General features: G+C 42.4%; 56 protein-coding genes (2 of these 56 only partly in view). 30 read left to right on the top strand and 26 right to left on the bottom strand.

Features of this window, described 5'->3' with window-relative positions; translation table 11 throughout:
• A protein-coding gene (locus KXQ82_RS12245) for an NUDIX domain-containing protein (RefSeq protein WP_219488663.1) crosses the window boundary here: on the top strand, positions 1 to 422 show its 3' portion. It extends 142 nt beyond the left edge of the window; 422 of the gene's 564 nt are visible here — the last part of the coding sequence; the start codon falls outside the window, past its left edge; its stop codon occupies positions 420 to 422.
• 45 nt (positions 423 to 467) lie between these two features.
• Entirely contained in the window at positions 468 to 1,202 is a 735-nt protein-coding gene (locus KXQ82_RS12240; RefSeq protein ID WP_219488662.1) for a lysophospholipid acyltransferase family protein, read from the top strand.
• A 160-nt stretch (positions 1,203 to 1,362) separates the two neighbouring features.
• Here the strand turns inward: KXQ82_RS12240 and KXQ82_RS12235 are convergent, their stop codons facing one another.
• Together KXQ82_RS12235 and KXQ82_RS12230 are read right to left on the bottom strand one after the other, a co-directional pair.
• Entirely contained in the window at positions 1,363 to 3,438 is a 2,076-nt protein-coding gene (locus tag KXQ82_RS12235; protein WP_219488661.1) for a M16 family metallopeptidase, read from the bottom strand.
• A 26-nt stretch (positions 3,439 to 3,464) separates the two neighbouring features.
• Entirely contained in the window at positions 3,465 to 4,799 is a 1,335-nt protein-coding gene (locus KXQ82_RS12230) for a M16 family metallopeptidase (protein WP_219488660.1), read from the bottom strand.
• A 158-nt stretch (positions 4,800 to 4,957) separates the two neighbouring features.
• Here KXQ82_RS12230 and KXQ82_RS12225 point away from each other — a divergent pair, with 158 nt between their 5' ends.
• Positions 4,958 to 5,203 carry a DUF6364 family protein gene (locus KXQ82_RS12225; RefSeq protein WP_219488659.1) on the top strand — a complete coding sequence of 82 codons (246 nt, stop codon included), beginning with the start codon at positions 4,958 to 4,960 and terminating at the stop codon, positions 5,201 to 5,203.
• Complete coding sequence (locus tag KXQ82_RS12220) at positions 5,200 to 5,613, top strand: type II toxin-antitoxin system VapC family toxin (RefSeq protein WP_219488658.1); 414 nt, start codon at positions 5,200 to 5,202, stop codon at positions 5,611 to 5,613. Before KXQ82_RS12225 ends, KXQ82_RS12220 begins: the two co-directional genes overlap by 4 nt.
• Positions 5,614 to 6,010: 397 nt before the next feature.
• Here KXQ82_RS12220 and KXQ82_RS12215 read toward each other — a convergent pair whose 3' ends face one another.
• Positions 6,011 to 6,742, bottom strand: coding sequence for a LytR/AlgR family response regulator transcription factor (locus KXQ82_RS12215; RefSeq protein WP_219488657.1), 732 nt, complete (start codon positions 6,740 to 6,742; stop codon positions 6,011 to 6,013).
• A 4-nt stretch (positions 6,743 to 6,746) separates the two neighbouring features.
• Positions 6,747 to 7,763: a sensor histidine kinase gene (locus KXQ82_RS12210; protein WP_219488656.1), complete on the bottom strand. Its 1,017-nt coding sequence runs from the start codon at positions 7,761 to 7,763 to the stop codon at positions 6,747 to 6,749.
• A gap of 238 nt (positions 7,764 to 8,001) precedes the next feature.
• On the opposite strand from KXQ82_RS12210, the gene KXQ82_RS12205 reads away from it, so the two are divergent.
• From KXQ82_RS12205 to KXQ82_RS12185, 5 genes are all read left to right on the top strand, one after another.
• Positions 8,002 to 8,208, top strand: coding sequence for a hypothetical protein (locus KXQ82_RS12205; protein ID WP_219488655.1), 207 nt, complete (start codon positions 8,002 to 8,004; stop codon positions 8,206 to 8,208).
• Positions 8,202 to 9,110 (top strand): ABC transporter ATP-binding protein, encoded by a 909-nt coding sequence (locus KXQ82_RS12200; protein ID WP_219488654.1) that lies wholly within the window; start codon positions 8,202 to 8,204, stop codon positions 9,108 to 9,110. Before KXQ82_RS12205 ends, KXQ82_RS12200 begins: the two co-directional genes overlap by 7 nt.
• Positions 9,107 to 9,931 (top strand): ABC transporter permease, encoded by an 825-nt coding sequence (locus tag KXQ82_RS12195; protein WP_219488653.1) that lies wholly within the window; start codon positions 9,107 to 9,109, stop codon positions 9,929 to 9,931. Before KXQ82_RS12200 ends, KXQ82_RS12195 begins: the two co-directional genes overlap by 4 nt.
• 99 nt (positions 9,932 to 10,030) lie before the next feature.
• Positions 10,031 to 11,641 carry a Na+/H+ antiporter gene (locus KXQ82_RS12190; protein WP_219488652.1) on the top strand — a complete coding sequence of 537 codons (1,611 nt, stop codon included), beginning with the start codon at positions 10,031 to 10,033 and terminating at the stop codon, positions 11,639 to 11,641.
• Positions 11,642 to 11,874: 233 nt separating this feature from the next.
• Positions 11,875 to 13,509: a PAS domain-containing protein gene (locus tag KXQ82_RS12185; RefSeq protein ID WP_219488651.1), complete on the top strand. Its 1,635-nt coding sequence runs from the start codon at positions 11,875 to 11,877 to the stop codon at positions 13,507 to 13,509.
• Positions 13,510 to 13,575: 66 nt separating this feature from the next.
• Here KXQ82_RS12185 and KXQ82_RS12180 read toward each other — a convergent pair whose 3' ends face one another.
• Together KXQ82_RS12180 and KXQ82_RS12175 are read right to left on the bottom strand one after the other, a co-directional pair.
• Positions 13,576 to 14,112 carry a hypothetical protein gene (locus tag KXQ82_RS12180; protein WP_219488650.1) on the bottom strand — a complete coding sequence of 179 codons (537 nt, stop codon included), beginning with the start codon at positions 14,110 to 14,112 and terminating at the stop codon, positions 13,576 to 13,578.
• A 116-nt stretch (positions 14,113 to 14,228) separates the two neighbouring features.
• Complete coding sequence (locus KXQ82_RS12175; RefSeq protein ID WP_219488649.1) at positions 14,229 to 15,467, bottom strand: hypothetical protein; 1,239 nt, start codon at positions 15,465 to 15,467, stop codon at positions 14,229 to 14,231.
• A gap of 347 nt (positions 15,468 to 15,814) precedes the next feature.
• Here KXQ82_RS12175 and KXQ82_RS12170 point away from each other — a divergent pair, with 347 nt between their 5' ends.
• The gene (locus KXQ82_RS12170) at positions 15,815 to 16,894 is read left to right on the top strand and encodes a terminase small subunit (RefSeq protein WP_219488648.1); all 1,080 of its coding nucleotides are present in this window, start codon (positions 15,815 to 15,817) and stop codon (positions 16,892 to 16,894) included.
• A 2-nt stretch (positions 16,895 to 16,896) separates the two neighbouring features.
• On the opposite strand, the gene KXQ82_RS12165 is transcribed toward KXQ82_RS12170, so the two are convergent.
• Entirely contained in the window at positions 16,897 to 19,362 is a 2,466-nt protein-coding gene (locus tag KXQ82_RS12165; protein WP_255563637.1) for a PIG-L family deacetylase, read from the bottom strand.
• A 287-nt stretch (positions 19,363 to 19,649) separates the two neighbouring features.
• Here KXQ82_RS12165 and KXQ82_RS12160 point away from each other — a divergent pair, with 287 nt between their 5' ends.
• From KXQ82_RS12160 to KXQ82_RS12145, 4 genes are read left to right on the top strand one after another with little or no spacing between them, the layout of a single operon-like run.
• Positions 19,650 to 20,285: a TetR/AcrR family transcriptional regulator gene (locus KXQ82_RS12160; RefSeq protein ID WP_219488646.1), complete on the top strand. Its 636-nt coding sequence runs from the start codon at positions 19,650 to 19,652 to the stop codon at positions 20,283 to 20,285.
• A 44-nt stretch (positions 20,286 to 20,329) separates the two neighbouring features.
• A complete protein-coding gene (locus KXQ82_RS12155; protein ID WP_255563635.1) occupies positions 20,330 to 21,652 on the top strand; it encodes a TolC family protein in 1,323 nt (440 codons plus the stop codon).
• A gap of 14 nt (positions 21,653 to 21,666) precedes the next feature.
• Positions 21,667 to 22,725 carry an HlyD family secretion protein gene (locus tag KXQ82_RS12150; RefSeq protein ID WP_219488644.1) on the top strand — a complete coding sequence of 353 codons (1,059 nt, stop codon included), beginning with the start codon at positions 21,667 to 21,669 and terminating at the stop codon, positions 22,723 to 22,725.
• Between the two features lie 4 nt (positions 22,726 to 22,729).
• The gene (locus tag KXQ82_RS12145) at positions 22,730 to 24,277 is read left to right on the top strand and encodes a DHA2 family efflux MFS transporter permease subunit (protein ID WP_219488643.1); all 1,548 of its coding nucleotides are present in this window, start codon (positions 22,730 to 22,732) and stop codon (positions 24,275 to 24,277) included.
• A 254-nt stretch (positions 24,278 to 24,531) separates the two neighbouring features.
• Here the strand turns inward: KXQ82_RS12145 and KXQ82_RS12140 are convergent, their stop codons facing one another.
• On the bottom strand, positions 24,532 to 26,124 hold the full coding sequence (locus KXQ82_RS12140) for a M28 family metallopeptidase (protein WP_255563634.1): 1,593 nt from the start codon (positions 26,122 to 26,124) through the stop codon (positions 24,532 to 24,534).
• 186 nt (positions 26,125 to 26,310) lie between these two features.
• Between KXQ82_RS12140 and KXQ82_RS12135 the strand changes: the two genes are divergently transcribed.
• The gene (locus KXQ82_RS12135; RefSeq protein ID WP_219488642.1) at positions 26,311 to 27,699 is read left to right on the top strand and encodes a M20/M25/M40 family metallo-hydrolase; all 1,389 of its coding nucleotides are present in this window, start codon (positions 26,311 to 26,313) and stop codon (positions 27,697 to 27,699) included.
• Here the strand turns inward: KXQ82_RS12135 and KXQ82_RS12130 are convergent.
• On the bottom strand, positions 27,674 to 27,982 hold the full coding sequence (locus tag KXQ82_RS12130; RefSeq protein ID WP_219488641.1) for a hypothetical protein: 309 nt from the start codon (positions 27,980 to 27,982) through the stop codon (positions 27,674 to 27,676). The two genes, KXQ82_RS12135 and KXQ82_RS12130, sit on opposite strands and share 26 nt — an antisense overlap.
• A gap of 129 nt (positions 27,983 to 28,111) precedes the next feature.
• On the opposite strand from KXQ82_RS12130, the gene KXQ82_RS12125 reads away from it, so the two are divergent.
• Positions 28,112 to 28,336 (top strand): Sec-independent protein translocase subunit TatA/TatB, encoded by a 225-nt coding sequence (locus KXQ82_RS12125; RefSeq protein WP_219488640.1) that lies wholly within the window; start codon positions 28,112 to 28,114, stop codon positions 28,334 to 28,336.
• Positions 28,337 to 28,401: 65 nt separating this feature from the next.
• Here KXQ82_RS12125 and efp read toward each other — a convergent pair whose 3' ends face one another.
• From efp to KXQ82_RS12095, 6 genes are all read right to left on the bottom strand, one after another.
• Entirely contained in the window at positions 28,402 to 28,965 is a 564-nt protein-coding gene (efp, locus tag KXQ82_RS12120) for an elongation factor P (RefSeq protein ID WP_219488639.1), read from the bottom strand.
• Positions 28,966 to 29,061: 96 nt separating this feature from the next.
• On the bottom strand, positions 29,062 to 29,679 hold the full coding sequence (locus KXQ82_RS12115) for an ABC transporter ATP-binding protein (RefSeq protein ID WP_219488638.1): 618 nt from the start codon (positions 29,677 to 29,679) through the stop codon (positions 29,062 to 29,064).
• Positions 29,680 to 29,757: 78 nt separating this feature from the next.
• Positions 29,758 to 30,540, bottom strand: coding sequence for an acyl-ACP--UDP-N-acetylglucosamine O-acyltransferase (gene lpxA / locus KXQ82_RS12110; RefSeq protein WP_219488637.1), 783 nt, complete (start codon positions 30,538 to 30,540; stop codon positions 29,758 to 29,760).
• The gene (locus KXQ82_RS12105; RefSeq protein WP_219488636.1) at positions 30,537 to 31,943 is read right to left on the bottom strand and encodes a bifunctional UDP-3-O-[3-hydroxymyristoyl] N-acetylglucosamine deacetylase/3-hydroxyacyl-ACP dehydratase; all 1,407 of its coding nucleotides are present in this window, start codon (positions 31,941 to 31,943) and stop codon (positions 30,537 to 30,539) included. Before KXQ82_RS12105 ends, lpxA begins: the two co-directional genes overlap by 4 nt.
• A 30-nt stretch (positions 31,944 to 31,973) precedes the next feature.
• Positions 31,974 to 33,017, bottom strand: a complete 1,044-nt coding sequence (gene lpxD, locus KXQ82_RS12100) for a UDP-3-O-(3-hydroxymyristoyl)glucosamine N-acyltransferase (RefSeq protein WP_219488635.1) — start codon at positions 33,015 to 33,017, stop codon at positions 31,974 to 31,976.
• Positions 33,018 to 33,082: 65 nt separating this feature from the next.
• Entirely contained in the window at positions 33,083 to 34,306 is a 1,224-nt protein-coding gene (locus KXQ82_RS12095; RefSeq protein ID WP_219488634.1) for an HD domain-containing protein, read from the bottom strand.
• Positions 34,307 to 34,442: 136 nt separating this feature from the next.
• On the opposite strand from KXQ82_RS12095, the gene porX reads away from it, so the two are divergent.
• The gene (porX, locus tag KXQ82_RS12090) at positions 34,443 to 35,996 is read left to right on the top strand and encodes a T9SS response regulator signal transducer PorX (protein WP_219488633.1); all 1,554 of its coding nucleotides are present in this window, start codon (positions 34,443 to 34,445) and stop codon (positions 35,994 to 35,996) included.
• Between the two features lie 61 nt (positions 35,997 to 36,057).
• A complete protein-coding gene (locus tag KXQ82_RS12085) occupies positions 36,058 to 36,288 on the top strand; it encodes a hypothetical protein (protein WP_219488632.1) in 231 nt (76 codons plus the stop codon).
• Between the two features lie 30 nt (positions 36,289 to 36,318).
• Here KXQ82_RS12085 and KXQ82_RS12080 read toward each other — a convergent pair whose 3' ends face one another.
• The 5 genes from KXQ82_RS12080 to KXQ82_RS12060 all read right to left on the bottom strand — a co-directional run bounded on the left by KXQ82_RS12080 (position 36,319) and on the right by KXQ82_RS12060 (position 39,995).
• Positions 36,319 to 36,756, bottom strand: coding sequence for a luciferase domain-containing protein (locus KXQ82_RS12080; protein WP_369412441.1), 438 nt, complete (start codon positions 36,754 to 36,756; stop codon positions 36,319 to 36,321).
• Positions 36,743 to 37,507: an SRPBCC family protein gene (locus KXQ82_RS12075; protein WP_219488631.1), complete on the bottom strand. Its 765-nt coding sequence runs from the start codon at positions 37,505 to 37,507 to the stop codon at positions 36,743 to 36,745. The genes KXQ82_RS12080 and KXQ82_RS12075 overlap by 14 nt, the downstream gene beginning before the upstream one ends.
• A 172-nt stretch (positions 37,508 to 37,679) precedes the next feature.
• Entirely contained in the window at positions 37,680 to 38,606 is a 927-nt protein-coding gene (locus KXQ82_RS12070) for a TIGR01777 family oxidoreductase (RefSeq protein WP_219488630.1), read from the bottom strand.
• A 5-nt stretch (positions 38,607 to 38,611) separates the two neighbouring features.
• Positions 38,612 to 39,433: a DUF393 domain-containing protein gene (locus tag KXQ82_RS12065; protein WP_219488629.1), complete on the bottom strand. Its 822-nt coding sequence runs from the start codon at positions 39,431 to 39,433 to the stop codon at positions 38,612 to 38,614.
• Between the two features lie 55 nt (positions 39,434 to 39,488).
• Complete coding sequence (locus tag KXQ82_RS12060) at positions 39,489 to 39,995, bottom strand: GbsR/MarR family transcriptional regulator (protein ID WP_219488628.1); 507 nt, start codon at positions 39,993 to 39,995, stop codon at positions 39,489 to 39,491.
• A gap of 272 nt (positions 39,996 to 40,267) precedes the next feature.
• Here KXQ82_RS12060 and tsaE point away from each other — a divergent pair, with 272 nt between their 5' ends.
• From tsaE to KXQ82_RS12040, 4 genes are all read left to right on the top strand, one after another.
• Positions 40,268 to 40,675 (top strand): tRNA (adenosine(37)-N6)-threonylcarbamoyltransferase complex ATPase subunit type 1 TsaE, encoded by a 408-nt coding sequence (tsaE, locus tag KXQ82_RS12055; protein ID WP_219488627.1) that lies wholly within the window; start codon positions 40,268 to 40,270, stop codon positions 40,673 to 40,675.
• 38 nt (positions 40,676 to 40,713) lie between these two features.
• Positions 40,714 to 41,940: an alanine dehydrogenase gene (locus KXQ82_RS12050; RefSeq protein WP_219488626.1), complete on the top strand. Its 1,227-nt coding sequence runs from the start codon at positions 40,714 to 40,716 to the stop codon at positions 41,938 to 41,940.
• A gap of 65 nt (positions 41,941 to 42,005) precedes the next feature.
• Positions 42,006 to 42,974: a YihY/virulence factor BrkB family protein gene (locus KXQ82_RS12045; protein ID WP_255563633.1), complete on the top strand. Its 969-nt coding sequence runs from the start codon at positions 42,006 to 42,008 to the stop codon at positions 42,972 to 42,974.
• Positions 42,975 to 43,059: 85 nt separating this feature from the next.
• Positions 43,060 to 44,301 carry an aspartyl protease family protein gene (locus tag KXQ82_RS12040; RefSeq protein WP_219488625.1) on the top strand — a complete coding sequence of 414 codons (1,242 nt, stop codon included), beginning with the start codon at positions 43,060 to 43,062 and terminating at the stop codon, positions 44,299 to 44,301.
• Positions 44,302 to 44,305: 4 nt separating this feature from the next.
• On the opposite strand, the gene KXQ82_RS12035 is transcribed toward KXQ82_RS12040, so the two are convergent.
• A complete protein-coding gene (locus tag KXQ82_RS12035; RefSeq protein ID WP_219488624.1) occupies positions 44,306 to 44,572 on the bottom strand; it encodes a hypothetical protein in 267 nt (88 codons plus the stop codon).
• Positions 44,573 to 44,844: 272 nt separating this feature from the next.
• On the opposite strand from KXQ82_RS12035, the gene KXQ82_RS12030 reads away from it, so the two are divergent.
• The 6 genes from KXQ82_RS12030 (at position 44,845) to KXQ82_RS12005 (ending at position 53,121) form a co-directional block, all read left to right on the top strand.
• Positions 44,845 to 47,775, top strand: a complete 2,931-nt coding sequence (locus KXQ82_RS12030) for an outer membrane beta-barrel protein (RefSeq protein WP_219488623.1) — start codon at positions 44,845 to 44,847, stop codon at positions 47,773 to 47,775.
• Positions 47,776 to 47,817: 42 nt separating this feature from the next.
• Positions 47,818 to 48,477, top strand: coding sequence for a ligase-associated DNA damage response endonuclease PdeM (pdeM, locus tag KXQ82_RS12025; protein ID WP_219488622.1), 660 nt, complete (start codon positions 47,818 to 47,820; stop codon positions 48,475 to 48,477).
• Between the two features lie 267 nt (positions 48,478 to 48,744).
• Complete coding sequence (locus tag KXQ82_RS12020) at positions 48,745 to 49,530, top strand: succinate dehydrogenase cytochrome b subunit (RefSeq protein ID WP_219488621.1); 786 nt, start codon at positions 48,745 to 48,747, stop codon at positions 49,528 to 49,530.
• A gap of 32 nt (positions 49,531 to 49,562) precedes the next feature.
• A complete protein-coding gene (locus KXQ82_RS12015; protein WP_219488620.1) occupies positions 49,563 to 51,497 on the top strand; it encodes a fumarate reductase/succinate dehydrogenase flavoprotein subunit in 1,935 nt (644 codons plus the stop codon).
• Between the two features lie 3 nt (positions 51,498 to 51,500).
• On the top strand, positions 51,501 to 52,283 hold the full coding sequence (locus KXQ82_RS12010; protein ID WP_219488619.1) for a succinate dehydrogenase/fumarate reductase iron-sulfur subunit: 783 nt from the start codon (positions 51,501 to 51,503) through the stop codon (positions 52,281 to 52,283).
• A 262-nt stretch (positions 52,284 to 52,545) separates the two neighbouring features.
• Positions 52,546 to 53,121: a 5-formyltetrahydrofolate cyclo-ligase gene (locus KXQ82_RS12005; RefSeq protein WP_219488618.1), complete on the top strand. Its 576-nt coding sequence runs from the start codon at positions 52,546 to 52,548 to the stop codon at positions 53,119 to 53,121.
• Here the strand turns inward: KXQ82_RS12005 and KXQ82_RS12000 are convergent.
• The 3 genes from KXQ82_RS12000 to KXQ82_RS11990 all read right to left on the bottom strand — a co-directional run bounded on the left by KXQ82_RS12000 (position 53,114) and on the right by KXQ82_RS11990 (position 55,359).
• Positions 53,114 to 53,653, bottom strand: coding sequence for a DUF922 domain-containing protein (locus KXQ82_RS12000; protein ID WP_219488617.1), 540 nt, complete (start codon positions 53,651 to 53,653; stop codon positions 53,114 to 53,116). The two genes, KXQ82_RS12005 and KXQ82_RS12000, sit on opposite strands and share 8 nt — an antisense overlap.
• A gap of 115 nt (positions 53,654 to 53,768) precedes the next feature.
• Positions 53,769 to 54,305 carry a hypothetical protein gene (locus KXQ82_RS11995; protein WP_219488616.1) on the bottom strand — a complete coding sequence of 179 codons (537 nt, stop codon included), beginning with the start codon at positions 54,303 to 54,305 and terminating at the stop codon, positions 53,769 to 53,771.
• Positions 54,306 to 54,411: 106 nt separating this feature from the next.
• Positions 54,412 to 55,359 (bottom strand): SPFH domain-containing protein, encoded by a 948-nt coding sequence (locus KXQ82_RS11990; protein ID WP_219488615.1) that lies wholly within the window; start codon positions 55,357 to 55,359, stop codon positions 54,412 to 54,414.
• Positions 55,360 to 55,456: 97 nt separating this feature from the next.
• On the opposite strand from KXQ82_RS11990, the gene KXQ82_RS11985 reads away from it, so the two are divergent.
• Positions 55,457 to 55,642, top strand: coding sequence for a hypothetical protein (locus KXQ82_RS11985; protein ID WP_219488614.1), 186 nt, complete (start codon positions 55,457 to 55,459; stop codon positions 55,640 to 55,642).
• A 1-nt stretch (position 55,643) separates the two neighbouring features.
• On the opposite strand, the gene KXQ82_RS11980 is transcribed toward KXQ82_RS11985, so the two are convergent.
• Positions 55,644 to 56,756, bottom strand: coding sequence for a CapA family protein (locus KXQ82_RS11980; RefSeq protein ID WP_219488613.1), 1,113 nt, complete (start codon positions 56,754 to 56,756; stop codon positions 55,644 to 55,646).
• A gap of 56 nt (positions 56,757 to 56,812) precedes the next feature.
• Positions 56,813 to 57,409 carry a C40 family peptidase gene (locus KXQ82_RS11975; RefSeq protein WP_219488612.1) on the bottom strand — a complete coding sequence of 199 codons (597 nt, stop codon included), beginning with the start codon at positions 57,407 to 57,409 and terminating at the stop codon, positions 56,813 to 56,815.
• Between the two features lie 237 nt (positions 57,410 to 57,646).
• Between KXQ82_RS11975 and pdhA the strand changes: the two genes are divergently transcribed.
• A protein-coding gene (pdhA, locus tag KXQ82_RS11970; protein WP_219488611.1) for a pyruvate dehydrogenase (acetyl-transferring) E1 component subunit alpha crosses the window boundary here: on the top strand, positions 57,647 to 57,671 show its beginning. Its footprint extends 968 nt past the window's final position; 25 of the gene's 993 nt are visible here — the first part of the coding sequence; it begins with the start codon at positions 57,647 to 57,649; its stop codon lies beyond the right edge, outside the window.

Genomic DNA, 57,671 nt, shown 5'->3' with positions numbered 1-57,671 from the left:
TCGCTATCGGGGTTTTTCCGCTGGATGATGAACTGAATACTTACCTGGTTGGCCAGTTTAGGTTTGCTTTGGGGCAATATAGCTGGGAAATGCCCGAAGGCGGCGGCCCGCTGGGGACAGACCCGCTGGATTCGGCAAAGCGGGAGTTGCTTGAAGAAACAGGTTTAAAGGCCAATAACTGGACCGAATTACAACGTATACATTTATCGAACTCGGTAAGTGATGAACTGGGCATTATTTATTTAGCCCGCGGTTTAGAGCAGTTTGAGGCCGAACCCGAAGATACCGAACAGCTAATGGTGCATAAAGTACCTTTTGAAAAAGTGTACCAAATGGTGTGTAATAACGAAATAACCGACTCGCTAACCGTTGCAGCCGTACTTCGCGTAAAGCTAATGTTGTTGGAAAACAAGTTGATATAATGGCGGTTATTGTATTATGCATAAATTACTACTTTTGCGCTAAGCATGCATAGGTTTTTCGGATACATACTGACCCCTGTTTATTACCTTTTCTTTTGGTTTTGGTTGGGTATATTTCATCCCAGCCAGTGGCTGGCTTATAACATAGGCGGTTACCGGGCACATAAATATGTGGTTGACCTGATGAACCTTTGCCTTGTTGGTACCTGCTATTTATTGGGTAACCGGGTAAGCTTTACCAACCCGCATAAACTGCCGGTTAATAGGCCCATCATTTTTTTGGCTAACCACCAAAGTATGTACGATATACCGCCACTCATCTGGTTTCTGCGTAAGCATCATGCCAAGTTCATCTCAAAAATAGAACTCACTAAAGGTATCCCATCCATATCATACAATTTAAAAAAAGGTGGTGGCGCTAATATTGACCGTAAGGATACCAAGCAATCCATAATGGAGATAGTGAAGCTGGCGGGCAGGATGAGAGAGAAAAACTGGTCGGCAGTGATATTTCCCGAGGGTACAAGGGCAAAGGATGGGCAGTTAAAAAGTTTCCAGGTGGGTGGTGTTGCTACCATCCTGAAAAAGTGCCCTGAAGCATTGCTTGTACCTGTAGCCATTGATAACTCGTGGAAGATGGTTAGGTATGGCTTTTTTCCGCTTAGCGCGATGGAGCATATTACCCTGAAAGTTCAGGAACCTATTGAACCCGGCAGCGCGCCAATTGAGCAGTTGGTTTTACAAGCCGAAAACTCGATAAGGAAAGCGTTAGGGCAATAATAAAAATCCTTCAAATTTACGTTAGACTGTGCATCTACAGGCTTATATCGTTTTATGACCTTCGGATGGGTTGCTGAAACAAGTTCAGCATGACGCTGGAATTAAAACAAAAAAAGCCTGCCTTTCGGCAAGCTTTTCTGCATTAAAATATTAATGGTGTTTATTTAAAATCATCGGCAGTTACACCGCTGTTCAGTTTCAGATCAGCAACTGTCATGGTATAGGTTTGTTCCTGGCCACCGGCAGCAATTGTTGTTACCAATTTGTATGGGAACATTACTGTACCCACTTTACGGTAATCGCTTAGATCAATGGTTTGGGTTTGGGTACCAGTTGTACCTTCATGACGTACCAGGAATTTGCTTTTGATATCGTAATAATCCGTTGATACTTTTCCTGTAGGATCGGTTACCTGTACCTGGTAAGCATCGCCTTCACCCACTTTCTGGATACCTTTTATCTCAAGTTTAAAGGCAGGGTTACTTATATAGTCTAACTGATCTATCAACGCTGTATGGAATTTTTTGGATGCTATCTCATCGGCCGTCATAGGCTTTTGCGCTCCACCTTGCATCTGGTATCCTTTTTCGCCATCAAATACCGTTTTGAACATTACATTGGGGCCCATTGATACTGCCATGGCCTCTTTGTTAGGGACCATTTGTTTTTGCGTTGCAGATAAAGCCATTCCCTGCATGCTCATGTTCATGGCAGCATAGTAGGTATTCACTTTTTTCAATTCATCGGCGCCGCCTGCGGCTTTTAAAAAGTCTTTCACCACATCAACCGCCTGCACCATCATGGCAGACCCTGTTGTTTTTGGCGCATCGGTAACGGGAGAAGCATAGGCATCATACATTTTAACCGGCAGGCCTATTTTTTTGATGCCATCCAGCATTTGAGCGGTATTGCCCGCAACGGTAATACGGCTGTTGCCCGCACTAAAATATTTTTGCGCTACACGTAAAATATCATCGGCAGTAACGGCATTTACCTTTTGCAGGTAGGTTTTATAAAAATCGGCCGGCAAATCATTCAGGATGATGTTGCTGGCAAATGTTGCCGTACGGGCAGGATCTTCTAAACCCAATGCGAAAGAGCCTGCATATAAGGCTTTGGCATTAGCCAGTTCTTCGGCCGATACCTTTTCGGTACGTATACGCTTTATCTCCTTTAAAAATTCCATAATGGCGCTATCGGCCTTAGCATTACGCACAGAAGCAGAAGCATTGAACAGCGACTGCCACCTGCCCGAGCCGGTACTTGAGTAAGCGCCATAAGTAAAGCCATGCTTTTCGCGAAGGTTCATAAATAAGCGGCTCTCGGCACCGCCACCCAAAATGTAGTTAGCCAATAAAACCGGGAACAGATCGGGATCGTTTTTCTTCAGATCAACCAGGTTAACCACCTTGATCTCTGATTGTACGGCGCTTGGTACATTAACTACATCTATTTCGGTTGTTGATGGATTATTAACCGTCGCAAATTTAGGTACAGTTAATATTTTACCTTTCCAGGTGCCAAATACTTCGGTAACCAGGGCTTTTGCCTCCAAGGGTTTGATATCGCCAACAATGGTAATATAAGCACGCGATGGCGTGATATAGCTGGCGTATGCATCCTTGATATCCTGAATGGTTAAAGCCTTAACCGTTTCCTCGGTTTCAAATTCGCCGTTAGGATGGTCTTTACCATAAGCCAGGGCATTAGTTATGCGGCTTGCTATTGCAGGGGCGCTTTTAGCACTGTTTTTAATGCTGGTAAGCGTTTGAACTTTCAACTTATCAAAGGATTCCTGGGTAAAGGCCGGTTCTTTTAAAGCCTGCCCCATTAAGCTGAAAGCTGTTTTAAAATAACGTGTTAATGCCGAAGCACTGCCGCCACTGGCATTCAGGCTAACGTTGGCTCCCATTTTTTCGACAGCATCATCAAACGCGGCTTTGGGCAGTGTTTTAGTGCCTTCGTTCAGCATATCGCCCATCAGGGAGATCACGCCGGCTTTGCTGCCCTCTAAACGCGGGCCCGCATCTATATTATAAGTTGCAGAAACCTTTGGCAGGCGATGATCTTCGACCACTAATATGGTGATACCGTTGGACAGTTTATAAATAACAGGGTCCTTAATAGTTAAAACCGGCGCCGGACCGGGTTTTGGCGGATGGCTTCGGTCGATATTTTGAGCCTGGGCAAATTGCATTAAACATGCTCCGGCAAGTATCATTATATATTTCTTCATGTTGTGTCTGTATTTAAGGCTATGAATTAATTGGTTTTACCTTTACCGGGCAAGTAATATAACAGCAAGCGCTGGTTGGTGTTGAGGTACTTTTTAGCCGCGTCCCTTATCTCTTCGCGTGTTATTGAGCGTATCTCGGTGAGCTCTTCGTTAATGTGGTTGGTATCTTTATGATAAAAGGTATAACCGTTAGCCAGGTTTTCGGCAATGCCCAGCATGCGGGTATTGGCGCTCACAAAGCTATCCTCAAACTGGTTTTGCAGTTTTTGGTAATCTTCGGGGCTGATCAGGTTAGTTTGCAGTTTAACTATCTCTTCCTGCATATCTGTGATGAGGCCATCGGGTTTGGCTTCGCCGCTTGGCAGGGCGCCAACAATGTAGGTACCATAATCTTCCAAAGCGTAGTTAAACGAAAATACCTGCAGGGCATTCTTTTTCTCATCCACCATTTTTTTGTACATGCGTGAGCTTGAGCCTCCCGAAAGGATAGATGAGATCATTTCCATTATTTTTGAGTCGCGGGTATCGCGGCCCGGAACGCGGTAGGCAACTAATACTGCCGGTATCTGGATATTGGCATCATAAGCGGTATCGATAATTTGTTTGGTGATGGGCTTTTCTTCCACCTTTTTATAAACTACCGGCGCACTTTTAGGTATAGGCCCAAAATAACTGTCAATGAGGGTTTTAGTTTTAGCAACATCAATATCGCCTGCAATGGTTAATACCGCGTTGTTTGGCGCGTAAAACTGGTGGAAGAATTGTTTAAACTCGTCCAGTTTGGCCGCGTCAAGATCTTTCATTGAGCCAATTACACCGTAATGATACGGGTGATCGGTAAATACGCCGGCGGTAACGCTGTTTATGGCATTGCCGTAAGGGCGGTTATCAAAGCTAAGTCGTTTTTCTTCTTTAACAACTTCGTTTTGGGTTTTAACACCTATCTCGTTAATTACAGGGTGCATCATGCGTTCGCTCTCTAACCACAAGCCTGTTTCCAGTTGGTTAGAAGGGAATACCTCGTAATAAAATGTCCTGTCTTGCGTGGTGTTGGCATTATTTTGACCACCGTTTGCTGATACGAGTTTCATGAAATCGCCTTTTTTGATGTTATCGCTGCCTTCGAAGAGCAGGTGCTCGAAAAAGTGCGCGAAGCCCGAGCGGCCAACAACTTCGTTTTTTGAACCTACGTGGTACATTACCGATACGGCCACCACCGGCGCGTTATGATCCTGGTGCAGAATAACGTGCAGCCCATTTGGCATATCGTATTCTGTAAATTCTACTTTTTGCGCTTTCGCGTTAAACCCGGTGAAGGTTGCAGCGGCCAAGGCACAAGCAATGAGTTTGTTTAATTGCATATTGAGGTGTTAATTGTTACTGAGTAAAGCTATTTGCTTATGGTTACATAAGCATTAGGCGAAAAATACACAAAAAAGTTACAAGGTTGGGCTAAATATTTTTAACGTAATTGAAAATGATATACTTAATACGTATTTTTGTTTAAAACACACGTGCAATGACAACCAAACTCACACTAACCGTGGAAGAAACGGTAATTAAAAAGGCTAAGTTGTATGCCAAAAAAACAGGCCGCAGCTTATCTGAACTGATAGAAAACTATTTGGATACGCTTACCAGCGATAACGAAGGATCGGCAGAGCTTTCTCCGAAAGTGAAGAAGATTGCCGGTGTTGTTAAATTGCCTGAGTCTTTTGATGAAAAAGAAGAGTTGAATGCTTATTTTGAGCATAAGCATTTATGAAACAGGTTTTTGTTGATACCAATATCCTGATAGACCTGTTAGCAAACAGGCAACCGTTCGGTAAATTTGCTATTGGCTTATTTGGCCTTGCTGAGAAAAATAAGGTGAAGCTTTATACATCATCGCACTCATTTGCCACTACCCATTATCTGTTAAAAAAATACATGGAAGAAACAGCGCTTAGAAAAGCGTTGACCGATCTGTTAGAACTTTTAACTATTGTGCCGGTAAACTTTGATGTGATCAAAAAAAGCCTGTTATCAAACCATAAAGACTTTGAGGATGCGATACAGATATTCGCCGCGAACTCGGTAGAAAACCTTGACTTTATTGTAACCCGTAACTTAAAGGATTTTAAAAATGCCGGGGTGACTGTGTTGCCACCCGATGAATTACTGAATTATTTGTAGCTATTAAATTTATTCTGACCGGCTTTCTTTTGGCAACGGCGATGTCCTTAATTTAAATATCCATATTACTGCCAAGAGGACAACAATATAAACGAACATGTGGCAATACAGCCGAAAGTTAAGTTCAACCCATGAAAAAAAATTGAACACTTGGTAAATCACAATTATATTGATTACAGAAAGAATGGCCTTTATAAGTGAAACGCTTACTTTAAACATTGTTGATATGTAGATTATTAAACATGTAATAATGAGGTATGGTATCAACAATATAACTCCACACTCTATATAATAATCGTAATTAAAACCCGGGTATTCAAATAGCCACAATAAGGATGGAGAAACAAAAAATCCTATTAGCCAAACTAACAAACCATATATAACGCTCCTTTTCACACTAAATATTCTTAGCGTCGATGATCTTGAAGAACTGGTCGCGATAAGTATCACCCACGGGGATGATCTTATCGGCTATGCAGATGCGGCTGCGCTCTATACTGTCTATCTTATTAAGCGCTACGATGTATGATTTATGCACCCGTACAAAATGTTGCTCGGGTAAGGCTTCTTCCATCTTTTTCATAATCTGGAGGGTAATAATACGCTCGGTAGGGGTGTAGATAGAGATATAATCCTTTAGCCCTTCTATAAACAAAATATCGTGCAGGTACACCTTCTGTATTTTGTATTCCGTTTTAACGAAAATAAAATCGTTTTGCAGGTTTTTTTGCGGAGCCTCCTTTACCGCGGGTAAACTTGCAGAAGCGTTAGCGGGCGCCAATACCGACTGGGCTTTTTGCGCCGCTTTATAAAACCTGTCAAAAGCGATGGGTTTGAGCAGGTAATCAACCACATCCAACTCATACCCTTCCAAAGCGTATTGTGAGTAGGCGGTGGTTAATATAACTTTTACTTTGCCGTTAGCTATTTTGAGGAATTGTATGCCGGTTAACTCCGGCATTTGCACATCAAGGAAAACCAGGTCGGCCTCGCCGTTCTGCACCAGCGACAATGCCTCTATAGGGTTAGTTGTAGCTTTAACCAATTGCAGGAACGGAATTTTACTGATGTAATCCTCGAGTATATGCAGTGCCAAAGGCTCATCGTCAACAACTAAACATCTTATCATATGGCTATAAATTTAATGATAATTCGCAAGTATAGGTATCAGGGCCGTTATTGATGTTTAAAACATACTTGCCTGTGTACAAAATATCGAGCCTGCGTTTTACATTATTTAAACCAATCCCCCCGGCATCGTCTTTGTTAAAAGTGTGTTTGCGGTTTTGAATGATAAAATCGAGTTTGGCGGCATCAATGGTTAAGCGGATAAAAATAGGCGTTTCGGGGTTATTGGCCACGCCATGTTTAAAAGCATTTTCTATAAAAGAGATGAGCAATAGCGGCACTATCTGCTGGTTGGTAACATCGCCCTTTATTTCAAAATCAACAAAGCCGCGGCTGCCGAGGCGTATTTTTTGCAGATCGATATAATTTTGCAGGTACTGGATCTCTTTAGCCAGGTCAACCTTATTGTCGTTACACTCATATAGCATGTAACGCATTATTTCGGAAAGCTTTAAAATAGCATCAGGTGTTTTTTCGGATTGCTGGTATGCCAGCGAGTATATGCTGTTGAGCGAATTGAACAAAAAGTGCGGGTTGATCTGCGATTTTAAAAAGGCTAGCTCGGCACTGAGGCGCTGGTTTTCCAGGTCGCGTTGTACCCGTTCGTTTAAAAACCAATCATTGGTGAATTTTAAAACGGTGCTTAAAAATACAAAGATAAGGCTGGTAAAAAACGCGCTGGTATAATACGACCAAAAGCCAATAACCTTACCGCCGCGCTCATGCGTTAGCACATAACCTTTAAAGCATAAACCTACGCCATATTTTACAAAGCCTAATGCCAGCATGGCCCCCAAAATCATTAAAATGTACCTGAAGTACTTTTTACGATTTAAAAACAGCGGTATAAAAGCCAGGAAATTGAGATAGAACAACCCGATATTGATAACACCATATAAGCCAAATATGACCACCAAGCCCCTGGTGTCTATTTTGGTGTTATTATGTACGATAAGCGAAAAAAAGGCTATCATACATATCCAAAAAAATGTATGCCCAAATACCTGCCAGCCCTTTTTCATTTTTAAAATATCGCGTTAATCAATATCCTAAAATAGAAAAATTAATATGATACCGGCGTACTATTTAGATGTATACCCGTATTTTAACGATGAACCACTTTATAAAACCGATAAACCGTTGGTGGGTTGTACAGCCCGTTCATCTACAATTAGTGCCTGTTGGTCTAATACATTTTAAGGGATAAAGTATTTACAGTTCATTTGTATCATCAAAATCAACAATAACAAACAATCAACCATGAAAAAGTTCATCACAAACTCAAACCCATTTGTATTGATGGTAATACCTGTAGTTTTTGCCATGATAATGGGTGTTAGTTACCAGTTAAAACAGCATGAAAACCTTTTGCAGGGATCATGTTACACACAAAGTACATCTTTGTTCAATAAAAGCATACATTTGTTCAAAGCCGTGTGCTCTGTAACAAAAGAAAAAGTGTGGTAATAAATACTGAAGGACTATCATTTACATTTGGAAACCAGCAGGTTGTTAAATCTGTATCGCTCCGGGTCCCCGCCGGGAGCATTTACGGTTTTTTAGGGCCAAACGGCGCCGGAAAGACCACCACCATCAAACTCTTACTTAATTTACTGAGGCCCGAATCGGGCTCGATACATATTTTTGACCAGGAGCTGCAGGCCAACCGCGAAGCTATACTTGGCCAAACCGGTTCGCTTATTGAGCAACCTGCCATATACGCCCACATGACGGGCCGCGAAAACCTGAAGAACCGTGCCATGCTGCTGCAAGTACCCACTATCCGGGTTAACGAGATGCTGGCTTTGGTACAACTTACCGCTGCCGCTGATAAAAAAGCCGGAAGGTATTCGCTCGGGATGAAACAACGCCTGGGCATAGCTTTAGCTTTATTAAGCAACCCAAAACTATTGATACTTGACGAGCCCACCAACGGCCTGGACCCCAACGGTATTATAGAAATGCGCGAGTTATTGATAAAATTAGCGCGCGACCATGGCAAAACCGTTTTCATATCGAGCCATATGCTGGCCGAGATCAATAAGATGGCTACGCATGTGGGTATTATTCATCAGGGTAAAATGATGTTCCAGGGGAGTATTGAAGAGCTGGAGGCACTAAACCAACCACGCGTACAAATTGAGCTGGCCGGCAAAACGGATGAAGCCACCGCCCTGCTTAACGCTAACGGGTACAATATTGCTGATGCTAAAACCAATAACTTATTTATTGCTTACCAAAGTAAAGAGCAAATGGGCCAAATAAATGCCCTGTTAAATCAAAATGGCTTTATTGTTTATAGCATTACCAAGGTGCAGAAAGACCTGGAAACCTTATTTTTAGCCATTACACAAAAAGCAGGGGCATGAAAGGATTTATATTATCGCTACGATCGGAGTTTTATAAAAGCCGCAAAACGCTGGGTTTTTGGGGTTCAATAGTGTTGCCCTTACTTATTGTGGGTTTGGTATTTATAGGTTATGCAACCCATAAGTTTGATGCCAATACCACTAAAATGCCGGGCATGATGTTATGGCTTGGCTATGTGGCTATTGTTACCGCCATAATGGGTAATTTGCTATTGCCTTTTTACGTAATATTTATAGCCTACTCGGTAAACAGTATTGAGCACAAAGCTGATACCTGGAAAACACTGTTTACGCTGCCAATAGCCAAATGGTGGGTATACGCTGCCAAGTACTTTTATACTTTGTTTTTATTATTTACATGCCTGTTTTTGTTTTACGGGCTGCTTATTTGCACGGGTAATTTATTGGGCATACTAAAGCCCGAACTGCACTTTGCCGATTACAGCGTAGCTGCTTATTTAGGGCAGCTCTATCTCAAACTGTTTTTGGCTTCGTTAGGCATTCTATCCATTCAGTTTTTGCTGAGCCTGTTGTGGGGCGATTTTTTAAAACCAATGGGTATTGGCTTTTTGGGCCTGATAGCCGGCTGGATAACGCTTGGGGTTAAATGGCAATATGTTTACCTGATACCTTATGCCCATCCTAATATGGTATGGGCAAACCTGCAGGCTGCTACAAAAACGGTTAAAAGCAAAACCATTGGGGCCATGCCAAATTTCACTATCGAAATTTTTACCCGCGAAGTTTGGGTGAGCCTTGTTTTTGCCGCTGTAATATTTGTTGCCGGTTTCTTTATCGTGCAGCGTAAGAGTGTTAAATAGTTGGTGGTGCGGTGATAACACCGACCACAGGCTGTGAGAATTGTTTTCATTTAAATACGCCCGTTTCCTCAAAGCTCACTATTTATTGTATTTTAGTGTATGCATCATGCCGTAATACAATATACCTGCCTGCTGGCTATCATCCTTTTTGTGGTGATGCTTGCACAGAAGATCAAGATCGCCTATCCCATATTACTTGTTTTGGTGGGATTGCCATTGGGTTTTGTCCCTTTTTTACGTGGCATCGAGATCGACCCCCAGTTCATCTTCGTGATATTTTTACCGCCGTTACTTTACGAGGCCGCGTGGAATACATCCTGGAAAGATTTTTGGAAATGGCGCCGGGTGATCAGCAGCTTCGCTTTCCCGGTAGTTATCCTTACCTCGTGTGTGGTAGCATTTATATCGGCAGCGCTTATTCCGGGCTTTACGCTGGCCACGGGGTTTTTGTTGGGCGGTATTATTTCGCCACCAGATGCTGTATCGGCAAGCGCCATCCTTAAAAATATTAAAGTACCCCAACGCTTTGTTACCATTGTTGAGGGCGAAAGCCTGATGAACGATGCATCAAGTTTGGTGGTATTCCGCTTTGCTTTGGCTGCAGTGTTAACGGGCACCTTTGTTTTTAAAACCGCCGCTATTGATTTTGTATTGGTGATTGTAATGGGCGTGCTTATTGGTGTAGCCGTAGGCGCAATGTTTTATGCCATACACCGCTGGATGCCCACAACTACTAATATGGATGTACTGCTTACGTTTATTACGCCTTATGCCATGTATATGCTGGCCGAAGAGTTCCATTTTTCGGGCGTGCTGGCAGTGGTGAGCGGCGGGCTGTTCCTATCGTACCGGCGGCATGAGTTTTTATCGCACCGGAGCAGGCTGCAGGGCATTAACGTTTGGGAGGCGGTGGCTTTTGTGCTTAATGGCATTGTATTTATCCTGATCGGGCTGGAGTTTCCGGTTATTATTAAAAATCTGGGTCGCGATGGTTTTATTAACGCGCTTAATTACAGCCTTATTATTACAGGCGTACTTATTGTGGCCCGCTTTATATGTACTTATGGCGCCACGGTGGTTACCATGCTGATGAGCCATATTATTACCGTTGCCGACCCGGCCCCCGGCTGGCGCGCACCTGCCCTATTGGGCTGGACGGGCATGCGCGGCGTGGTATCACTCGCTGCGGCGTTGAGCATACCATTAGCGCTTAAAACGGGCCAGGCTTTCCCTAACCGGGACATGATACTGTTTATCACCTTTACGGTGATATTGGTTACACTGGTATTCCAGGGCCTAACGCTATCTGCCGTGGTAAGGTGGGTTAACATGCCCGACCCTGACCTGGCCATCCCACTGGACCAGCAAAGGCAACTGATGCGCAGAAAGCTGGCTACGTTATCCCTGAAAATACTCGACGAGGATTACGCCGAGCATACCCTTAACAACGAAATGGTAAAAAGCCTTAAAATGCGTTACTCTGCTGATATGGCCTTGTTAAACGATTGGGATAAGGGCGGCATTGAAGAGCGGGTAGAAGAATTTTATAAAGATTACCGAACCATTACGGCCCGCCTGCTTAATGAGCAACGCGCGCTGTTGCTTACCCTCAATAAAAAAGATAACATTAGCGATGAGCTGGTAAAACACCAGTTTGAATTGCTTGATTTGGAAGAGGAGAAATTAAGGCAGTTTTTTGAGGCGGGATGATGGGCGCGGGTTACCTGTCGGGTGTTGCAAGGGCCTTCTATCATAATGGACACACGCGGCACGCGTGCGCCAGCGGAGGGGCAGTTTTTTGAGCTGTGGGTCACGTTACATCGGATACACGTATAAGCAATATTGATCCTGATTTTTAAATAATTAAATAAGTTTGTAACTTCATTTAAACTGCATCCAAATAACTATCCTAATTAGGTTTGTGTGCTATAAAAAAGCAACGGATGAAAGGTTTTGTGCGGTGGTATAAAAGTTTGATACGGGATAAAAAGCCCGGTATAAATGTTGATGATAACGACTTTACCTATTGGCAAAATCAATTATTTTTCAGTTTTCTTGTCTATTGTTTTCCCGTTAGTTTTATTGCAGCCATCCCCGGCATCTGGCTCGCTATTAAAGATAATTATACTTTAATAGCCGTGGTTGACATTGTGTGCCTTGCAACACTTGCCATTGTTACTTTTGATAACAAAATGGCTACCTCCGTCCGTAAAGTTATTATTGTTACTTTATTTTACGGTTTAGCTGTTTTTTTGATAAATGCTTTAGGTTATATAGGCCCGGGTATTTTCTACCTGTACGGTTTAACCATTTTAATGGCCCTTGTATTTCCAATACGCTATGCCTATTGGTCTATCATAGTAAATGGCTTAATTATCGCATTTTACGCGTTAGTTATACATTTTAAATTTTTTAACAGCGTACTTATCGGTTTGTACAGCACCGGGGCCTGGCTCGCGCTAAGCTCAAACCTTATTTTTTTGAGCATTGTAAGCGTGGTGCTCGTTCATAAAATATTCAGGAGCCTGGCAATTGTTATTAATAAAAAGGATAACCTGCAGGAGCGTTACAAGAGGATATTCGATAAAAGCCCTTTACCCATGTGGCTGTTTGATACAGATACATTGGCTTTTTTGGATGTAAACATAGCAGCTATTAACCACTATGGTTATACCAAAGACGAGTTTTTACGGATGACCATAAAAGATATCAGGCCCAAAGAGGATGTTAAAACATTGGTAAAAACAGTAAAGCAAAATAAAGTTACCGGCACGTTTTATGACGGAAGGGCGCATCATATTAAAAAGAACGGAGAGCACATATATGCCCATATTGAAAGTAACTTACTGGAGTTTGACGGGCGCAAGGTAAGGCTGGTTTTAGCCACCGATATAACCGTGCAATTGAATAATGAGCTAGCGGTTTTTAATGCCCATTTAAAGATCCAGGAATCGGAAGCGGGGTTGAAAGCGATATTTGAGAGCACGGTTAATGGTTTTGTGCTGTTATACCCATCATTAAATATTAAGCTGTTTAATGCTAAAGCGAATGATTATGTGATTTTTAGCCAAACACAACAGGAATTTGAAGTAGGCAAAAGCATACTTGATTATGTTGAAACTACCCGGCATGATTACTTTAGGAAGCTGATAGACAGGGTTTACAAAGGAGAAATCATTGAATTTGACAGGAAGTACCGTAGTTTAAACAAACCCACTTATTGGATACGTTATACGTTTACACCCGTGTACGAAGAGAACCGCATTAAAGGCGTTTGCATTACCGGACGTGATGTGACCGAACGGAAGCTATACGTTCAAACCGTGGAAGAGCAGAATAAAACCTTCAGGGAAATATCATGGATGCAATCGCATTTGGTAAGGGCGCCGCTGGCCAGGATAATGGGCCTGACAGGCCTGCTCGCTACATGTACAGACGATAAGGAAAGAGAGGAAATGTTAAACCATCTAGCTATATCATCAGCCGACCTTGACGAAATTATTAATAAGATCGTGGTTACATCATCTGCAATGATAGAAAAGTATCCTTCGTTAAATCAGATATCACCGGAAGAGTAAGATCGATGTCCCCGCAGGGTCTCTCGCAGAGGACCCTGCGTTTGTTCGGAACGAGATGTCGCTTTGTTACCTGCCGCTTTCCGCAGGGTCACCCAACGGGGGATCCTGCGGGGACGGAAGTTTGATATCGTCATCACCAAACTTTTCAAACTCTTGTTTGATGCCTATCTGCAATAAATATTTAACTATATCTATAATTTTATTGTCGTTCATTCCATCCTTGCCGGGTGTAAGCTCAAATAAACAATCGTTTTTGCAATAAACCATTAAAACATTACCCAGGATGCTATTTTTTGAAAATGGTGTACGCGAACGATACTTTTCGTATGTGGGCATTTGCCTGTATATAAAAATAATTTGGTTATTGCTATATACCTGTTTTTTTAGTTTGCCAAAGGTGTTTTTTTGACCAATGATGATGTTTGTTTCGGTTATTTCAATATCTCTTACTCTGACCTTCAGACTGCAGTAGGCAAGAATGGCTATATCAATAACTGCAACATAGATCAATCCTATGTATTGAAAGAATATAACCAAAACGAAATTAGCGAAGAGAAACCTGAATACAAAAACTTCAATATTACTCCAAAGCGTTATTTTCATCCCTGTTTAGTGTAGGTTATTCTCCGTTCAATCTAACAAATAGCTCTTTTAACTCTTTTACAACCTGTGCTCATCAGTGGTGTAAGTAAATATCCGGATTGCAAGGCAAATCCGCACTAAAAATTCATTGCTGTATTAACCGAATCTAATATCGCAGTTTTAAAGTCGGGTAATTTGAACCTATTGCTCTTCTCTATCGCTGTACCAGGCCCGCCATTTACCGAAACGGTACAAATTGTTCCGTTTTTGTTATAAGTTAAACCTACAAAGGGGTGCCCGTTTGGCTGCCAGTCTGCCTGGCGGCCTTCTGCCCGGGCCAGCACGGCATGAATGTCCAGTGCTTTGATCTTATCTTTTATAGCCTGCTTATGAATACTGCTACCCGTTTTATCTAAGCCCATACGGTTAGCCATGCCTATACCTTTCATAATTTCAAGCTGCCTGGTATTGCTTATCAATATAAAGTCGCCCGATTCGTATTTGGCAATGGCCCTGTTTTTTGTAAGCGTAGTAAGTTGGTTTATTTTTTCAGTTATTTTGTCGGGTGATAATTTAAGCGCTTTTTCGTTGTCTTTTAACACCGTATAAATTTCTTTTATCTGGCGTGAAAACTCGGCGTCTTTATTCGAATATTTCTCATCTTCATCCAGCGTATCGCTCGAATCTTCTTCGTAGCGCTTGCTTCCATAAAAAAGGTTACCGCTTTGCCATTGATAAAACGCGGCATACATATCCTTTAGCTTGCCTTGCTTTTCCTTCGATTCATCGCTGTCAGCGTTATCGCCTACTGTGCCCTCAGCCTTAACGGCGGCATCACTTGTTGCAGTTTTTAACCGCCCGTAAAGTGCGCTAAAGGTGGCCCAGTCGCTTCCGTCAAAGCTTATTTTCGCTTGTTCTGTATCGGGCATTGCACTAAATTTAACCGTGGCTATTGCTTTTAATCGCAGGTCGCTTACCATTGTATTTTTATTGATAGGCGTATCGATATTGTTATCCCGATAGGTTAATGAAAATGAATTTCCGTTTGGTGCAGTTATATTGGCACTGCTTATTGTACTCAAGGTAAGCCCTGCAAAATCGGGCAACGAATTTGCCATCACCTTTACCTGGTAATCGGGATCTAATTTATTTAATACATTAGTTAAAACAGATTGTGGTATGATATGATGTGCCGTTAACCCTGCCTCGCCCTGCGGGTATGGGTTATCTACTTTGTCTTTTAGTTGTATGGGCTGCACCCCACCTTGTTTTTGCTGCAATACGGGTACGGCCGGTAAACTGATACCGTTATTACCGGCATTTGTATGGTTGGTTTTTACAGTTTCTGTTTTTTTATCAAACCGCGTTTGTTGCATGGCTTATTTTTGCTTTAGCGTAAAGATAAAAAAAACAGTGGTGGTTTAGTGGTTGCTTCAATAAGGCCCATATATGAAACCTCGTGTGGGCAACGACCCTTGTTTCAGATCTTGAAAAATATTATAATTTATTGGAATTCAGATAATTATATCGATTTATATTTTATTGCTGAAAGATTTATCCCGACCTTTGTAGTAGGAGGTCCATGGTCGATAGTCCATTGGAGAAGTTCGCGGCGATAGACTATAGTCCATGACCTTTTTCCTGCCTTCTTAACTATCGACCATGGTCTATGGACCATCGACCTACCATCCGAATTTTCAAACCTATCAAATCAATAAACATCATGGCTATTTTAGAACCACTATCGTACAAACAACAAAAATTTTGCGAGGAGTATTTACTCAGCTTTAACGCTTATCGTGCGGCCCTTACTGCCGGATATACAGATAATACCGCCCGAAAAGGCGATTTGCTGCATGTGCCCAAGATACAAGCTTATTTAAAGGAGGCGATGAAGCGCAGCGCAGCCCGTGCGGAGTTAACACACGACATGCTTTTGCGCGAACTGATGAAAGTAGCCTTTTGCAACATGGGTAATTACTATGACGACCATGGCGACCCGAAACGCATGCACCAGTTGACAGATGATGAGAAGGCGGCGATCAGCTATTTCCAGCGGGCGGATGTGACGGGTGAAGACGGGCATATAACGGGCGAGCTGTTCAAGATCAAGCTGCATAATAAAATGGCTGCTATTGATAAGTTGTGCAGGCATACCGGTTTTTACAAAGCCAACTGGCAGCCGAATGTGGTGTTGCAACCGGAGGAAACGGAGGAGGATATCGCTTTTGAAGCACAGAATGCCAAGACGGTGGCGGAGCCTTTCACTGATGAGGTGAGTGAGGAGTTGTTGGAGCAATTTGGTGTAGAGGTCGGAGGGCAGAAATCGGATGTCGGAGAAGAGGATGGTTTGGATATCGTCGGTGAGGACACCGACGATGGGGTGGAATTTGTTTCGGGGATTGCAAATCCCCTGTTTGGTGGGTCGAGGATTGAAAATCCCGACCAACGCCGGGTCGGAGGGCAGAAGTCGGATGCCGGAGAAGAGGGCTTGGATATAGGGCGATCTGTCGGCGGGGACACAAGCGGGACGCTTGCGCCAGCGGCGGGTAGAGGTTATTTGTCGCGCGCAAATTACACACCCCTCCACCCCTCTCAAGAGGGGAATCGCGCGAGGCCTGCGCTTCCTTTGGTGTTGGTTAAAACCCAAACAGGGCTTTCTGTTGAAAGCTCTGTCCCCTCCTTTGCTGAAGCTACGGCGGGCAAGGATAATATTCTTACTTTATCCCCCCTCCCGATAACTATCGGGATGATAGAGTCAAGAGGCGAGAATCAAGAGTCAAGAGTTTTGATCGCACTATAATATCATGGCGCAGGCGGGGCGGGTTTACTTAGCAGGTTGATGAATAAGCGATATGCTCCCGGGACACCGGCTGGTAATTGCCTGAAGAAGGACAGGGACGAATAGGTGAACCTTCCCTTGCCATAATCGGTAGTAATAACAGAGCCTTTATTGGGTGCTTCGCCCGAGTCGTTCATTTGTATAGGCGCCTGGTATTTAGGGTCGATGTTGGTTACAAAGTACAAACCGCGTTCCTGCACCCAGCCATCAAAATCTGCAGGGGTTATTTTGTTAGGGTAGTTGAGCAGCGGGCTTTGCGGGTCGGTAATGGTGACGGTGGCATCCTCATCGGTTACGCGCTGATTAACAGGTTTAAAAGGATAAGGGCCAATGTTTGGGGTAACAAGGCCGGCGTTGTTGTTGTACTGGACCACTAAATTTCCCCCGTTCTTTACATACTCTAACAATTTAGGCTGCTCAAGGGCAAGGCGGTCGTTCACGTTATAGGCACGTACGCCGGTAACTATGGCATCATATCCCGAAAGGTTGCCTTTCATGATGTCGTCCTCGTTCAATATGGTGACTTTATAACCCAGCTGGCGCAGGGCATCGGGAATCAGGTCGCCAGCGCCGATGATATAGCCAATATTTTTGCCGGGAATATCGATATCCAGCTTGAGCAAATGAGCCTTAGCAGGCGGGAAATAAGTGATAGCGGGGATGTGATCATAACTGATCTGCTTTAGCGCCATTTGATAAGCAGTGCCATTAACAGTTACCTGGACGTTAATGATATCGTTCTTTGATTTTAAGTCTAAGGGGGTAACCATAAAGGTTTCGGTCCACTCGTCGCCTTTCTTCTTATCCACAAAGGAAACCGTTTGTGGCAGGAAACGCCATCCATCGGGCGCTTTCAGGGCAATAGTGCCGCTTATGTTGGTAAAGCTTTTGAGCTTAACGCTGATGTTTTGGGGGCGGTTATCCTTAAACAGGTATACGCTGTTATCTAAATTGGCAGTTACGGGCGGGGTAATAGCCACTGGCTGGTAAACCTCGCCGCGCACCGGGTCAACATACTTATAATACAGGCGCCTGTTATAACTAATGGGCTTACCATCGATGATAAACTCGAAAGTGGCTTTTGGCAGATCGGGGTTTTCGGGGTTGCCAACCACTAACAGATCGGCAATGGTGTAGCTGCCTAAAGTATGCGGGCTTTGCAGCCAGTAGGGTTGGGTTATCTTTTCGGCCACCATTTTGCTGTTGAAGGATTGCAACTGGTTAGCCTGGATAGTTTGGCCCTGAGTTTGGCTTGAACCGGTGGTAATACTATTGAGCTTTACCTTATCATTATAACGGTTGATCACCTGCGAGCGGATAGCCATTTCATCGCCGATGGCATAATTGGGCTGATCGGAATAAGCTTCGAACCATAGTCCCGCGCAAGCGGCAATAAGGTCTTTAAGTTCGTTGGTTTTGAGGCCCTTCCAATAAGTGTCGGATACCTTTTCTACGCTGCTTAACAGCCTTACCAATGCTGCAACGGAGCCCGCTGGGTTATTCTCATCAAAGCTTTTGGTGATGACCGATAGGGTTGATTCGATAGCGGCACCTTCTTTCAGGCGGTTCCAGGTGGTGTTTATGCCGTCCATCAGATCGGATGTTGGAGCTTCGCCCAATATGGTTTTAAAGTACTCGAAAGATTGGCCGCGTTGCTTTGCCGAGCCAAAGCCCTGGCTTTTATGGTTGGAGCGGCTATCGGCAGCTATCCCACCGTAGCCTTTGCCTAATAGCGGGTTGAAGACGCCAACATCAATCTTGAACTGGTTTTCGGCAGTGGTATTAGCGCCGCCAAAGTTAAAGGTGTTCCAAAGCAGGCGTTTGGCCTGCCACGGTTTTACGTAGGCCAGTTGTTCGGGAAAGCGCTTAGGATCGGCAGCAGCGGCAAAGGCCTCCTGTGCTAATATGGCAGATGAAGTGTGATGCCCGTGGCCACCTTCGCCCGTGGTGGGGAAACGACAGATGATGACATCGGGTTTAAATTTGCGGATCACCCATACGACATCACTGAGTACTTTCTCCTTGTCCCAGATCTTTAGGGTTTCATCCGGGCCTTTAGAGAAGCCGAAATCGTTGGCACGGGTAAAGAACTGTTCCGCGCCATCAACCCGGCGGGCAGCTAAAAGTTCCTGGGTACGAATGAGGCCAAGCTCTTCGCTCTGATCATTACCGATGAGGTTTTGGCCGCCATCGCCGCGGGTCATGGAGAGGTATCCGGTACGGTAATGTTTTTCCTGGGCCAGGTAGGCTAAGAGGCGGGTGTTTTCATCATCCGGGTGCGCGGCCACATACAGCACGGTTCCTAAAACATTGAGCTTTTTAAAGCTTTGTTTAATATCAACCAGGCTTGCCGGCGGCGCGGTTTGCGCAATGGCTTTAACCGTAAATAACAGAAACAGTATAAATATGTGGTAACGGTATTTGTTCATGTTCGGGAGCTTAATAACGTGAAGATAGTTGTTTTTAATGTGCAGATATGCAAATGTGCCGATGTGTAAATGATTTTGACAATCCATTGAAAAATAAAATCGCTTACTTGTCCGGTTTGATACTATTGATAAGTCATTAATACACGCAAGTGTTTTTTAAAGATTTGTTAATAAAAATCAGCCAGGGGTACTAAATCAATATGGTTTACAATCTGTTTACATAAGAATGACATTAATTTTATTTTATTAATCAAACGATTGATTAATTTTGTTGCCGAATTAGATAGATGATGGACAAAGACAAAATAGATAAGAAGGATCATATCCTTGACGTAGCGGAAAAAGTTTTTTCTGAACTGGGATATGACGGCGCTTCTACCAGGATGATATCCGGCGAGGCGGGTGTAAATATGGCTATGCTGAACTATTATTTCGGGTCGAAGGAAGGCTTATACCTTGCCATATTTGAGCGCAAGATCTCGGCTTTCCGCACCTTGTTGCAAAACATTGGTAATGACGATAGCATTTCGGCATGGGACAAAATGGAGCGTTGTATCGACAATTATGTAGAGCGTATCATCGCAAACAATTGCTTTCAAAAACTGATTAACCGTGAGCTTACCTTAAATAAACGTACGGAGTTAACAGACAAGATGGCAAACATATTAATGACCAACGTACACGAGTTTAAAAAAATATTGCAGGAAGGTGTTGATAAGGGCCTTTTCTGTAAAGATATAGATCAGGAGCTCACCATCATGGTAATATTCGGCACTAAAAACTACCTCATCAATTCATCACATATGTCATCAAGGGTAATGGGGCATGATATATTGGATCCAAACTACCTCGAAACCCAATTAAAACCCCGGATGAAAGCATTTATGAAACAACTTTTAAAATCTTACTTAGTAAAACAATGATAACAACGATCAATAAAACAATTAATCACTACTTATTTAAACAGATGGTAAAAGCAGTACAAAAAAGCGGTATTGCCATTTTACTGGTAAGTTTAATTACAGTACAGTTTGCGCATGCGCAGGATAGGACCCTCACCATTGATGAGGCTGTTAAATTAGGGTTGGCTAACAGCAAAACGCTAAAACTATCACAATCAAAAATTGATGCAGCAATTGCCAAATACAACGTAGTTAAGGATGATGCTTTGCCAACCGGCAGCGCAAGCCTGGCTTATAACCGTGCGCAAATACCTGCAAACACATTAGATCTGGGTAGCCAAAGCATCCACCTGCCTGATGGCGCCAATGCCTTTTTAGGTACTGCCAGCCTTAACGAAAGGATATACGCCGGTGGCCGATACCGTTACGCCCAACTATCAACCGAGTTACTTACGCAGGTTACCCGTTTGGATGCCGAGAAAGACAGGGACCAGATTGCATATGATGTAATAAACGCCTACTATACCTTATATAAGGTTTTACAAAGCCAAAAGATAGTAACACAAAACCTATCGGCTGTTGACCAACAACTGAAACAGGCTCAGCGCTTTTTCGACCAGGGTTTAGTCACTAAAAATGATGTATTGCGTTTCCAATTACAACGTTCCAATATTGAGTTGAACGGTATCGATCTGGAAAGTAACCGTAGGATCATCAACTATAACTTAGATGTATTGTTAGGCTTGCCTGAAAGCACCGATCTTAAAACAACAGAGGTAGCTGATAATAGCCGTACTTTAAAACCATTGTCAAGCTATATTGATACCGCTTTTGCATCGCGCCAGGAGTTGAGGCAGCTTGATTTGCAAAACAAGGTTGCCGAAACCAATATCAAATCGATAAAAGCAGAGCAATTGCCAAACGTAGGTGTTGGAGCAAGCTTTTATTATATTGATGTAAGCGCTAACCCGCTGCCACAATCAGGTCAGTATATTACGCCTATCACTTTAGGTGCTACCGTATCATGGAACTTTGGATCACTGTGGACCAATAAGAATAAGGTAGCCCAGGCTAAAATAGAGCAGGATGAAACCGTTATCAGGAAAAGCATCACTACGGATAACCTGAAAACGGAGATCAACCGCAATTATCAAAATTACCAGACAGCCTTAAACAAGATTAAGCTATTGGAAACATCAATAGAACAAGCTGGAGAAAACAACAAGATCCTCGAATCGAAATACCAAAGCAATATAGCTTCGGTTACCGACAGGGTAGACGCGCAAACATTACTATACCAGGCACAAATAAACCTGGAGTTGGCTAAAGCCGATGCCGGCCTTGCTTACTACACATTATTAAAATCAACCGGAAAACTGAACAAATAAAATTTACAAATATCATGGCAAAAGGAACAGAACACGAAAAAACCGAAAAGAAATCAAACAAAGTAATGCCCATTATTTTAGGGTTATTATTGTTGGGTGGTATCGTTTTTGGAGTTAAAGAATACTTATATTATGGCACACATGAGGATACTGATGATGCACAGATTGACGGCAACATCAGCCCGGTAGTTGCCCGTGTTGGCGGATACGTTGACACCATTATGTTCGAAGAGAACCAACATGTTACACAAGGCCAGCCGCTGGTTAAATTAGATGACCGCGACTACAAAGTTAAGTTAGAACAAGCATTATCTACTCAAAAATTAGCCAGCGCATCGGTAGGTGTATCAGAATCACAAATATTCGCAACATCAGCTAATGCCGCTACCGCCAAAGCAAACGTTGAAACAGCCAGGATCAAATTACAACAGGCTCAACGCGATTATGACCGTTATGCTAACCTGGTTAAAGATGGATCGGTTACTAAACAAGCTTTTGAACAAGCACAGGTAACCCGCGATGCGGCACAGGCAGCACTGCTGGCTTCGCAAGAGCAATACAAAGCAGCACAAGAGCAGGTTAGCGGTACCAAAAACCAATTGAATGTAACCAATACCGGTGTTACACAAAAGCAAGGCGATATTGATTTTGCAAAACTGCAATTATCGTACACTAACATTACAGCGCCTTCATCGGGTATCGTATCAAAAAAGAATGTGCAAAAAGGCCAGTTGGTACAGGCAGGGCAAACTTTGTTCTCGGTTGTGGAGGATAACAGCCTGTTCATTACCGCTAACTTTAAAGAAACCCAACTGAACAATTTACGCTCAGGCGAGAAAGTTGAGATAGAGGTTGACGCTTTCCCGGATACTAAAATTGACGGTACAGTATATAATTTTTCACCTGCTACAGGTGCTAAATTTTCATTGCTGCCACCAGATAACGCTACCGGTAACTATGTAAAAGTAGTACAACGTGTGCCGGTAAAAATTAAAATAAATGCAAGCAAAGAAATTATGGATAAACTGCGCCCTGGTATGAGCGTAAAGGTATCTGTAATTTATAAAGGTTAATACAATGGCTGAAACAGGTTTTAGGAAATGGATCATTACCATCACGGTGATCATGGCTGCTTTATTGGAGCTTATTGACACTACGATAGTAAACGTATCATTACCGGTTATACAGGGTAACCTGGGCGCAACGTTGGAAGACGTGGCCTGGATTGTTACCGGGTATGCCGTGGCAAACGTAATAGTTTTGCCTATGTCGGGATGGTTGGGTAGCCGTTTCGGCAGAAAGAACTACTTTTTAACGTCTATCATTATTTTCACCGCGGTATCATTCCTTTGCGGGAATGCAACGAGCTTAAACGAGTTGGTGATATTCCGTATCATACAGGGTTTTGCCGGTGGTGGTTTAATATCAACCGGGCAGGCTATTTTGATAGAGACCTGGCCCCGCGAGGAGGTAGGTACTGCAACCGCACTGTTTGGTTTAGGTGCTGTATTTGGCCCTACTGTTGGCCCTACCATAGGTGGTTTTATAACCGATCACTTTTCGTGGCCATGGATATTTTATGTAAATATTCCGGTAGGTGCATTGGCAGCATTCTTAACGGTAACATTCGTTCATGAAACACCCAAGGATGCCAAAGGTAAACCCGTGGATTGGTGGGGTATTGCCTTGCTGGCTGTTGCAGTTGGTAGCTTACAAACCATACTGGAAAAAGGTGAGAGTGAAGACTGGTTTGCAAAATCATATATCCTGGTATTAACCATCGCAGCTGTTTTAGGACTGTTCTTCTTCATCTGGAGGGAGATGACCTTTGAGCACCCCATTGTTAACTTCAAGATCATGCGGCACCGAAGTTTCGCGGTCGGGATGTTTACGTCCTTTGTGCTCGGTTTTGGTTTGTATGGTTCGGTATTCGTGTTCCCGGTATTTTGTCAGAATTTGCTCGGATTTTCCCCTGAGCAAACTGGCTTGATCTTATTTCCGGGTGGTTTGGTTACTATTATGATGATGCCCTTTATTGGTAAGGCGCTTAAAGCCGGAATACCCGCGCAATTTATGGCAACAGGTGGAATGGTGCTCTTCTTTGTGTTTACCACGATGCTAAGCAACTCTACACTCGCATCCGGAACACACGACTTTTTCTGGCCGTTGGTAATACGCGGTGTAGGTATGGCATTACTTTTTGTACCATTAACTACATTAGCTATCCAGGATCTTAAAGGCCCTGAATTAGGCCAGGGAACGGGTTTGAATAATATGATGAGACAGTTGGGCGGTTCGTTCGGTATAGCGGCTTTAACAACCCTTATACACATCCGTGCCGGGTTCCACCGTAGTGTATTGATAAGTCACATTAATGATTATAACTCAACATTTACCGAACAGCGCGATATGTTTATCCACCGTTTTATGGCAACGGGTAAAGGCCTTGCTGAAGCTACAAAAATGGCCATGCAGGCAATGGAAGGTAAAGTAATTAAACAAACCCTCTTGCTTACTTATAACGATGCCTATTGGATAGCAGGCTTGATCATGCTGTTCTCCATACCGCTTATCTATCTGCAACCATTTAAAAAGAATGTGGCCCTGCCTGTAGATGCGCATTAACACCGCCTAAACACACACAAAACAAAAGCCGCCTGTTTAAAAAACGGGCGGCTTTCTCCAAAAAAATAACAATTAAAGTTTTCGTTTAATCCCAAATTTCATCCCTTTTGCTGGTGGTAAAACGGATGTTATTACCTTAGTATTTAACGTTTCTATAAAATTAGCATTTCTGAATTTAATAACAAAAATTAATTTTAAAATTAATTTTTGTTTAGTTCATAACCTTTTAAGAAAATAATTTTTGCGCCTGTTTTTTACCTGCCGGTTGCCGGTGCTGTACCTGCCGGAGGCTGTGGTTTAGGCAATGGCTTTCTTGGTATTTGCTCTGTACGTTCTGATGTATTGTAAACAAACGCGGCAACAATTGTTGCGGCTTGCTTTAAATCATCCTCTACAAGCCTGTCATAAGTATCCTGGTTGCTGTGGTGGGTACGGGTGCCGTAATCCATACTGTCCTGTATAAACTGGAAACCGGGTATGCCAACCGCGTCGAACGATTGATGATCTGTGCCGCCGGTATTGCTTATGGTAACGGTAGTAGCGCCAATATCTTTAAATGGCATTAACCATTGCTTAAATATCGGCCCGGCTAATGAGTCGCCCTGCAAATAAATACCCCGTATTTTACCGGTACCATTATCCAGGTTATAGTAAGCTGATATTTTAGATTGCTCAGGTTTCAACACCATTGTTTTGGGGTCGCCAAAATGGTTGGTCACATATCCTTTCGAACCAAAAAGGCCTTGCTCTTCCATACTCCACAAAGCGATGCGGATAGTGCGTTTTGGCTTATAATTTATAGCTTTTAAAATACGCATAGCTTCAAGCATTACTGCGCTGCCTGCAGCATTATCTGTAGCGCCGGTTGCAGCATGCCATGAGTCAAGGTGGCCGCCTATCATTACCACTTCTTCTTTCAGTTTTTTATCTGTACCGGCAATCTCGCCCACCACATCATATCCATTCAGGTCATCAGTAAAAAACTTTGTTTTGATATCAGCTTCCATGGTTACTTTTTGACCCGCTTTAACCAGGCGCTGGATACGTAAAAAGTCTTCGCCGCTGGTTTCCAGTTCCGGGGATACCGCTTTTGCAGTATCCGCGTACGAAGCGCCATTTGTTGTAAATACCGTGCCATCCGTACCCCGGCCCTGGCTTAGTACCAAGCCAACGCCTTCATTCACAAAAAACTCATTTATCTTAACGCGCATAGCCTGCATTCTGCGTAAACCGGCAAAACGGCTGGCATTGGGGCCACCGGGCCCACCGCCTCTTCTACCTTTTGGCTGGATCGTAGCTTTCGCCATTGCATCAAGTTCTTCGTCGGTGTACCTTGCTGCGTCCGCACGTGTAAAACTTGGCGCCAGTTGTGTAGCTGCATCCAGCATTACAATTTTACCTTTTAAAGTGCCTTTATATTTATTCAGGTCAATAATGGTATCCACTTTTAAAACAACTACTTCGCCGGTTATTGGCCCGTTAGTTCCAGGTGTCCATGCTTTGGGGATAGCTATAATTGCATGATAGTAAGGAACCGTCATAGCTGCATAATTCTTCTGAACTTCCCAGCCTTTGCCAAATTTACCCCAGGGCTCAAGCGTGGCATTTACCATTCCCCAGCCTTTTAATGTACTTATCGCCCAATCCTGTGCCCGTTTTAACCCGGGTGATCCTGCTAAACGAGGGCCGGAAATCTCTGTTAAATGGAATGCGATATCCATTACTTGCGATTTTTTGAGGCCTTCTTCGCGTATCTTTTGCATAATAACCGGATCGGGGGTGTCCTGTGCAAAAAGCGGTGCTGTAAATGCTGTAAACAGCAAACTAATAAGTAGTTTTTTCTTCATGTTGTTAATAAAATCAGTTAATGTTTGAGTGAACTGTCAGTTAAAACAAACTTATTGATTTAAGCGCAAAAGAAATTAAATACCCATTAACAAATTTGTTACAAACTAAAGTTCTGAATACAATAACAATACACCAATTAGATTGGTTAATTTGCCAATAATTCAAACACTATACTGACCATAATTATGAAAAAACACATACTCCCCATTGTGCTCATTATCATGATGGCCTTCTGCAGCCAGGCCCAAACAACCATAAAGCAAGACCCTGCCATTAAGCAAATGGTTGATGAAGTATCTGATAAAAATATAGAGGTCATCGTAAGCAAATTGGTCAGTTTTAAAACGCGTAATACCCTGAGTGATACCACCAGTGCTACCGAAGGCATTGGCGCGGCACGCAATTGGATAAAAAGTGAGATGGAAAAATATGCTGCAGCGAGTAGTGGACGCATGAAAGTTGAGTTTGACAGCTTTACACAAGCCCCGGGCGGGCGCTTTGATAAGCCTACCATACTTAAAAATGTAGTAGCGATATTAAAAGGTACAGATCCTACCGATACACGGGTGTATATAGTATCGGGACATTATGACTCGCGTGTAACGGATGTGATGAATGCAAATGCGGTTGAACCAGGCGCTGTTGATGATGCATCGGGCACGGCGGTATCCATGGAGTTATGCCGTGTTATGGCTAAACGTTCTTTCCCTGCTACCATCATTTTTTTAACCGTTCCCGGCGAGGAGCAGGGTCTAAACGGATCGGCCCATATTGCCAAACGCGCTAAAGACGAACACTGGAACATAGACGCGATGTTGAACAATGACATTGTAGGTAATACCCATGGCCAGGACAACGACTTGAAAGATAACACCCATGTACGTGTATTTAGCGAAGGTATCCCATCAATTGATGCGGCATCACGCACGGATAGTTTGGCTAGCCGCCGTGCGGCGGCGGCCATTACAGGATTGATAGGTAACGGCGGCGAAAATGATAGCCAGTCGCGCCAGTTGGCACGTTATGTTAAAGAAACAGCCGAACGCTACGTGGAGCAATTGGATGTAAAGCTAATTTATCGCCGCGACCGCTTTCTTCGTGGTGGCGATCAGACTTCATTTCAACTCAATGGCTTTACAGCCGTAAGGTTTACCGAAATGAACGAGGACTTTACACACCAACATCAGGACTTGCGTACCGAGAACGGCATTGTATATGGAGATTTACCTGAGTTTGCTGACTATCCATACATCCAAAAAGTAGCACGCATGAATTTATCAGTATTGGCTAACCTGGCCTCGTCGGCAGCCGCACCTGTAAATGTAGGTATAACCACCAGCGGGCTTACAAATAAAACAACGTTAAAATGGGAAACGCCTAAGCTGGGAAAAAAACCAACCGGATATTATATCCTGATGCGCGAAACCATTAATCCGTATTGGGAAAAGAAATTTTATGTAACCGGTAATGAAACAACATTGAACTACTCAAAAGATAATTACTTTTTTGCTGTACAATCAGTAGATGCTGACGGACACGAAAGCCTGCCTATTTTCCCAAAGCCGGTGAGGTAGGGTTTTCGGGTAATATTTCCATTTCGGGGTAATCCAGGTAATCGGCATACCAGCGTATAGCCGATGCTACATCCAGCGCATCGTCGGCAGTAATGCCAACGGTTTCAAAAGCGCGTGGCGAGCCGTGGTCATCGCCGTATAGCTGTATCTCATCCGGATCGGGTATAAAGTTCTCTTTATCCAGGCAATATACATTGATCTTTAGGCTGGTATCCCTCGATCTTATCACATCCCTGCAAGGATTTTTTGGATCTTTAATTAAGAGGTATACATTGTCTTTCATATAGGCTTAACATCAGGTAGTTAGAAATAGTTTACACTTTTTTCGATTTCCAAATATTTTGATAAACAAAAACCAAATACAAATTACCCACGTAATTACCATATAACTACCAATTAAAACTTAAAAAACATGACACAGTCGGTATTATTATTTATGAGTGGCGGAGATATCGCACTGATATTAGGTGTTGCATTACTGCTTTTCGGAGGTAAAAAACTTCCTGAATTGGCACGCGGCCTGGGTTCGGGCATTAAAGAGTTTAAAGATGCCACAAATGGCACACCAGCAGATACTGCAAAAAGCGTGGCGCCGCAGGAGCCTGTTCAGCTCTTACCTGCCGAAAATAAGGTTTAATTAACTGATACAAAAAAAGCCTGCCGATTAAATCGGCAGGCTTTTATTATATATCGTAGCAGCAGTTATTTCTTTACACGCTCAACATAGTTACCTGTGGCAGTATCTACTTTTACTACATCGCCGAGGTTAATAAACAAGGGAACGTTAATTTCGGCACCGGTTTCAACTGTGGCTTTTTTCATGGCGCCGGTTGATGTATCGCCTTTAACCGCTGGCTCGGTATAAGTAATTTCTAACTCTGCCGAGTTTGGCATCTGCCCCATAATAGGCATATCGCTTTCAAAAGCAACTATTACATTAACGCCTTCTTTTAAAAACTTAATGGCAGAGCCAAAAAGAGATTTTGGAACATTAAATTGATCATAAGTATTTAAATCCATTACCACTAAATCGTCACCATCATCATACAGGTATTGGTAATTATTGGTTTCAACACGGGCAATATCCACATCTTCATCCGTACGGAAACGGTACTCAACCAGTTTGCCGCTTTTAATGTTGCGCATGCGCGCCTGGTAAAAAGCACGCAGGTTGCCCGGTGTACGGTGTATAAACTCTTCTACCTGTATCAACTCGCCGTTGAAGCGCAGGATACTTCCATTCTTTATTTCTGACGCTTTAGCCATTACTGTACTTAAAAAAATTGAACCGCAAACTTAGGTACTTGCATTGAAAGTTACAAGCGGCCCGCTCTAAATCTAACCCGGGAGGGCAGACTAAGGTTATTTATAATCGGTAATGTTTAGCAGGTGTTTACAAAACCCGTACTCTTGTGGTTGATTGGAGCAAATGATGGTGAGACGGTTAGCTGCGTATTTTTCAATAAGGCTAAGATACCAGTCAACACCCTGCTTATCTAAATTTGATGTGGGTTCATCTAACATCAGCATGGCCGTATCTGAGCAAAAGGCCAGGGCAAGTTTGGTACGCTGTTTCATGCCCGATGAAAAGTATTTGATCATTTTATTGCGGCTGGTTTGCAGGCCAAGCAAGTCAACAATGGCACTTCTATCCAGGCCCACACCATAACCTTTGAATTTGAAATGAAAGTCGATCATTTCTTCCAATGTAAAGTCTTCTATTAATTCCAGATAAGGCGTTGCCAGGCTCAACGAGCTATAAGCCGATTCGACAGCAACCGGTGTGTTGTTATTTGTGTAGGTAATTGTTCCGGCAGATGGGGCCAGGCTTCCTGTTAATACCTGCAGTAAAGTTGATTTACCTGAGCCGTTAGGCCCAAGAATAGCATAGGCATTATCATCTTCAAAAGAATAATCAACCCCTTTAAATATCCATTCGCGGTTAAACCTACGGCCTATATTTTGGAGGGAGATCTGCATTTGGTTGTTAGTTATTATGTTGTTGAGTTGTTAGGTTATTGAACAAGCAACAACGTAATAACCAATAACTCGACAACTTTATTGATTACCAAATCCCTTCATGATACCGCGGTTGGAGTTACGGATAAAATCCAGTATCTCATCGCGTATCTCGGTGGGTTGGCGTTCGGCTTCAATAATATCAAGGGCGTTGCTAAAGTTGTGTTTCTTTACAAATATGGTACGATAGATATCTTGAATTTCATTGATCTGATCGGAAGAGTAACCACGGCGGCGTAAACCAACCGAGTTGATACCAACGTATGATAGCGGCTCGCGGGCAGCTTTAACATACGGGGGAACATCTTTCCGCACCAGCGAACCACCTGTTACAAACGCATGCGAACCTACGTGTACAAATTGGTGTATAGCTACCATACCCGCCAAAACCACATAATCGCCAATGGTAACATGGCCGGCTAAAGTGGTGTTGTTAGAGAAGATACAGTTGTTGCCAACCATACAATCATGGGCAACGTGGCAGTATGCCATAATAAGGCAGTTATTACCTATTGATGTTTTCCAACGATCTTTAGTACCACGGTTAATGGTTACGCATTCGCGGATGGTAGTGTTATCGCCAATTTCAACAGTGGTTTCTTCGCCGTTAAATTTCAGGTCCTGCGGAACACCCGATATAACAGCGCCCGGAAATATGCGGCAGTTTTTGCCGATACGCGCGCCATTCATAATGCAAACGCCGGGGCCAATCCACGTACCTTCGCCTATAACAACATCTTTATCAATGGTTACAAAGGGTTCAATAACTACGTTGTCGGCTATTTTAGCCTGTGGATGTATATATGCTAACGGTTGGATCATGCTTCTAAACCTTTTACTTTAACTATTTGTGCCATTAACTCTGCCTCAACAACAATGCGCTCTCCTACCATACCCACACCCCTCATTTGCGCTATGCCGCGACGAATTGGTTGAAGCAAGTTACAATAAAATATTAAAGTGTCGCCCGGCACTACTTTACTTTTAAAGCGGGCATTCTCTATTTTAAGGAATAAGGTAAGATAATTTTCAGGATCGGGTACTGTGTTCAGTACCAAAATACCACCTGTTTGTACCATTGCCTCAATCTGTAATACACCCGGGAATATAGGTGAGCCAGGGAAATGGCCCATAAACAGATCTTCGTTCATGGTAACATTTTTTAGGCCAACCACGTGAGTTTTTGATAGTTCGAGTATTTTATCAACCATTAAAAACGGCCAGCGGTGCGGCAGCATGTTCATGATCTGAACGGTATCGTAAACCGGTTTAGCGTTCGAGTCGTAAACCTTGAAGTGCTTGCGGCTGCGTTCTTTTTTAATGATAGCCTTTATTTTTTTAGCGAAGGCCACGTTGGCGGCATGGCCGGGGCGCGCTGCCATAATATGGCCCTTAATAGGTACACCAACCAAGGCCAGATCACCTATCATATCCAATAGTTTGTGGCGGGCAGGCTCGTTTTGGTGGCGAAGCTCAATGTTATTTAATATGCCTTGTGGGGCAACATCAATATCTTTACGGTTAAACAGCTTTGCCAGGTGGTCTAATTCGCCCGGGTTAACGTGTTTATCAACTACAACGATGGCGTTATTTAAATCGCCGCCTTTTATCAGGTCGTGCTTTAACAGCATTTCCAGCTCGTGTAAAAAGCAGAAGGTACGGCTCGATGCGATCTCTTTTTTAAACTCGGAGATGGTAGAGATACTGGCATGCTGGCTACCCAATACCGGCGAGTTGTAATCAACCATGCAGGTAAAGCGGTAATCATCTAAAGGCATAGCAACCATATCAACCTTACGGTCGGGCTCTGAATAATGGATATTATCTGTAATATGATAGTATTCACGGTCGGCATCCTGCTCCATAAAACCGATTTCCAATATCGCGTCAACAAACATAATAGAACTGCCATCCATTATCGGTGTTTCGGGGCCATCTAAATCGATCAATACATTATCGATCTCCAGGCCAACTAAAGCCGCTAAAACGTGTTCAATGGTGCTTACGCTGGCTCCGTTTTGCGATATGGTAGTACCGCGCGATGTGTCGGTCACATTATCTACATCGGCATCAATAACGGGTGAACCTTCAAGGTCTATCCGTCTGAATTTATAGCCATGGTTTTCGGGCGCTGGCCTGAAAGTCATGGTAACGGCTTCGCCTGTATGTAAACCAGTGCCCGAAACGGTAACCTCGGACATGATCGTTCTTTGTTTGGCATTCATAATATTAGTACTCGGGTATTTTGCAATAATTTATTTTACTTCGCTTTTTAAAGCGGAAATTAGCTTTTCTAATTCCACGATCTTTTTTTCCAGATCGGGTAAACGGGTTAATACTACCTGGCTGCGCATGTGATCGGTATAGGCTGTTGCCGGAGCACCTGCCCATTTTTTACCTTCAATATCAATAGAGCGGCTAATGCCCGATTTTGCTTGTATTTGCGTGCCTTTGGCCAATGTGATATGACCAACAATACCAACCTGGCCGCCAATGATACAGTTTTCGGCAATTTTTGAACTGCCCGAAATACCGGTTTGCGCCGCTACTACGGTATTCTCGCCTATCTCTACATTGTGGGCTATCTGAATCAGGTTATCCAACTTAACCCCTTTGCGGATGATGGTTGAACCTAATGTAGCCCGGTCTATGGTAGTATTTGCGCCAACCTCAACATTGTCTTCCAGTATTACGTTTCCTATTTGTGCAACTTTGGTATAGGTACCATCGGGTTGCGGAGCAAAGCCAAAGCCATCGCCACCAATAATTGCCCCCGAGTGAATGATCACCTTGTTACCTATTTGGCAATCAAAGTAAATTTTTACCCCTGCATACAAGGTAACGTTATCGCCAACGATCACATCATCAGCTATATAAGTATTAGGGAATATTTTGCAGTTATCGCCAATAGTAACATTAGGGCCAATATAGGCAAATGCACCTATGTAAGCATTTTTACCAATTTTTGCTGATGGATGAATAAAGCTGGGCTGCTCAATGCCTGTTTTATTCATCTTTATCGTATTGTATTGTTCAAGCAAAACGGTGAAAGCGGTATAAGCATTCTCCACACGGATAAGCGTTGCCGAAACGGTGTCGCTCAAAACAAGGTCGTTGTTTACAATAACCAGCGATGCTTTTGTGGTGTACAAAAACTGCTCATATTTTGGATTGGCCAAAAAGGACAAGGATCCTGGTTCAGCTTCTTCTATCTTAGCTAAGTGATTAACCGACACATTAGCGTCACCTTCTACGGTGCCATTAAGCATCAAACTTATCTGTTGTGCGGTAAATTGCATCGGGCAAATTTAAACGTTAATAATTAAGCAGCAAATTATAATATTATCAGCTATATGGCAATCCATTATAATCCCTTTATATAGCATAATATATATTTTTTTACTGTTTTTGCCAGCGGTTCCAAATTAGAATGATCGCTCGCGGTTGTTATATCCTGTACACTTCCGTCTTTCATCAATATCCTTATACTGCCATCGCCAACCTTATAGGCTTTGTTGGTTATGGTATCTGTAAATACAAAGTACGATGCTTCGTCCTCGTTTACACCATATTGGTCCATGGTCTGTTCAACCAATTCTGCTACAACCTCATCTGTTGGCGGGGTGTTGCTAATTTCTACCTGGTACAGTTTTCTGTTGGTTAGGTTGCGGCATAGGGTTGACAGGATGAAATCATCATGCGCACCCCAAACCTTTATTGCCGACATGATATCCGTATCGTCAAGACTTGCAAAGGTATCTAAATCGGCATTACTATGTATAAATGTCTTTATCTCTATATTATTGTTTAAAAAGTAACTTAATGCAGGCGTTGCAAACAGTTCTTCGCCGGTAAGGGCAAGCTCACGGGCGCGCTCTAATATTTTTGATAAAAGCTGCTCGCCGGCTATTACGGTTTTATGCAGGTATACCTGCCAGTACATTAAGCGGCGGGCCACCAAAAACTTTTCTATCGAGTAAATGCCTTTTTCTTCCACTACCACCTGGTCGTCTTTTACGTTGAGCATTTTGCTGATACGGTCAAAACTGATCACACCTTCTGATACGCCTGTAAAATAGCTGTCGCGGGTAAGGTAATCCATGCGGTCCATATCCAACTGGCTCGATACCAACTGGTGCAGGAATTTTTTATGGTAGTTATCTTTAAAAATATCGATAGCCATGGTAAGCTGCCCGTCGAAGGTTTCATTTAGCCTGTCCATAAACAGGGAAGAAATATCTTCGTGCGAGATACCCTCAACAATGGTTTGCTCCAGCGCGTGCGAGAACGGGCCGTGGCCTATATCATGCAATAAAATAGCGATGGTTACGGCTTCCTGTTCTTCGGGTGTAATGTTGTGCCCTTTGCTTTGGAGGGTTTCTATGGCCATGCCCATCAGGTGCATGGCACCCAAGGCATGATGGAAACGCGTATGTAAGGCACCCGGATAAACCAAATGCGTCATGCCCAGTTGTTTGATGTAACGTAACCTTTGGAAATAAGGATGTTCTATCAGATCGAATATCAGCTCCGACGGGATACTGATAAAGCCGTAAACCGGGTCGTTAATTATCTTCTTTTTGTTCAAGATTAATATTATGCTACAAAAATGTTAAATTTAGGTAAATATTGGCTTTTTTATTTTAGTTAATTTATGTTAATAACCATAATTGTCTGCAACAAAACATAAGTTTACGGGTTAATAAGGTAAATACAAAAATATCATGCAAGATACCACCATTTTATGGGCCGATGATGAAATTGATCTGCTAAAACCACATATATTATTTTTGACCGAAAAGGGCTACAATGTTAAAACCGTTACCAACGGTAATGATGCCTTGGATGTATTTAAGAACAATTATATAGACCTTGTTTTTTTAGATGAGAACATGCCCGGCCTTACGGGATTAGAGACGCTGGCCCAAATAAAAAATTTAAATGCCGATACACCTGTAGTACTCATCACCAAAAATGAGGAAGAGTATTTGATGGAAGATGCCATTGGCTCTAAAATTGACGATTACCTGATAAAACCGGTTAACCCCAAACAGGTATTACTTACCATTAAAAAATTTACCGAAAACAAACGCCTGGTTACCGAAAAAACCACCATGGCCTACCAACAGGATTTTAGGACCTTAGGCATGACCCTTAACGATAACCTGAGCCACCAGGAATGGGTTGATGTTTATAAGAAACTTATTTATTGGGAGCTGGAACTGGAAAAGCTGCAGGATTCGGGAATGCACGAGATTTTGACCATGCAAAAGGCCGAAGCCAATGTGCAGTTTTCTAAGTTTATCGAAAAGAACTATCTGGATTGGGTGAAAAATCCCGATAAAGCGCCAACCTCATCAACACAGTTATTTAAAAAGAAGGTGTTTCCGCAATTGGAGGGCAAAATGCCGGTATTTTTTATCCTGATTGATAACCTGAGGTATGATCAGTACCGTATCATCCACCCGATAATTTCGGAGTATTTCAGGTTGGAGGAAGAGGATACTTACTTTAGTATATTACCTACCGCTACACAATATGCGCGTAATGCCATATTCTCGGGCCTGATGCCTTTGGATATGGAAAAACGCTACCCCGAAATGTGGCAGAACGATGAAGATGAGGGAGGTAAGAATTTATTTGAATCGGAGTTTTTAACCGACCAACTGAAACGCAGCCTGCGTAAAGAATGCAAGCACTCGTACACCAAAATTTTAAATATTGATGAAGGCCGCGCGCTGAACGAAACGGTAAGCAACCTGATGGGGAATGACCTGAACGTGGTGGTTTATAACTTTGTGGATATGCTGAGCCACGCCCGCACGGATATGCAAATGATACGTGAGTTAGCAAGTGACGACGCGGCCTACCGCTCGTTAACGCTATCGTGGTTTGAACACTCGCCACTGTTTGACCTGATCAAGTTTTTATCGACCAAACAGGTTAAGGTGATCATCACTACCGACCATGGTACTATTAAGGTGGGTAACCCCAGCAAAATTGTTGGCGACCGCAATACCAATACCAACCTGCGCTATAAACAAGGCAAAAACCTGAACTATAATGCCAAGGAAGTATTCTACATCCGTAACCCGCACGATGCAATGTTGCCTAAGCTACACCTGAGCTCGAGCTTTGTGTTTGCCAAGGTGGATAACTATTTTGTTTACCCCAACAACTATAACCACTTTGTGAATTTTTATAATGAGACCTTCCAACATGGCGGGATCTCGTTAGAAGAAATGATCATCCCGATAGCTACTTACGGGCCGAAGTAAGATTATGGAAAACGCCAAATTATTAGACGATATTAAAACGGCCCAAGTGATTACTTGAGATATGATTGCTCAAGCTAAAGAGCAAGGAGCGAAAAACTATGAAGCGCTTTATGCTTTGCAAGATGGATTAGAAGCGTTAATCAATGAACTGAAAACAGAAGGGGCAGTGTCTTTTGATCTTTATAATAAATGGAGTAATAAAGTGATGGGTTGGGTATCACGGTATTTTGAAGGGCATCCAATATTGGATAAATTAGTTGATATTGATAATGCCATCAATGTAAAGCGATAAGAATTAGCAATTAAAAAACAGCGATGGGTCTCAAACCCATCGCTGTTTTTTATAATAAGCCATTTTGAGCAGGAGGATAGCATAATCGCTATCCTCTTTTTCTTGAATGTAAAAGGTTATCCAACCCGAATCGGGGAATACATGATGATCACTTACCATCTGCTCTTCCATAAGCTTTCTTTTTTCGACACGGCTAAAACGCATATCTAAAATACCGTTGCCGTGAATGTGCCCTAATTCTTTGCCGAGATAATTGAACTGCATACCGCCATATTTGTGCAGGCCAATGGTAACGCCTTGCCAAGTTGAAAGTTCTGCTTCAATATCATCCATGGCATCCAATATTTCGGGTTTTGTAATGAGCGACCATAGTTTTAACCAGGCATCAAATACCTGGGCAACCAGCGGCACAAACTTTAAAAAGCCAAAGTACTTTACAACAAAACGAAACAGGTTAGTTTTTTTCACTCAGTTCTTTAATATGCTCCATCACACGCAAGTGTACATTCCGGGTAATGCTTTGGGCCCAAATATCATAATACCAAACCGGGAAAACATAGAGTTTATACCAGCTGTTACCCGTCACGGTAGTGGTGCCGTTGCCGTTATCTTTTAATAAAAACTGGCCGCGTTCAATATCAATATGGCCCATTATCTCCGGGTCTCGGGGTTGGTCAATGATATCAAAAGTTAAATCCTTGCCGGGGTCGAAAGATACTATCTTCTCACCAAAAACATAGCCATTGCTGAAGATACATTTACGCCCCGCGCCTTTATAATAGCCTGTAACCGTTGTAGCCATTGGGCTTGGCATACCTATTTGGAACAGCCAAAAGTTGGGCTTTTGCTTTATCGGCTTAAAGGCCACTACGTTTTTCCAAACTTTTGCGGGTGGTGCGTTGATAACGATACTATCGGATACCATATTTTCATACTGGTGTTTGGATAGGGAGTCGGCGATGAAGATGGGCGCTAACAGGCCGAATACGCTAACGTTTAGTGTAATGTTATCTTTTTTAAATATCGCATCACCAATACCTTTTCCAACAATAACAAAACAGAATATGAGTGGTGATACTATGATCAGACAAATTACGCCTTCACCAAGAAAAACAGCACTTAGTACAATAGCGTAAAAGCAGTTTTGTACGCTATACCATAATGATCTCCTGCTTTGTAGTTCGAGTTCTTTCCAAAACCAGGCACTTATCATTCCCATTAGTATCGGGATGATAATAAATTCAGAGAAAATTAGTAGCCCCCCCGTTCTGCGTCGTAATGAAATGAAGAAAAGACGTTGACCCCATTATAAAAAGAGCTACCACGTTGGGTACAATAAACCCTAATTGTGTTTTGGTAAAAATGTTTTTCATGTTGTTGGTGGGTTGAATTTACTTAGAAATACTTAAGATATCCTTGATCGCATGTTCAGCCTCGCTAAACTTAAATTGATAACCAGAATCCAGCAGCCTTTTCGGGATTACCCAACGGCTTTTTAAGATCAGCTCTGTTTCGGTGCCGATGATGATGGCACCTATTTTCAGGAACCATGGAGGAGATGGCAAGCCGAATGGTATACCATACGCTTTGCGGATACAGGCCATAAATTCGGTGTTTTTGAGCGGTACGGGTGCGGTGCAATTGATCACGCCATTCAGATCCGGGTGTTGTAATATCCATTCGGTACATTTGGCAGCATCCTGTTCGTGTACCCAGCTCATGTATTGTTTGCCATCGCCCTGCGGACCACCCATACCGCATTTTACCAGGTTAAGCAGTCGGGGAAAAGCACTATCGCTCAGGCCCAAAACAATACCCATGCGCAGGGCTACTTTGCGGGTTTTAGGAATGTTCACTTCGAAAAATGTTTTCTCCCACACGTTACATACATCTATAGAAAAGCCATAGCCAATGTCGCCGGTTTCTTCGTCCTGCGGGCGGTCTTCGGCGTGGCGGTATATGGTTGCTGATGACAGGTTGATCCACAGTTGTGGCGGGTTTTGTAACTTGGTAACCACTCGGTTCAAAAGCGCGGTTGGTAATACCCGTGATGCCACAATTTCATCGCGATTGACTTGCGTGTAACGGCAATTTACGTTTTTGCCGCAGAGGTTTATTAGCAAGTCGGCACCTTCAAGCTCGTTAGCCCAGTCGCCTTCTGTTTGGCCATCCCAAATCAGGGTTTTGATATGGCCGTTTAGGGCTTTGGTTTTGCGACTTAGGATGATGATCTCATCGGCCAGGTCTTTATAATGATCTGCAAGTACACCACCCAGGTAACCATTACCACCGGCAAGTATGATCTTTTTGTATGTCATGATGTTTAATTTGCTAAATAAATTAAGGCCAAAAGCAATAAACGGTAACAGGCCCAACTGATAGAAAGCGCCCAGCCCAGGCCGAGGAGTTTTGCGCGGCGGATATGCTCTAAAAACATTAACCCGGCTACAGCCATAAAGTAAAGCATATAAACCCAGGCAGGCATTGTAAACCAATGTGCCACTAACAAGGCCGGTAGCAATAACAGCCCCCCTGCAAAAGAGATGGTCATCAGGTTACCGAGGTAGCTCCAAAGCTTGTCTTTAGCAATCACCAAAACAATGACGCCCTGAAAGAACAACTGACCGCCGCAGATAAGGTATTCGCGGTAAGCGGTTCCCTGCGGGAGCAGGCCATGCATTAGATGTACATAAGCGGTTAAAATATATGCAGTAACCAGCCAGGTAAATAGTAAGTAGGCAATACGGTAATGCAGTTTAAAGGTGGGCTGCAGGGCATAGGTGCTTGTTATGGATGGCGGTACAATAACGCGGCGATTGTATGAGATAAAAGCGTAAACCTTAGCCATTACCCAGATAAATGGACCAAAAGCAAACAGGGGTTTTAAAAAAGGCATGGTTGTACCAAAAACTTTAAACAGGCTTTTAATGCCGTAAGTAACCTCGCCGGTGGTATTGTTAATGAGGGCTATCTCGTTAACGGCGCGTTGCCTGTCAACCATGGGACAGGCTTCGGGGGCAAGGTCCTGGTATGCGGTGCGGCCTTCATTGTTCATTATGCCAGTTGATACCAGTGCTTTTGTATAAACGCTGCACATGGGGCACTCGGCATCAAACAGTATCTGGTAATTTTTTAAAGTGGTCATTTTGTTAAAATTAAAGTTTCAGAAAAAATTGAAACATGTATTGGTAAAAAAAGACCTATTTAAAGATCTTGATAATTGAACCCCAAAACCAGCTCTCTTCGGCTTTTAGCATGGTCTCTAAGGTTTTATCTACGTTTTTAGCCAGCTTGTTAATATCTGTAACCGACTGGTTAAATGTTTTGTATGCCGGGTCCTTCGTGTCGCCTTGTACTTTTGTTAATTCATCCAATAATTTAATTACAGGGTCGAGCTCGCGCTTGCGGCGTTCTTTGGCTACCTGGCGTGCAATGTTCCAGGTATTTTTGTCTGCAAAAAAGTACTCTTTACGCTCACCGGCTTTGTGCTGCTTTTCAACCAGTCCCCAACCAATCAGGTCGCGCAGTGTCATGTTGGCATTGCCGCGCGATATACTGAGTGCTTCCATTATTTCTTCGGTTGTCAACGGATCGGGGGTAATCAGCAGCAAGGCATGCACTTGTGCCATGGTGCGGTTAATACCCCATTCGGAGCCTAATTTGCCCCAGGCTTCAATAAATTTTTGTTTTGCTTCTGCCAATTCCATGTACAAATGTAAAGCATCTTTTTAAACTTTCAAAATTTATTGAAAGTTTAATTTAAAAATACGATGATTTTTCTTATATTGTATGATTGGCAAAGCGCATGGAGCGGGAGCGCAAAGGGGGTATGATTTGTTTCTTACTTTTTCCCCCGTGTAAAAAGACTCAAGAATAGAGAATCAGGAATTAAGAAAAAAAGGGATGCTTAAATCCTACTTTATCCCCCCCTGCTATGGGCCAATTGCTGCATAATGAGAAATGATTATTTTTGGGGCGCATGAAATATAGTATTGATAATATTGCAGCTGCTGCAAGGGAGATAATTAACCAGGCAGGTGCAGCAAAGGTTTTCCTGTTCCACGGCGATATGGGCGCAGGCAAAACAACACTGATAAAAGAGCTGTGTAAGGTTTTGGGTACCGATGAGAATATATCGAGCCCTACATTCTCTATTGTTAATGAGTACCGTATCCCGAAAGGTAAAATATATCATTTTGATTTTTACCGGTTAAAGAACCAGGCCGAGGGAATGGATATGGGCTGCGAAGAATACTTTTATAGCGGCGAGTACTGTTTTATTGAATGGCCCGAAAAGATACCCGATCTTTTGCCTGATACGTATCTGGATATCACCATCAGTATTATTGCTGTAGATACGCGCGAAATTCATATCAATAAAAAATAAAATATTTCGTACCTTCATCAGCGGGAAAAAACAGCAATATGAGTTCAGGGAAATTAAGCGGGTTTTCCGACATCGCAAGGCAGGCCATGATGCAGCCGCAGGAGTCGATGCTCGAAGTGAAGAACAAAAAAAACAAGCTTTATATTGGCATACCCCGCGAGGTTTCCTTCCAGGAAAACCGCATCGCTTTAACGCCACTTTCGGTAGCGCTACTTATCCATAACGGGCACGATGTTATTATTGAGAGCAATGCAGGCAAGGCTGCTAACTTTAACGATAAGGATTACAGTGAACAGGGTGCCAGGATAGTTTATGATAACAAAACGGTTTACGAAGCGGATATCATCATCAAAATTTGTCCGCCAACACTGCAGGAAATAGACTTGATGAAGCACAATCAAACGCTTATTTCGGCACTGCAAATCAGTACCATAACCCCCGAATATATAAACGCCCTCCATAATAAAAAGATAACGGCGCTTTGCTTTGAAGACCTGCTTGACGAGGGCGGCTCATTAACTGTAGTGCGCGCGATGAGCGAAATAGTAGGCGCTACATCTATACTGATAGCCGGTGAGTACCTGAGCAATGTATTTGAGGGCAAGGGTTTAATGCTGGGAGGCATAACCGGCGTACCACCAACAGAAATTGTAATATTAGGAGCCGGTACCGTTGGCGAATATGCAGCACGTACAGCCATATCATTGGGGGCACAGGTAAAAGTGTTCGATCCATCCATATACAAACTACGCCGCTTGCAAAATAACATTGGCAGCCGGGTATTTACATCGGTAGTGCAGCCTATTGTGTTAGAAAAGGCCATTACTACTTGCGACGTTGCCATTGGCGCCATGCGTGCAGAATCTGGCCGCAGCCCCTGCATTGTATCAGAAAGTACGGTGAGCAAAATGAAGCCTAACTCGGTTATTATTGATGTGAGTATTGACCAGGGCGGCTGCTTTGAAACATCAGAAATTACCAACCACACACACCCGGTTTTCCGGAAATACGATGTGATACATTATTGTGTGCCCAACATCGCATCACGCGTTGCACGTACTGCAACCTACGCGCTAACCAATATTTTTACACCCATATTATTGGATATAGGCGAACATGGAGGATTGAAAAATGTGATATGGGAAAAAATGGGTGTGCGCAGCGCCGTGTACATTTACCAGGGCCATTTAACCAATAAGCACATAGCCGAGCGTTTTAATATCCCTTGCAAAGACCTCGACCTGCTTATCGTTTCGCACCGTTAACTACATTTTACTTGTGCAGAACTATTTAGCCCTTGTGTGGTTATTGCTATAATACGTTTTGTTGTATGATGATATTTTCGAAAAAATGGTTTCAAACAGCCGGTAAGTTATTGTGGGCCACCATAAACGGTTTTATTAACGATAATGGCTTAAAATACAGTGCTTCGCTGGCTTATTACACGGTGTTTTCTATAGCGCCGCTTATGTTACTGCTGGCTTTTATTGTAAGCCTTTATTTTGGCCACGATGCTTTTACCGGCCAGATATATCCTCAACTAAAAGGATTTATCGGCGCCGATGCCGCAGCTCAAATTCAAAACATGATAAAGAGCATAGAGCTTGGCAAATCAACCCTGACAGTTATTTTAGGTATTATTACTGTTGTTGTAGGCGCAACCGGTGTTTTTTTAGATATGCAAGACTCGCTTAATATTATTTGGCGCGTTAAGGCCAAACCTAAACGTGGCTGGGTAAAAATGCTATTGAACAGGGTGCTATCATTTTCATTGGTTATAAGTCTGGGTTTTTTAATGTTGGTAACTCTTATTATCAATACAGTTGTTGATGCATTAAGCCAAAGGTTAAGCCATTATTTTCATGAGGCTACGGTATTGATTTTTAATGTAATCAACCTTGCCATTACGTTTTTGGTTACCATGGTATTATTTGCAATTATATTTAAATTTTTGCCCGATGTTAAAATAAAATGGAATAATGTTAGGGTGGGCTCATTTTTTACCGCAGGCCTTTTTATATTGGGTAAATACCTTATTGGTATATATATCGCATCGAGTAGTTTGAATACTACTTATGGTGCCGCAGGGTCACTCATTGTAATATTTGTATGGATATACTATACATCGGCCTTGTTGTATATGGGGGCTGAGTTTACACAGGTTTATACCGAATACAAGTGCGATAAAATAGAACCGGCCGATTATGCAGTTAGCGTTGTGCAAAAAGAAATTGAACATGTGGTAGATGAATTACCGGCACAAAACCCTGAAATAAAAAAGGCTTCGGAGAGTAGTTAAACCCCTGACAGCCAAAATCAAATTACAGTTAAATTACCATTAATTTATTTAATTGTTCGTAACTTTATAATCCAATTATAAAGTTTTGAAACAGGTATTTAAACGACTAAGCATTGTTCGTATACTTTTTAGTATATACCTGCTGCTCTATGCTTTACCTGTACTATCACAATCTTTCACTATTAACAATAATAGAAAACGGGTTAATATACCATTTAAGCTGATAAGGAGTATGATGGTGGTTCAGCTAACCATTAATAACAAAGGGCCGTTTAATTTTGTACTTGATACCGGGGTGGGCTTAGTTATCATTACTGATCCAACCCTGATCGATTCGCTTGGCTTTATACACAAACGGTTAATAAAAATAGCCGGTTTAGGTAATGGTGATGATTATGAAGCATACGTAACCCCATCGCTAAATATCAAATTTCCGGATATTACCGGCGAAGGTATTTCGGCAGCTATCCTGAAAAAAGAGCAATTCAATTTATCGAGTTATGCCGGTATGCCCATTCACGGATTAATTGGGTATGAGTTTTTTAACAGTTTTGCCGTTAAAATAAACTTTTCGGATAGCACATTAACCGTTGGCGAATTAAAAAACATCAGGGTTTTTAACAAAAGCAATAAGCTGCCCATTACAATAGAAGACCATAAGCCTTACCTTAACACTAACGTAAAATTTACAGATGGTCAACAATCAAAATGTAAGGTGGTAATAGACCTTGGTGCAGGCCATGCGTTGCTCCTCGAAAACCAATCGGGCCAAAACTACCTCCATACACAAAAGGTGATATCGGCAAATCTGGGTGTGGGTTTAACCGGGCCTATTACCGGTGTTTTAAGCAGGATAAACGAAATACAACTGGGAAATTATAAGCTAAAAGATATTATTACGTCATTCCCCGATGAAGATTCGACAAAACAGGCTGTAACTGTTAAGCGTGATGGGAACCTGGGATTAAATATTTTGAAAAAATTTAACATGATAATTGATTATGAAAGCAATTCCATGTACTTAAAGGCGAACAGCCATTTTAACGACCCCTTTGAACACGATATGAGCGGCATGGAATATTATGCCGATGGTCCGGATCTGAAACATATTATAATTAACCGCGTTGAGCATGATTCGCCTGCAGATGAGGTAGGCCTGGAATGCGGAGATGAAATAGTATCTATAAATTTTAAGCCAACCCATACCATGACCGTTGAGGAAATTGACGCCATTTTCCAATCAAGAACAGACCGAACACTATTACTCGAAATAGCACGCCACGATAAGCGTGACCATGTAATATTAAAGTTAAAAAGGCGGATATAACGCCCTACTTTAATTGGCTTAGATTTTCAAAAAAAGCACTTTGCAGATCAAGTAACGAACGCACCTTTATTTTTTCGCCATAATTATCAAAGCAAACAAACTCCGACCTTGAATCGTGATTAAATTGTTCAATAAAATTGAACGTTTTGAAAAAATAGTGGTTAATGGTAACATCCTTATTTTTTAATCTTTCCGAAAAATTGAGGTTAAACCCTATGGAATCCATCCATTGATGCACTTTTGAGTGTAATGATATGCTTATGTTGCTCATAACTGTTTTTTACACCAAAGCATCTAAAAACCATGCCATATATGTAGTTAACGTTAATTAATTTTAACACATTTGTTAATAATCATTAAGCATTCGCACTTGTATTATTGTTTGTAAAAGATAGTGTAATAGGTTTTTTACCCCTGTTATTTGTAACAATCGTATGATTTATGGTTAATTATGATAAAGTTGTTCGACTTTTGCTGCACAAAAATTAATCGCTTAATCCCTGATTTTGTTTAAGGTTGAGCCTGATAATTTACAAACATTATATGAAGTCATTAATATTACTTAGCTTTTTAGCTCTTTGTCTATCTTTTAATAGCTATGCCCAGTCGTCAAGAGACGTTAAGGGTGTTGTAGCAGATACAACCAAGCAAACCGTGCCGGGTGCAATTGTAAAACTGAAGTCATCTGTTGATAGCATGATCGTCACTACCGACATGAATGGTGTTTTTACTTTTCACGGTGTAAAAGGCAAGCAATTTATTTTAACTATTGCCTCCATTGGTTACGATCCGCTTCAGCGTAAATACACATTAGATAACGACACCAAACCAGCTAATATTGGCACTATCTTATTAAAGATATCATCCAAAATGTTGGGGCCCGTTAACATTGTTGATGTTAACGCGGTAAAAGTTACTGCCGATACAACAGAATACCGAGCAAGCGCGTACCCGGTAAGGGCCAATGCAACTGCCGAAGAAATGATCAAAAAAATGCCCGGGGTAGATGTGGATGCCAGTGGTAATGTTACCGCTCAAGGCCAATCTGTAGCAGGTGTGCGTATTAATGGTAAAGATTATTTTGGCGGCGATGTTAAAACAGCAACACAAAACTTGCCTGCCGATATATTGGAAAGTGTACAAATGATTGATGATTACGGCGACCAGGCAAATCTTACCGGTATCCGTACCGGTACACCCCGTAAAATAATGAACTTTGTTGTACGCAAGGATAAAAACTACGGCTATACACTCTCAGCTACTGGTGGCGATGGTGCTGATGCATTACCATCAAACCCGGGTGTAACAAATCAAAACCGCTATTTTGGTGCCTTAAACCTTTTCAAGTTTAAAGGCGATCAGCAATTATCAATATTAGGAAGCATAAACAACACCAACCTGAACACCTTTAGCTTTGGTGGCGGTGGTGGCGGTGGTGGTGGTCGCGGTAACGGCGGCCGTGGTGGCGGCGGCGGTGGTCAAACTTCACCAAATGGCATCACCGATGCTAAATCATTGGGTTTAAACTTTCGCGATGAGTGGGGTAAGTATTTGTCGGTTTATGGCAGCTATAGCTTTGGCGATAACTCAACATTTACCCAAAGTACCAATGACCAGACTAACTATGGCGTTTCAAACAATCACCAGTTAAGTAACTCAACTGATGGTTTAATAAATCACAGGTTTACCTGGAATATGGAGTTTAAACCGGATACTATCAATTATCTGAAATTTACACCTACGTATTCATATAATGGCACTACTACATCATCTGCTGAGGATAACAGCTTTGTATATGGTGAGGCTACACGGAATAGAATATATAAAACTAATACCATTGGCAATTCAAATTCGTCAAATTATGGCGCTAATTTGCTGTATAACCATCGTTTTAATAGCCATGGCCGTAATTTTAGTGTAAACCTAACAGGTAATTCTGCCCCAAGTTATTCATTTCAAAACCCGGTGAGCGCTTACACTGTAGGCTCAAGTAATGCGCCATTGAACCAAAATATTACGGTTAATAGCCGCACAAACAGTGTGGGCACACAACTATCATACATTGAGCCAATTGGTAAGGTAACTTATCTTGAAGGTACCTATTCGTACAACCACGCGTATACAACTAATGGTAAAGAGGATGATACCCTGGTTTATATAGGCCCAAATCCTACTGCTAACCGGAATAAAGCAGAGTTTTTAAGTAATGATTATAATTCAACATATAATACCAACCGCTTTGGGTTAAATTACCGTATTGTTGAAGCTAAGTATAATTTAACGTTAGGCGCAGGCTACCAATCAGGTGTGCTGGATGGTTTTTCACCGGCTACCGCATCTCAGCCAAGTGTAACTACAAATTTAACCACAAGTAATTTTATCCCAACCATAAGGTTCGTGTATAACTTTAGCCGTAACCAGGCCCTAAACATTAACTATTTTGGTTCGAGCAATTCGCCGAGCTACGCACAGTTAAATCCGCGTTTGGATCTGTCAAACGTTTCATACGCATCATTAGGTGACCCTAACCTGCAGCCGGAGTTTAACAACAGTTATTCTATCCGTTACAACAAATTTGATATCGCTTCGGGTAATATCTTTTTTGTGAACGCCTCGTTTACCCAAACAGATCACAAGATAGTAGCAAACCAGGTTTCTTATCCCGACAAATACACGCCTAACCCACACTTGTCAAATATAATCGAGTACGTTTATGCAAACAGTAATAATTATTATACTGCCAACGGCTTTTTAACATTTGCCAAGCCCTGGGAGAAGCGTAAGTACACATTAATATTTAACGCTAATGGAGGTTACTCAAATGCCGAGTCAACTTCTACAGATGTTAGGGCTGTTACAGGTAGCCCCAATACGTTTACCTCAGTAACAACTCCAAACATAACAACTTCTTTTAGTTTTACGCCTCAGGTAAGGTTTAGGTTCGATATACAGGATGTTATAGATGTACAGGCAAGTGCCGCTTACGGATTTAATAAAACAGACAACACCTCGCCTATAGCAAAAAATCAAAACTTCAGGACTACAACATTAGGTTTAAATGGTAAAAACTATTTCTTTACCAATTATACCTTAAGCTATGATTTTAACAGGACAATTTACGATGGGTACCAGGGTGCAATTAATCCTAATATTTTAAATACGTATATTGAGCGTCGTTTCTTAAAAAACAACATGGCAACTATCCGTGCATCGGTTAGCGATGTGTTTAACCAAAACACGGGTTATACAAACTCAGTATCGGGCCAACAAACAACCATCAGCAATGTTAACCGTTTGGGCCGTTTTTACTTGCTAACCTTAACTATCCGCCTGCAAAAATTTGCGGGGCAGGCACCAATGCAGCAACGTGGCGATGGCCAGGGGCGTGGCGAGCGCGGTAACCGTGGCGATGGTGGTGGCCGGGGCGGCTTTGGCGGTGGTATGGGCGGCGGCGGCTTCGGCGGCATGAACTAAGTAATACTTTGCTAACTTTGCACGATCATATTTTAGTGCAGAATGGCTTGTGATGATTTAGCGTTCAACTTATTAAACCAAACCCTGTTATTGCTTTGCCAAAAAGCTATATACTGGAAAGAAGAAAAAGCTTTAATAGCCGCCGATGTCCATTTAGGCAAAGGCGGCCATTTTCGTAAAGCGGGTATTGCCATTCCGCGAGATCTGGCGCAAGATGATCTTGCTGTATTATCCGATCTTATCCATTCGCAAAAACCCGAAAAACTTATCTTTTTAGGCGATCTGTTCCACAGCGATATGAACTCTGACTGGGACTGGTTCGCGCTGTGGCGACAGCAATTTCCTGAACTGCAAATTATACTTATACGGGGCAATCATGATGTGATACATGATGAACATTACCTGCAATTAAATGTTGAGTTACATGCATCATTAGTCCTTGGTCCATTCCTGATGTTGCACCACCCTTTGCCACCCGAAAAGCTGGCTGATACGAAGGAGTATGTATTGTGCGGACACATACATCCCGGAGTGTTATTGCGCGGCAAAGGCAGGCAATCTGCAACGTTACCATGCTTCGCTTTTGGAAAAATGCAGGGGGTGTTGCCCTCTTTTGGACGATTTACAGGAAAAATCAGCATGTATCACGAAAAAAATGATACCATATTTGGTGTTTTGGCTGATAAAGTGATAAAAGTTTGATAAAATCTGTTTAAAAACCAAAGTTTGTTGATAATAGTTAATTTTTTAATCAAAAAATTAACTATTAGTATGATTTATATCATATTTTGTAGTATATGCATTGTGTAAAGCATCAAAAAACTATGTTTTATATCAGTATTTTCAAGTCAAAAACAGTCAAATTTGTGTAGAATGTTTCTAAATAAGTTTAAAAACGGCAATAAGCTATTTGCATTTATATCTTTTGCTATTAAATAAATACTTTTGAGCAAATAAATCTGAGTAATAATGAGCGATTTTAAACAAACCTTTAACTCTTCATTGGGCAAAAAGCTGATCATGGCTTTAACAGGGTTGTTTCTGTGTACATTTTTAATTGTGCACCTTGGCGGTAACCTGCTGTTGTTTAGTAAGGATGGCGGTTTCGGCTTTAATGTTTACGCCAACTTTTTAACCCATTTTCCACCGGTTGAAGTTGTGGCCTACCTGCTGTACCTGTCTATTATTGTACATGCTGTGTATGCCCTGGTATTAACTATTGGCAACCGCAAAGCAAGGCCTGTAAAATATGCATCATCAAACAACTCGCCTGCATCTGTTTCATCAAAAAATATGGGCTTGTTGGGTTCAATATTGTTGGTGTTTATTGTGATACACATGAGCGATTTTTGGTATAAATACAAATACACCGATACCGTTGCATTTAAAGAGTACCGCACAAACCTTTCATCGGGTATAACTACCGTTTCTGATTTCACCCCAACATCAAAAGATTTTGAACATTCTGTTTCTACCCAGGGCGATGAAGAGGTTGTTCGCGTTAAAGATATACATACTAAGGTTGCCGCAAGTTTTGGCCAGTTATGGTACGTAATTATTTACGTTATTGCTATGGGCGCTTTATCTTTCCACTTGCTGCACGGCTTTCAAAGCGCTTTCAGAACAGTGGGATGGATACACCGCAAATACACACCGGTTATCGAGTTTGTAGGAACCTGGTTGTTCGCGGTAATTATACCGTTAGGCTTCGCGTTGATGCCTCTTGTTTATTATTTCCAATCGTTATCAAAATAAACGGCTAAGCCGCTATACATAAACTTAAGAAGATGATTTTAGACGCTAAAATTCCTGCAGGCCCATTAGCCGAAAAGTGGAGCAAGCATAAGTTTAACCTTAAACTGGTTAATCCTGCAAACAAGCGTAAATATAATGTTATTGTGGTGGGAACCGGATTGGCAGGCGCTTCGGCAGCTGCTTCGTTGGCTGAGCTTGGCTATAACGTTACCGCTTTCTGTTTCCAGGATAGCCCGCGCCGTGCACACTCTATTGCAGCGCAAGGTGGTATCAATGCCGCTAAAAACTATCGTAACGATGGCGACAGTGTTTACCGTTTATTTTACGATACCATTAAAGGTGGCGATTACCGTGCCCGCGAAGGCAATGTTTATCGCTTAGCGGAGGTGTCGGTTAACATTATCGACCAATGTGTTGCTCAAGGCGTACCTTTTGCACGCGAGTACGGCGGTTTGTTAGATAACCGTTCGTTCGGTGGTTCGCAGGTATCGCGTACGTTTTACGCCCGTGGTCAAACCGGACAACAATTGTTGTTAGGCGCATACTCGGCCCTTAACCGCCAGATACACGAAGGTAAGGTTAAAATGTACACCCGTACCGAAATGCTGGATGTGGTTGTTGCCGATGGCAAAGCGCAGGGTATTATCACCCGTAATTTAATTACCGGCGCTATTGAAACACATGCCGGTCATGCTGTTTTATTAGCTACAGGTGGTTATGGTAACGTCTTTTATCTGTCAACCAACGCGATGGCCAGTAATGTTACCGCTGCATGGCGTGCGCACAAGCGTGGAGCGTTCTTTGCTAACCCGTGCTATACCCAAATTCACCCGACTTGTATCCCGGTATCGGGCGATCATCAGTCGAAATTGACGCTGATGTCTGAATCGTTACGTAACGATGGCCGTGTTTGGGCACCAAAAACTCCGGAACTTGCGCAAAAACTTCGTAAAGGTGAGTTAAAAGTGACCGACTTAAAAGAAGAAGACAGGGATTACTTCCTGGAAAGAAAATATCCATCCTTTGGTAACCTGGTGCCGCGTGATGTTGCATCACGTAACGCTAAGGAAGCTGTTGACGAAGGTAAAGGTGTAGGTGGATCGGGCGTGGCTGTATTTTTGGATTTTGCTGAATCAATAGCCCGTTTGGGTGAAGATACTGTAAGGGCCAAATACGGTAACCTGTTTGATATGTACATGCAGATAACCGATGAGAACCCTTATAAAGTACCAATGCGTATTTACCCGGCGGTACACTATACCATGGGTGGGCTTTGGGTTGATTATAACTTATCAACAAATGTACCGGGCTTATACTGCTTAGGCGAAGCTAACTTCTCCGATCACGGTGCTAACCGCTTAGGTGCTTCGGCGCTGATGCAGGGTTTGGCTGATGGTTATTTTGTTATCCCTTATACTTTAGGCGATTATCTGGCTACTATTGGCCCGAAAGCTATTGATACCAACAACCCGGCTTTTGCTCAAACTAAAAAGGATGTGACCGACCGTATTGAAAAGCTATTGGCTTTACGCGGAACAAAAACAGTTGACGAATACCACCGCGAACTTGGCCACATTATGTGGGAGTACTGCGGTATGGCACGTACCGAAGATGGCTTAACAAAAGCAAAAGGCTTAATTGCTAGTTTGAAAGCCGATTTCTGGAAAAATGCTATTGTGCTTGGCGAAAACGAAGAGTTTAACTCATCGTTAGAAAAAGCAGGCCGGGTAGCCGACTTTATCGAATTAGGTGCTTTAATGGTTGAAGATGCTTTACAACGTAAAGAATCATGCGGTGGCCACTTCAGGGTAGAATCACAAACAGAAGAAGGTGAAGCTTTACGCGACGACGACAATTTTGCCTACGTAGCCGCATGGGAATATAAAGGCGAAGATGTACCTGAGGTGCTGAATAAAGAGCCTTTGGTATACGAAAATGTTAAATTGACTCAACGTTCATACAAATAAGATATGAGTACCAACGGAAATATGAACCTGACGCTGAAAGTATGGCGTCAAAAAAATGCGCAAAGCGAAGGCAGCATGGTTACCTACAAGGCAGATGGTATATCGCCTGATATGTCATTTCTTGAAATGCTGGATGTGGTTAACGAAGATCTCATCCATAAAGGTGATGATCCTATTCACTTTGACCATGATTGCCGTGAAGGCATTTGCGGAATGTGTTCGTTATACATTAACGGCCAGCCACATGGTCCAAAACGTGCCATTACCACATGCCAGCTACACATGCGTAGCTTTAAAGATGGCGAAACTATTACTATTGAACCATGGCGTGCTGCTGCTTTTCCTGTAGTTAAGGATTTGGCTGTTGATCGTTCCGCGTTCGACCGTATACAGCAAGCAGGTGGTTACGTATCTGTAAACACAGGCGGTGTACCTGATGCCAACGAAATAGCGATACCTAAAGTAATTGCCGATGAGGCTTTCAACTCGGCTACCTGTATAGGTTGCGGCGCCTGCGTTGCAGCTTGTAAAAATGCTTCGGCTATGTTGTTTGTATCAGCCAAAATATCTCAGTTCGCGTTGTTGCCACAAGGCCAGCCTGAGCGTTACAGCCGTGCCCAGGCAATGGTTGCACAAATGGACGAAGAAGGTTTTGGTAGCTGTACCAATACCGGGGCTTGTGAAGCAGAATGCCCTAAAGAAATATCATTGACAAATATTGGCCGTATGAACAACGACTACCTGAGCGCTAAGCTTTTCAGGCAGGAAGATGTAAACAGAGGCTAAAACATAATTAGACCGAAAAGGCTCCCGGATATCCGGGAGCCTTTTTTATTTGCAAATGAAAGCTGTATATTTGAATATGCAATGGTTTGGGCCTATCGGCAAATAAATAAACCGCTATTAAGAAACACGTGTTGGGAAGCGCTCGTAATACTATGTGTTTCAAACTTGACACCTCACGTGCAGGAGGGCAATCTATCGATTACCAATAGGCCCCGGATGAGGTGCTGAATACGCCCGATCGACCCTTTATTAAATTACAACATTGTCAACCAAATCCCAACTCCGCAAAATATACTTCGAAAAGCGCAAACAGCTTTCCGTTGATGAATGTTCGGAATTAAACCAACTTCTTTTAAAGCGATTTCAAGAGCTTAATTTTTCAGGCATAACCTGCATCCACATCTTTTTACCTATATCATCAAAAAGAGAGCCCGATACTTTACTTTGCATCCAATGGCTCAGATCAAAACATCCGCAAATACAAATATCCTATCCTAAAACAGATTTTTCCACCCTAAGCATTACCAATTACCTTAATGATGCCGATTTGAAACTGGAGGAAAGTAAAATGGGCATTACCGAACCCATCAGTGGTAATATTATTGATGTCAATACTATTGATATGGTATTTGTCCCTTTATTAACATTTGATAAAAAAGGCTACCGTGTTGGATACGGCAAAGGCTTTTACGACCGCTTTATGGCCACCTGTAAACCTGAAGCGCGTTTTGTTGGGCTTTCGTTATTTGAACCTGTGGATGCGATCGAAGATATTGACCAATACGATATCCCGCTCCACCAATGCATTACACCCCAAAAGACCTGGGAATTTAATTAGCGCTTGCAAGGCTCACATTATCTATCCGGCGTGAAAACCACGCGTTCCATTTTTCCTGGTTATCATTGTTCTGCATGTGCTCGGTTGATGCCTCATAGTCTGCATTCATTTTTTTGTACTTGGTTTCTAACTGGCGGTACAGGTAATCTATTTCGCGCTGGTAATTAGCAGAATAATGGTATCGCGATAAAACCGTGTATGCTTCACACTTTAATAAAAATGCAATATTATAATGCCCCTGCTCGTGCCTTAAAATCTGTTGTAATTGCTCCCGGTCACTTACGTCAGCCATTCTGATGTATGATCTCGCATTATCCATGCTGAGCTTTACATCAAAAGTAATATCGTAATTATTCTTGTTATGAATAACCTGGTAAGTATAGTTAACCTGGCAACTGGTAAATGCGATATCGCCGCTTTGTGGCGATGATGGTGCGGCATAAAAATCGCGCGCTGTTAAACGATGATATGATTGCCCATGGGTAAATATGGGTATAAACAAAAACATTATTACAGCTATTCTTCTCATCATTATCTTCTTCATCTATCAGGAATAATCAATACGATAGACTAAACGTATAACGATAAGTTTATTGTACCATCCACATAAAAAAGGGGAAACAATTTGCTTCCCCTCTTATTAACTGTTAATGGTTTCCGTGGCCGCCACCATGACCATGTTCATGCTCACCGTGTTCTTCATGGCCTCCGCCATTTCCGTGCCATTGCGGCCCTCTGCCTCCATGGTTGCCGTTATCCCAATGTCCGCGTTCACGTTCAACTTCACGGTACCTAACCTCCCTGTATGCCGGGCGATATTGCACCGGGTGGTAACGTTGTACATAAACTGTTCTTTGCGGCGCAAAATAAGTATATGGCCTTGCGCCGTAATAGTTTACCCTTATATGGTGCAATCTTGCAATATTATAACTGGCATATATTCCTGGCAGCGATGCTGAAAAAGTCCAACCCGGTCCGTCGTTATAATAATACCCTTGGTTTTGGGCATCGTAATAACTATCTATTTCGGGAATATAATAATAGCGCGTTGTATGAGCGTATGCAGGTGGCGCCCAAACCGGCGGGTTACCTATATTTATAGAAACTGATACTTGTGCCTGGCTTGTAAAACTGCTTGCCAGCATAACTAATGCCGCAAACATGGTAAGTGATATCTTTTTCATAATACAGAGATAAAGCAAAGCTTATGCCACTGCATTACTCACTGTATATCAGCACTAAATAAAATTAATCACATATCAAATCGACCTAAATAGCGTACATGCTATCCTATTTCTTTTTCTTCTCTATAGTTTCCTGCCCAAGCAGATTGAGCGCCATCATCTCTTTCATGGTTTTCTGCATATTATCTCCCGAGCCATCCAAAAAGATGACATTACCCTGCGAGTTCTCCGAGAAGTGTTTTATAGCCTCTGTCCACATGGTAAACAAAATAACCGAAGTATCCATATTGGCTTCCTGCATTTCTTTAGCGGCAACAGTCATACCCTTGGCTACCTCTTCACGGAACAATGCTATACCCTGCCCCCGCAATTGCGCAGCCTGGCGTTCTGCCTCTGCGGCAATTTTTATCGCATTCCCTTCTGCTTCGGCAGCTTTTGTTTTGGTAATGAGTAAGGCCTGGCCTTCATTCTCGGCAGCAGCTTTCAGGTTATTTGATGCCACAACCTGGCTCATCGATTTCATGATCACATCATCAAAAGTAATATCATTTAACTGCAGGTCTTGCAGGTGATAACCCCAGCTTTCTAATATCTGATCGATCTGCTCTTTTACATGATCTACAATATCCCGTCTTAAAATAAGTACATCGGCCTGCTTTTTTGTAGCCACAAATGCCCTTATAGAGCCTTCAACGGTTCGTACCAAAGCCTGCATTAAATTTCGTTCGTCAACAAATTTAAAGGCAACGTTTTTAATACTTTCTTCTTCCTGATCAAGCACCGAATACAGCAACATCGCTTTAAAATAAACATTGGCCTGGTCAATAGTTACCGCCTGGAACTCCAGCTCTACAGAACGGTTTTGGATTGAAATACGTGTATGTATCGACTCGATGAAGGGTATTTTAAAATTTAACCCCGGCATAAGTAACCGGCTATATTTTCCAAAAACAGTAACTACAGCAATTGTGCCTTGCTGCACAGATACAAAGGAAGTAAATATCAGTATCAAAACAACGAATCCGATTATGGCAAAAAAAGGCAGTGCAAACATGGCTTTATTGGTTTTAGTTAAACGAATATATGTAATCGGTTTTATTATTGGTTGCTTTTTTGATACAGTACCAGCAACTAACTAAAAACCATTTACCATGAACTTAAAAAGAACTTTCGGCGCGATATTAACAGTATTAGGAATTATAGGCTTGATATATGCTGCTGCCAGCATTATTCAACACAGCAGCCAGTACACTGCAATTATAGTTGTTGCTATAGTTGGTGTACTGTTTTTCTTTTCGGGCATTAGCCTGGTGCGTGTAACTAAAGATGAAGCATAGCTTACTGTTGCGTAACGGTAATTATACCGTCATCAGCAATGTTCAAACCGGAACGGGGAAAATCCGTTTCGGTAAGCATTTTTATGCGTGTAATTATTTTACTGGTGCTATCGCATTCAAGGCCATTTAAATGCGTTTGTTTTATCGGGATAATACGCCCGTTTAAAAACTCTCCTTTTTTATTTAGGAATACCTTTAACAGTGGGGCTATACCGCAAACACCGGCAACGCTCACACTTTTATACGTACAAAAATTACCCAGGCTATACGCTATCAGGCGTTTGTTATATACCTCTAAAGCACGGGTAACGTGCGGGCCGTTCCCAAATATTACATCGGCACCCGCATCAATAGCATTGTGCGCAAAGGCATGTACGTCGCCCCGCTTTTGCCTCATAAACGATTCCATTTTAAACGGCACATGCTCAAACCCTAAACCCTCGCCGCCACCATGGAATGATACGATCACAATATTAACCTGCTTTTTAAGGTTACTAATAATAGCCGCGGCATTTTTCAGATCGGTTATCGGTACCGTGTTCGCATTGGGCGCAAAAGCACAAAACCCATAAGTAATACCTCCCGATTTAAATACTATGGTTGGCTGCGTTAATAATCCCGCATACCTTATGCCTATACTATCCAGCACCTTAGTTGTGCTTATCCTGCCGTGTTCGCCAAAATCACCAACGTGGTTATTTGCCAAACTAACAATATCAAAGCCCGCCTCTTTTAAAATGCCGGCATAAGCAGGCGGCATTCTGAAATAATACGGATTTGCCATTTTCTTTTTATAATCGGCAGGATGGCCGCCTTCCAGCAGCGTTCCTTCAAGATTACCAAAAGTTATATCGGCTTGTTGCAATTCTTTTAAAACAGCCTTAAAGCTATTTTTCCCGCTATCTGGTGGCAAATTAACATTGTTAGGATAAGATGTCCCCATCATAATATCGCCAACGGCAGCAATAGATATGGTATCGTGCGCGATATGTGTGGACTTAGCTTTTATTGGTTTTGTTGCAATTGTTGTCCCTTTATGTTTTAATGCTATGGGATTATCACAAGCAGCAATAACCAACAAGCAACTGGTGATACAATAAAGATATATTTTCATGGGCAAAAAAAAATCCTCCCGGTTATGGGGAGGATCAATATTTTTTAAATCTGTATTTATTTTTTTGCCGCCGCCTTCTGCTGTTCAGCAAGCATTGAATTTTCTAATTCTTTTTTAAACGAATCTAATAACCTTCCGCCTTTATAAAAGTAGTGGCTATAGTAATCATCGTCAAGGTTAGATATTTTTACACCACCCGAGGCCGATTGTACAAATTTATTGTTACCCAAATAAACGCCAACGTGTGTAATATTGCGGCTATTAATTTTAAAGAAAACAATATCGCCTTCTTTCAGCTCATCCTTTTTAACCGGGCTAACCATGGTAAAAATGTCGCGTGAGCTTCTTTTTATATCAAGGTTAAATACTTTGCTGTACAATTCTTTTGTAAATGCCGAACAATCAATACCGTTTTTGGAATTTCCGCCAAAACGGTAAGGGGTTCCTATCCAATCATAAACAAACTGGAATAGTTTAACATTTGAGGTTGTTGACAAGGCAACACCCATAATTTGTGAAAAGTAATCTTTTATAAGGCTTTTATCGTCGTCGGATGATTTCTCTGTTTCCTGGTTTGGTACGACTTTTGTTTGTGCTTGTGTAGTAGCTATAACACTGAAAAACAGTGCAAATACGATAGTTATTTTCTTCATTTAATACAATTTTTGTTGTGGGGACTGCAACAAATTAACAATTCAATTCATGTTCCTGTAAAACATACAGGCCTGTATACGCATGGATACACTTTTTGTTTCCAAGGTCCGAAGATAGTTTTAAAAATCCCTTTTCCAAAAAAAACTTATAAAAATGTAAACATTGCCGAGAGTTTTTCGCTTTTTACGCGGATATAATTAGATTTGCGCATCATATTAAAAAACGTTTTTTAACACATGGCGATCGCGATTACAAAAGACA

Source organism: Mucilaginibacter rivuli, from assembly GCF_019391655.1.
In the GTDB taxonomy this organism is placed as follows: Bacteria; Bacteroidota; Bacteroidia; order Sphingobacteriales; family Sphingobacteriaceae; genus Mucilaginibacter; species Mucilaginibacter rivuli.
This window is presented reverse-complemented; position numbering and strand designations above follow the sequence as displayed.

Bases quoted from the DNA above. Each gene is read 5' to 3' on its own strand.
- KXQ82_RS12195 (WP_219488653.1), top strand. From the start codon at position 9,107: ATGAAAGGATTTATATTATCGCTACGATCGGAGTTTTATAAAAGCCGC.
- KXQ82_RS12205 (WP_219488655.1), top strand. From the start codon at position 8,002: ATGAAAAAGTTCATCACAAACTCAAACCCATTTGTATTGATGGTAATA.
- KXQ82_RS12010 (WP_219488619.1), top strand. From the start codon at position 51,501: ATGAGTACCAACGGAAATATGAACCTGACGCTGAAAGTATGGCGTCAA.
- KXQ82_RS12115 (WP_219488638.1), bottom strand. From the start codon at position 29,679: ATGCAGATCTCCCTCCAAAATATAGGCCGTAGGTTTAACCGCGAATGG.
- KXQ82_RS12030 (WP_219488623.1), top strand. From the start codon at position 44,845: ATGAAGTCATTAATATTACTTAGCTTTTTAGCTCTTTGTCTATCTTTT.
- KXQ82_RS12075 (WP_219488631.1), bottom strand. From the start codon at position 37,507: ATGGGAATGATAAGTGCCTGGTTTTGGAAAGAACTCGAACTACAAAGC.
- KXQ82_RS12150 (WP_219488644.1), top strand. From the start codon at position 21,667: ATGGCAAAAGGAACAGAACACGAAAAAACCGAAAAGAAATCAAACAAA.
- KXQ82_RS12210 (WP_219488656.1), bottom strand. From the start codon at position 7,763: ATGAAAAAGGGCTGGCAGGTATTTGGGCATACATTTTTTTGGATATGT.
- KXQ82_RS11980 (WP_219488613.1), bottom strand. From the start codon at position 56,756: ATGAAAATATATCTTTATTGTATCACCAGTTGCTTGTTGGTTATTGCT.
- efp (WP_219488639.1), bottom strand. From the start codon at position 28,965: ATGGCTAAAGCGTCAGAAATAAAGAATGGAAGTATCCTGCGCTTCAAC.
- KXQ82_RS12000 (WP_219488617.1), bottom strand. From the start codon at position 53,653: ATGATGAGAAGAATAGCTGTAATAATGTTTTTGTTTATACCCATATTT.
- KXQ82_RS11990 (WP_219488615.1), bottom strand. From the start codon at position 55,359: ATGTTTGCACTGCCTTTTTTTGCCATAATCGGATTCGTTGTTTTGATA.
- KXQ82_RS12015 (WP_219488620.1), top strand. From the start codon at position 49,563: ATGATTTTAGACGCTAAAATTCCTGCAGGCCCATTAGCCGAAAAGTGG.
- pdeM (WP_219488622.1), top strand. From the start codon at position 47,818: ATGGCTTGTGATGATTTAGCGTTCAACTTATTAAACCAAACCCTGTTA.
- KXQ82_RS12220 (WP_219488658.1), top strand. From the start codon at position 5,200: ATGAAACAGGTTTTTGTTGATACCAATATCCTGATAGACCTGTTAGCA.
- KXQ82_RS12105 (WP_219488636.1), bottom strand. From the start codon at position 31,943: ATGAATGCCAAACAAAGAACGATCATGTCCGAGGTTACCGTTTCGGGC.
- KXQ82_RS11985 (WP_219488614.1), top strand. From the start codon at position 55,457: ATGAACTTAAAAAGAACTTTCGGCGCGATATTAACAGTATTAGGAATT.
- KXQ82_RS12145 (WP_219488643.1), top strand. From the start codon at position 22,730: ATGGCTGAAACAGGTTTTAGGAAATGGATCATTACCATCACGGTGATC.
- KXQ82_RS12140 (WP_255563634.1), bottom strand. From the start codon at position 26,124: ATGAAGAAAAAACTACTTATTAGTTTGCTGTTTACAGCATTTACAGCA.
- KXQ82_RS12175 (WP_219488649.1), bottom strand. From the start codon at position 15,467: ATGCAACAAACGCGGTTTGATAAAAAAACAGAAACTGTAAAAACCAAC.
- KXQ82_RS12035 (WP_219488624.1), bottom strand. From the start codon at position 44,572: ATGAGCAACATAAGCATATCATTACACTCAAAAGTGCATCAATGGATG.
- KXQ82_RS12020 (WP_219488621.1), top strand. From the start codon at position 48,745: ATGAGCGATTTTAAACAAACCTTTAACTCTTCATTGGGCAAAAAGCTG.
- KXQ82_RS12160 (WP_219488646.1), top strand. From the start codon at position 19,650: ATGATGGACAAAGACAAAATAGATAAGAAGGATCATATCCTTGACGTA.
- KXQ82_RS11975 (WP_219488612.1), bottom strand. From the start codon at position 57,409: ATGAAGAAAATAACTATCGTATTTGCACTGTTTTTCAGTGTTATAGCT.
- porX (WP_219488633.1), top strand. From the start codon at position 34,443: ATGCAAGATACCACCATTTTATGGGCCGATGATGAAATTGATCTGCTA.
- KXQ82_RS12060 (WP_219488628.1), bottom strand. From the start codon at position 39,995: ATGGAATTGGCAGAAGCAAAACAAAAATTTATTGAAGCCTGGGGCAAA.
- lpxD (WP_219488635.1), bottom strand. From the start codon at position 33,017: ATGCAATTTACCGCACAACAGATAAGTTTGATGCTTAATGGCACCGTA.
- KXQ82_RS12135 (WP_219488642.1), top strand. From the start codon at position 26,311: ATGAAAAAACACATACTCCCCATTGTGCTCATTATCATGATGGCCTTC.
- KXQ82_RS12165 (WP_255563637.1), bottom strand. From the start codon at position 19,362: ATGAACAAATACCGTTACCACATATTTATACTGTTTCTGTTATTTACG.
- lpxA (WP_219488637.1), bottom strand. From the start codon at position 30,540: ATGATCCAACCGTTAGCATATATACATCCACAGGCTAAAATAGCCGAC.
- tsaE (WP_219488627.1), top strand. From the start codon at position 40,268: ATGAAATATAGTATTGATAATATTGCAGCTGCTGCAAGGGAGATAATT.
- KXQ82_RS12070 (WP_219488630.1), bottom strand. From the start codon at position 38,606: ATGACATACAAAAAGATCATACTTGCCGGTGGTAATGGTTACCTGGGT.
- KXQ82_RS12185 (WP_219488651.1), top strand. From the start codon at position 11,875: ATGAAAGGTTTTGTGCGGTGGTATAAAAGTTTGATACGGGATAAAAAG.
- KXQ82_RS12130 (WP_219488641.1), bottom strand. From the start codon at position 27,982: ATGAAAGACAATGTATACCTCTTAATTAAAGATCCAAAAAATCCTTGC.
- KXQ82_RS12240 (WP_219488662.1), top strand. From the start codon at position 468: ATGCATAGGTTTTTCGGATACATACTGACCCCTGTTTATTACCTTTTC.
- KXQ82_RS12085 (WP_219488632.1), top strand. From the start codon at position 36,058: ATGATTGCTCAAGCTAAAGAGCAAGGAGCGAAAAACTATGAAGCGCTT.
- KXQ82_RS12155 (WP_255563635.1), top strand. From the start codon at position 20,330: ATGGTAAAAGCAGTACAAAAAAGCGGTATTGCCATTTTACTGGTAAGT.
- KXQ82_RS12065 (WP_219488629.1), bottom strand. From the start codon at position 39,433: ATGACCACTTTAAAAAATTACCAGATACTGTTTGATGCCGAGTGCCCC.
- KXQ82_RS12180 (WP_219488650.1), bottom strand. From the start codon at position 14,112: ATGAAAATAACGCTTTGGAGTAATATTGAAGTTTTTGTATTCAGGTTT.
- KXQ82_RS11995 (WP_219488616.1), bottom strand. From the start codon at position 54,305: ATGAAAAAGATATCACTTACCATGTTTGCGGCATTAGTTATGCTGGCA.
- KXQ82_RS12045 (WP_255563633.1), top strand. From the start codon at position 42,006: ATGATGATATTTTCGAAAAAATGGTTTCAAACAGCCGGTAAGTTATTG.
- KXQ82_RS12230 (WP_219488660.1), bottom strand. From the start codon at position 4,799: ATGCAATTAAACAAACTCATTGCTTGTGCCTTGGCCGCTGCAACCTTC.
- KXQ82_RS12225 (WP_219488659.1), top strand. From the start codon at position 4,958: ATGACAACCAAACTCACACTAACCGTGGAAGAAACGGTAATTAAAAAG.
- KXQ82_RS12215 (WP_219488657.1), bottom strand. From the start codon at position 6,742: ATGATAAGATGTTTAGTTGTTGACGATGAGCCTTTGGCACTGCATATA.
- KXQ82_RS12170 (WP_219488648.1), top strand. From the start codon at position 15,815: ATGGCTATTTTAGAACCACTATCGTACAAACAACAAAAATTTTGCGAG.
- KXQ82_RS12235 (WP_219488661.1), bottom strand. From the start codon at position 3,438: ATGAAGAAATATATAATGATACTTGCCGGAGCATGTTTAATGCAATTT.
- KXQ82_RS12190 (WP_219488652.1), top strand. From the start codon at position 10,031: ATGCATCATGCCGTAATACAATATACCTGCCTGCTGGCTATCATCCTT.
- KXQ82_RS12050 (WP_219488626.1), top strand. From the start codon at position 40,714: ATGAGTTCAGGGAAATTAAGCGGGTTTTCCGACATCGCAAGGCAGGCC.
- KXQ82_RS12125 (WP_219488640.1), top strand. From the start codon at position 28,112: ATGACACAGTCGGTATTATTATTTATGAGTGGCGGAGATATCGCACTG.